38 protein-coding genes, 2 tRNA genes, 3 rRNA genes and 1 pseudogene (1 of these 44 only partly in view) are annotated in these 57,671 nt (G+C 60.3%); 32 read left to right on the forward strand and 12 right to left on the reverse strand.

What is annotated here, in order from left to right; genetic code table 11:
- The 11 genes from J3P91_RS03270 to J3P91_RS03320 form a co-directional block, all read left to right on the forward strand.
- Positions 1-321: ribosomal RNA gene (locus tag J3P91_RS03270) — 16S ribosomal RNA — on the forward strand (it extends 1,218 nt beyond the left edge of the window).
- Between the two features lie 65 nt (positions 322-386).
- A tRNA-Ile gene (locus J3P91_RS03275) sits at positions 387-463 on the forward strand.
- A 27-nt stretch (positions 464-490) separates the two neighbouring features.
- Positions 491-566: transfer RNA gene (locus tag J3P91_RS03280), tRNA-Ala, on the forward strand.
- A 251-nt stretch (positions 567-817) separates the two neighbouring features.
- Positions 818-3,709 (forward strand): 23S ribosomal RNA (locus J3P91_RS03285).
- A 149-nt stretch (positions 3,710-3,858) separates the two neighbouring features.
- Positions 3,859-3,974 (forward strand): 5S ribosomal RNA (gene rrf, locus J3P91_RS03290).
- Together the 16S, 23S and 5S rRNA genes with 2 tRNA genes alongside form the textbook arrangement of a ribosomal RNA operon.
- 155 nt (positions 3,975-4,129) lie before the next feature.
- Positions 4,130-7,582: an exodeoxyribonuclease V subunit gamma gene (recC, locus tag J3P91_RS03295; RefSeq protein WP_434602730.1), complete on the forward strand. Its 3,453-nt coding sequence runs from the start codon at positions 4,130-4,132 to the stop codon at positions 7,580-7,582.
- Positions 7,579-11,268 carry an exodeoxyribonuclease V subunit beta gene (recB, locus tag J3P91_RS03300; RefSeq protein ID WP_434602731.1) on the forward strand — a complete coding sequence of 1,230 codons (3,690 nt, stop codon included), beginning with the start codon at positions 7,579-7,581 and terminating at the stop codon, positions 11,266-11,268. Before recC ends, recB begins: the two co-directional genes overlap by 4 nt.
- Positions 11,265-13,361, forward strand: coding sequence for an exodeoxyribonuclease V subunit alpha (gene recD, locus J3P91_RS03305; RefSeq protein ID WP_434602732.1), 2,097 nt, complete (start codon positions 11,265-11,267; stop codon positions 13,359-13,361). Before recB ends, recD begins: the two co-directional genes overlap by 4 nt.
- A gap of 133 nt (positions 13,362-13,494) precedes the next feature.
- Entirely contained in the window at positions 13,495-14,070 is a 576-nt protein-coding gene (locus J3P91_RS03310) for a YfiR family protein (RefSeq protein ID WP_305497013.1), read from the forward strand.
- Complete coding sequence (locus tag J3P91_RS03315; protein ID WP_305497012.1) at positions 14,067-15,335, forward strand: diguanylate cyclase domain-containing protein; 1,269 nt, start codon at positions 14,067-14,069, stop codon at positions 15,333-15,335. Before J3P91_RS03310 ends, J3P91_RS03315 begins: the two co-directional genes overlap by 4 nt.
- Positions 15,336-15,340: 5 nt before the next feature.
- Complete coding sequence (locus tag J3P91_RS03320) at positions 15,341-15,844, forward strand: OmpA family protein (protein ID WP_434569901.1); 504 nt, start codon at positions 15,341-15,343, stop codon at positions 15,842-15,844.
- Here J3P91_RS03320 and J3P91_RS03325 read toward each other — a convergent pair.
- On the reverse strand, positions 15,841-16,788 hold the full coding sequence (locus tag J3P91_RS03325) for a LysR family transcriptional regulator (protein WP_434569900.1): 948 nt from the start codon (positions 16,786-16,788) through the stop codon (positions 15,841-15,843). The two genes, J3P91_RS03320 and J3P91_RS03325, sit on opposite strands and share 4 nt — an antisense overlap.
- Positions 16,789-16,927: 139 nt before the next feature.
- On the opposite strand from J3P91_RS03325, the gene J3P91_RS03330 reads away from it, so the two are divergent.
- Together J3P91_RS03330 and mmsB are read left to right on the forward strand one after the other, a co-directional pair.
- Positions 16,928-18,454 carry a CoA-acylating methylmalonate-semialdehyde dehydrogenase gene (locus tag J3P91_RS03330; protein WP_434602733.1) on the forward strand — a complete coding sequence of 509 codons (1,527 nt, stop codon included), beginning with the start codon at positions 16,928-16,930 and terminating at the stop codon, positions 18,452-18,454.
- Positions 18,455-18,464: 10 nt separating this feature from the next.
- Positions 18,465-19,352: a 3-hydroxyisobutyrate dehydrogenase gene (gene mmsB / locus J3P91_RS03335; protein WP_434602734.1), complete on the forward strand. Its 888-nt coding sequence runs from the start codon at positions 18,465-18,467 to the stop codon at positions 19,350-19,352.
- 144 nt (positions 19,353-19,496) lie between these two features.
- On the opposite strand, the gene J3P91_RS03340 is transcribed toward mmsB, so the two are convergent.
- The gene (locus J3P91_RS03340; RefSeq protein ID WP_003177747.1) at positions 19,497-19,841 is read right to left on the reverse strand and encodes a cupin domain-containing protein; all 345 of its coding nucleotides are present in this window, start codon (positions 19,839-19,841) and stop codon (positions 19,497-19,499) included.
- A 96-nt stretch (positions 19,842-19,937) separates the two neighbouring features.
- Positions 19,938-20,819 (reverse strand): LysR substrate-binding domain-containing protein, encoded by an 882-nt coding sequence (locus J3P91_RS03345; RefSeq protein WP_434602735.1) that lies wholly within the window; start codon positions 20,817-20,819, stop codon positions 19,938-19,940.
- 197 nt (positions 20,820-21,016) lie between these two features.
- On the opposite strand from J3P91_RS03345, the gene J3P91_RS03350 reads away from it, so the two are divergent.
- Positions 21,017-21,781: a sulfite exporter TauE/SafE family protein gene (locus J3P91_RS03350; RefSeq protein ID WP_434602736.1), complete on the forward strand. Its 765-nt coding sequence runs from the start codon at positions 21,017-21,019 to the stop codon at positions 21,779-21,781.
- On the opposite strand, the gene J3P91_RS03355 is transcribed toward J3P91_RS03350, so the two are convergent.
- A complete protein-coding gene (locus J3P91_RS03355) occupies positions 21,771-22,085 on the reverse strand; it encodes a putative quinol monooxygenase (RefSeq protein WP_434602737.1) in 315 nt (104 codons plus the stop codon). The genes J3P91_RS03350 and J3P91_RS03355 overlap by 11 nt on opposite strands.
- A 198-nt stretch (positions 22,086-22,283) precedes the next feature.
- On the opposite strand from J3P91_RS03355, the gene J3P91_RS03360 reads away from it, so the two are divergent.
- The 3 genes from J3P91_RS03360 to J3P91_RS03370 all read left to right on the forward strand — a co-directional run bounded on the left by J3P91_RS03360 (position 22,284) and on the right by J3P91_RS03370 (position 24,954).
- The gene (locus tag J3P91_RS03360) at positions 22,284-22,874 is read left to right on the forward strand and encodes an NAD(P)H-dependent oxidoreductase (RefSeq protein ID WP_434602738.1); all 591 of its coding nucleotides are present in this window, start codon (positions 22,284-22,286) and stop codon (positions 22,872-22,874) included.
- Between the two features lie 171 nt (positions 22,875-23,045).
- Positions 23,046-23,957 carry a LysR substrate-binding domain-containing protein gene (locus J3P91_RS03365; RefSeq protein ID WP_434602739.1) on the forward strand — a complete coding sequence of 304 codons (912 nt, stop codon included), beginning with the start codon at positions 23,046-23,048 and terminating at the stop codon, positions 23,955-23,957.
- Between the two features lie 103 nt (positions 23,958-24,060).
- A complete protein-coding gene (locus J3P91_RS03370; RefSeq protein ID WP_434602740.1) occupies positions 24,061-24,954 on the forward strand; it encodes an NAD-dependent epimerase/dehydratase family protein in 894 nt (297 codons plus the stop codon).
- 145 nt (positions 24,955-25,099) lie between these two features.
- On the opposite strand, the gene J3P91_RS03375 is transcribed toward J3P91_RS03370, so the two are convergent.
- The gene (locus J3P91_RS03375) at positions 25,100-26,545 is read right to left on the reverse strand and encodes a SulP family inorganic anion transporter (protein ID WP_434569890.1); all 1,446 of its coding nucleotides are present in this window, start codon (positions 26,543-26,545) and stop codon (positions 25,100-25,102) included.
- 333 nt (positions 26,546-26,878) lie between these two features.
- On the opposite strand from J3P91_RS03375, the gene J3P91_RS03380 reads away from it, so the two are divergent.
- From J3P91_RS03380 to J3P91_RS03395, 4 genes are all read left to right on the forward strand, one after another.
- Positions 26,879-28,228: a gluconate:H+ symporter gene (locus J3P91_RS03380; RefSeq protein WP_434602741.1), complete on the forward strand. Its 1,350-nt coding sequence runs from the start codon at positions 26,879-26,881 to the stop codon at positions 28,226-28,228.
- A 24-nt stretch (positions 28,229-28,252) separates the two neighbouring features.
- Complete coding sequence (locus J3P91_RS03385) at positions 28,253-29,113, forward strand: MurR/RpiR family transcriptional regulator (protein WP_434602742.1); 861 nt, start codon at positions 28,253-28,255, stop codon at positions 29,111-29,113.
- Between the two features lies 1 nt (position 29,114).
- A complete protein-coding gene (locus J3P91_RS03390) occupies positions 29,115-30,587 on the forward strand; it encodes an N-acyl-D-amino-acid deacylase family protein (protein WP_434602743.1) in 1,473 nt (490 codons plus the stop codon).
- 124 nt (positions 30,588-30,711) lie between these two features.
- Entirely contained in the window at positions 30,712-31,080 is a 369-nt protein-coding gene (locus J3P91_RS03395; RefSeq protein ID WP_434602744.1) for a glyoxalase superfamily protein, read from the forward strand.
- A 64-nt stretch (positions 31,081-31,144) separates the two neighbouring features.
- Here the strand turns inward: J3P91_RS03395 and J3P91_RS03400 are convergent, their stop codons facing one another.
- The 6 genes and pseudogenes from J3P91_RS03400 to J3P91_RS03425 all read right to left on the reverse strand — a co-directional run bounded on the left by J3P91_RS03400 (position 31,145) and on the right by J3P91_RS03425 (position 37,534).
- Complete coding sequence (locus tag J3P91_RS03400; RefSeq protein WP_434604984.1) at positions 31,145-32,008, reverse strand: methyl-accepting chemotaxis protein; 864 nt, start codon at positions 32,006-32,008, stop codon at positions 31,145-31,147.
- Between the two features lie 42 nt (positions 32,009-32,050).
- Positions 32,051-32,929 (reverse strand): annotated as a pseudogene (locus J3P91_RS03405) (methyl-accepting chemotaxis protein); the annotation flags it as partial.
- A 465-nt stretch (positions 32,930-33,394) separates the two neighbouring features.
- Positions 33,395-34,336: a LysR family transcriptional regulator gene (locus tag J3P91_RS03410; protein ID WP_434569885.1), complete on the reverse strand. Its 942-nt coding sequence runs from the start codon at positions 34,334-34,336 to the stop codon at positions 33,395-33,397.
- Positions 34,337-34,405: 69 nt separating this feature from the next.
- Entirely contained in the window at positions 34,406-35,935 is a 1,530-nt protein-coding gene (locus tag J3P91_RS03415) for a tripartite tricarboxylate transporter permease (RefSeq protein ID WP_434602745.1), read from the reverse strand.
- Positions 35,932-36,465: a tripartite tricarboxylate transporter TctB family protein gene (locus tag J3P91_RS03420; RefSeq protein ID WP_434602746.1), complete on the reverse strand. Its 534-nt coding sequence runs from the start codon at positions 36,463-36,465 to the stop codon at positions 35,932-35,934. The genes J3P91_RS03415 and J3P91_RS03420 overlap by 4 nt, the downstream gene beginning before the upstream one ends.
- Positions 36,466-36,517: 52 nt before the next feature.
- Positions 36,518-37,534, reverse strand: coding sequence for a Bug family tripartite tricarboxylate transporter substrate binding protein (locus J3P91_RS03425; protein WP_434602747.1), 1,017 nt, complete (start codon positions 37,532-37,534; stop codon positions 36,518-36,520).
- 420 nt (positions 37,535-37,954) lie between these two features.
- Here J3P91_RS03425 and J3P91_RS03430 point away from each other — a divergent pair, with 420 nt between their 5' ends.
- The 9 genes from J3P91_RS03430 (at position 37,955) to J3P91_RS03470 (ending at position 55,061) form a co-directional block, all read left to right on the forward strand.
- A complete protein-coding gene (locus J3P91_RS03430; protein WP_434602748.1) occupies positions 37,955-38,959 on the forward strand; it encodes a 4-hydroxythreonine-4-phosphate dehydrogenase PdxA in 1,005 nt (334 codons plus the stop codon).
- A 319-nt stretch (positions 38,960-39,278) separates the two neighbouring features.
- A complete protein-coding gene (locus J3P91_RS03435) occupies positions 39,279-40,454 on the forward strand; it encodes an L-rhamnonate dehydratase (RefSeq protein ID WP_305496980.1) in 1,176 nt (391 codons plus the stop codon).
- Between the two features lie 276 nt (positions 40,455-40,730).
- Positions 40,731-41,726, forward strand: coding sequence for an AraD1 family protein (gene araD1 / locus J3P91_RS03440; RefSeq protein ID WP_434602749.1), 996 nt, complete (start codon positions 40,731-40,733; stop codon positions 41,724-41,726).
- A 23-nt stretch (positions 41,727-41,749) separates the two neighbouring features.
- Complete coding sequence (locus J3P91_RS03445) at positions 41,750-43,330, forward strand: aldehyde dehydrogenase (NADP(+)) (RefSeq protein ID WP_434602750.1); 1,581 nt, start codon at positions 41,750-41,752, stop codon at positions 43,328-43,330.
- A gap of 118 nt (positions 43,331-43,448) precedes the next feature.
- Positions 43,449-44,120 (forward strand): histidine phosphatase family protein, encoded by a 672-nt coding sequence (locus tag J3P91_RS03450; RefSeq protein WP_434602751.1) that lies wholly within the window; start codon positions 43,449-43,451, stop codon positions 44,118-44,120.
- Between the two features lie 24 nt (positions 44,121-44,144).
- A complete protein-coding gene (locus tag J3P91_RS03455; protein ID WP_434602752.1) occupies positions 44,145-44,990 on the forward strand; it encodes a phosphatase PAP2 family protein in 846 nt (281 codons plus the stop codon).
- A gap of 262 nt (positions 44,991-45,252) precedes the next feature.
- Positions 45,253-46,902 carry a ShlB/FhaC/HecB family hemolysin secretion/activation protein gene (locus J3P91_RS03460; protein WP_434602753.1) on the forward strand — a complete coding sequence of 550 codons (1,650 nt, stop codon included), beginning with the start codon at positions 45,253-45,255 and terminating at the stop codon, positions 46,900-46,902.
- 24 nt (positions 46,903-46,926) lie between these two features.
- The gene (locus tag J3P91_RS03465; protein WP_434602754.1) at positions 46,927-54,702 is read left to right on the forward strand and encodes a DUF637 domain-containing protein; all 7,776 of its coding nucleotides are present in this window, start codon (positions 46,927-46,929) and stop codon (positions 54,700-54,702) included.
- Positions 54,699-55,061: a hypothetical protein gene (locus J3P91_RS03470; protein WP_434602755.1), complete on the forward strand. Its 363-nt coding sequence runs from the start codon at positions 54,699-54,701 to the stop codon at positions 55,059-55,061. Before J3P91_RS03465 ends, J3P91_RS03470 begins: the two co-directional genes overlap by 4 nt.
- Positions 55,062-55,290: 229 nt before the next feature.
- Here J3P91_RS03470 and J3P91_RS03475 read toward each other — a convergent pair whose 3' ends face one another.
- Complete coding sequence (locus J3P91_RS03475) at positions 55,291-55,467, reverse strand: hypothetical protein (protein WP_434602756.1); 177 nt, start codon at positions 55,465-55,467, stop codon at positions 55,291-55,293.
- 378 nt (positions 55,468-55,845) lie between these two features.
- On the opposite strand from J3P91_RS03475, the gene J3P91_RS03480 reads away from it, so the two are divergent.
- On the forward strand, positions 55,846-56,679 hold the full coding sequence (locus J3P91_RS03480) for an oxidoreductase (RefSeq protein ID WP_434602757.1): 834 nt from the start codon (positions 55,846-55,848) through the stop codon (positions 56,677-56,679).
- Positions 56,680-56,702: 23 nt separating this feature from the next.
- Positions 56,703-57,632: an AraC family transcriptional regulator N-terminal domain-containing protein gene (locus J3P91_RS03485; RefSeq protein ID WP_434602758.1), complete on the forward strand. Its 930-nt coding sequence runs from the start codon at positions 56,703-56,705 to the stop codon at positions 57,630-57,632.
- Positions 57,633-57,671: the final 39 nt, after the last annotated feature.

The raw sequence follows: 57,671 nt of genomic DNA on the forward strand, positions 1-57,671 counted from the left end.
GCTACACACGTGCTACAATGGTCGGTACAGAGGGTTGCCAAGCCGCGAGGTGGAGCTAATCCCACAAAACCGATCGTAGTCCGGATCGCAGTCTGCAACTCGACTGCGTGAAGTCGGAATCGCTAGTAATCGCGAATCAGAATGTCGCGGTGAATACGTTCCCGGGCCTTGTACACACCGCCCGTCACACCATGGGAGTGGGTTGCACCAGAAGTAGCTAGTCTAACCTTCGGGAGGACGGTTACCACGGTGTGATTCATGACTGGGGTGAAGTCGTAACAAGGTAGCCGTAGGGGAACCTGCGGCTGGATCACCTCCTTAATCGACGACCGCAGCGGCTTCATGAGCTCCCACACGAATTGCTTGATTCATTGAAGAAGACGATTGGGTCTGTAGCTCAGTTGGTTAGAGCGCACCCCTGATAAGGGTGAGGTCGGCAGTTCGAATCTGCCCAGACCCACCAATTTCATGGTGTCCCCTGTAGCGATACGGGGCCATAGCTCAGCTGGGAGAGCGCCTGCCTTGCACGCAGGAGGTCAGCGGTTCGATCCCGCTTGGCTCCACCATTACAGATTGGTACCAACGTTTAAAGCTTAGAAATGAGCATTCCACCGTACGGTGCCTGAATGTTGATTTCTAGTCTTTTGATTAGATCGTTCTTTAAAAATTTGGGTATGTGATAGAAAGATAGACTGAACGTTACTTTCACTGGTAACGGCTCAGGCTAAGGTAAAATTTGTGAGTTCTCTTAGTTGAGAAATTCGAATTTTCGGCGAATGTCGTCTTCACAGTATAACCAGATTGCTTGGGGTTATATGGTCAAGTGAAGAAGCGCATACGGTGGATGCCTTGGCAGTCAGAGGCGATGAAAGACGTGGTAGCCTGCGAAAAGCTTCGGGGAGTCGGCAAACAGACTTTGATCCGGAGATGTCTGAATGGGGGAACCCAGCCATCATAAGATGGTTATCTTGTACTGAATACATAGGTGCAAGAGGCGAACCAGGGGAACTGAAACATCTAAGTACCCTGAGGAAAAGAAATCAACCGAGATTCCCTTAGTAGTGGCGAGCGAACGGGGACTAGCCCTTAAGCTTCTTTGATTTTAGCGGAACGCTCTGGAAAGTGCGGCCATAGTGGGTGATAGCCCTGTACGCGAAAGGATCTTAGAAGTGAAATCGAGTAGGACGGAGCACGAGAAACTTTGTCTGAATATGGGGGGACCATCCTCCAAGGCTAAATACTACTGACTGACCGATAGTGAACTAGTACCGTGAGGGAAAGGCGAAAAGAACCCCGGAGAGGGGAGTGAAATAGATCCTGAAACCGTATGCGTACAAGCAGTGGGAGCCCACTTTGTTGGGTGACTGCGTACCTTTTGTATAATGGGTCAGCGACTTATTTTCAGTGGCGAGCTTAACCGAATAGGGGAGGCGTAGCGAAAGCGAGTCTTAATAGGGCGTCTAGTCGCTGGGAATAGACCCGAAACCGGGCGATCTATCCATGGGCAGGTTGAAGGTTAGGTAACACTGACTGGAGGACCGAACCGACTACCGTTGAAAAGTTAGCGGATGACCTGTGGATCGGAGTGAAAGGCTAATCAAGCTCGGAGATAGCTGGTTCTCCTCGAAAGCTATTTAGGTAGCGCCTCATGTATCACTGTAGGGGGTAGAGCACTGTTTCGGCTAGGGGGTCATCCCGACTTACCAAACCGATGCAAACTCCGAATACCTACAAGTGCCGAGCATGGGAGACACACGGCGGGTGCTAACGTCCGTCGTGAAAAGGGAAACAACCCAGACCGTCAGCTAAGGTCCCAAAGTTATGGTTAAGTGGGAAACGATGTGGGAAGGCTTAGACAGCTAGGAGGTTGGCTTAGAAGCAGCCACCCTTTAAAGAAAGCGTAATAGCTCACTAGTCGAGTCGGCCTGCGCGGAAGATGTAACGGGGCTCAAACCATACACCGAAGCTACGGGTATCACGCAAGTGATGCGGTAGAGGAGCGTTCTGTAAGCCTGTGAAGGTGAGTTGAGAAGCTTGCTGGAGGTATCAGAAGTGCGAATGCTGACATGAGTAACGACAATGGGTGTGAAAAACACCCACGCCGAAAGACCAAGGTTTCCTGCGCAACGTTAATCGACGCAGGGTTAGTCGGTCCCTAAGGCGAGGCTGAAAAGCGTAGTCGATGGAAAACAGGTTAATATTCCTGTACTTCTGGTTATTGCGATGGAGGGACGGAGAAGGCTAGGCCAGCTTGGCGTTGGTTGTCCAAGTTTAAGGTGGTAGGCTGGAATCTTAGGTAAATCCGGGATTCTAAGGCCGAGAGCTGATGACGAGTTACCCTTTGGGTGACGAAGTGGTTGATGCCATGCTTCCAAGAAAAGCTTCTAAGCTTCAGGTAACCAGGAACCGTACCCCAAACCGACACAGGTGGTTGGGTAGAGAATACCAAGGCGCTTGAGAGAACTCGGGTGAAGGAACTAGGCAAAATGGCACCGTAACTTCGGGAGAAGGTGCGCCGGTGAGGGTGAAGCACTTGCTGCGTAAGCCCACGCCGGTCGAAGATACCAGGCCGCTGCGACTGTTTATTAAAAACACAGCACTCTGCAAACACGAAAGTGGACGTATAGGGTGTGACGCCTGCCCGGTGCCGGAAGGTTAATTGATGGGGTTAGCTAACGCGAAGCTCTTGATCGAAGCCCCGGTAAACGGCGGCCGTAACTATAACGGTCCTAAGGTAGCGAAATTCCTTGTCGGGTAAGTTCCGACCTGCACGAATGGCGTAACGATGGCGGCGCTGTCTCCACCCGAGACTCAGTGAAATTGAAATCGCTGTGAAGATGCAGTGTATCCGCGGCTAGACGGAAAGACCCCGTGAACCTTTACTATAGCTTTGCACTGGACTTTGAATTTGCTTGTGTAGGATAGGTGGGAGGCTTTGAAGCGTGGACGCCAGTCTGCGTGGAGCCATCCTTGAAATACCACCCTGGCAACTTTGAGGTTCTAACTCAGGTCCGTTATCCGGATCGAGGACAGTGTATGGTGGGTAGTTTGACTGGGGCGGTCTCCTCCTAAAGAGTAACGGAGGAGTACGAAGGTGCGCTCAGACCGGTCGGAAATCGGTCGTAGAGTATAAAGGCAAAAGCGCGCTTGACTGCGAGACAGACACGTCGAGCAGGTACGAAAGTAGGTCTTAGTGATCCGGTGGTTCTGTATGGAAGGGCCATCGCTCAACGGATAAAAGGTACTCCGGGGATAACAGGCTGATACCGCCCAAGAGTTCATATCGACGGCGGTGTTTGGCACCTCGATGTCGGCTCATCACATCCTGGGGCTGAAGCCGGTCCCAAGGGTATGGCTGTTCGCCATTTAAAGTGGTACGCGAGCTGGGTTTAGAACGTCGTGAGACAGTTCGGTCCCTATCTGCCGTGGACGTTTGAGATTTGAGAGGGGCTGCTCCTAGTACGAGAGGACCGGAGTGGACGAACCTCTGGTGTTCCGGTTGTCACGCCAGTGGCATTGCCGGGTAGCTATGTTCGGAAAAGATAACCGCTGAAAGCATCTAAGCGGGAAACTTGCCTCAAGATGAGATCTCACTGGGACCTTGAGTCCCCTGAAGGGCCGTCGAAGACTACGACGTTGATAGGCAGGGTGTGTAAGCGCTGTGAGGCGTTGAGCTAACCTGTACTAATTGCCCGTGAGGCTTGACCATATAACACCCAAGCAATCTGTAGACTCGAAAGAGGCCAGATTGCGGTGTGTGAAGACGCAATGAACCGAAAGTTCGAGTCAAAACCCACAAACTATCGCATACCCATTCGCTGGAACGTGACCGCAAGGCACGCGCTGGCTACCGAATTTCTTGACGACCATAGAGCATTGGAACCACCTGATCCCATCCCGAACTCAGAAGTGAAACGATGCATCGCCGATGGTAGTGTGGGGTTTCCCCATGTGAGAGTAGGTCATCGTCAAGATTAAATTCCGAAACCCCTATCTGCTCACGCAGGTAGGGGTTTTGTTTTGCCCGCAAGAAAATTCTTACGACAAGTGCAGAAAGCTCCCGGCTGTCACGGCCCCCCGACAATGCTAAGGTTCCGCCCTGGCTTTTGCATTTTTCAAGGACGCCTTTATGCCGGACGCTAAGTCCCTCAGCCCTGCTTTCATGGTAGTCCACGGGAACCGCCTTGATGAGCTGCGCAGCCTGGTGATAAGCCTCATGCGGCGCTATCCGCTGGCCCCTCTTGAAAATGAAATCGCGCTCGTACAAAGCAACGGCATTGCCCAATGGCTGAAGCTGGCACTGGCTGAGGATCCCCTTGACGACGACATGGGCGGCTGCGGCATCGCGGCTGCGATTGATGTGCAGCTGCCCGGCAGTTTCATGTGGCAGCTCTATCGAATGGTGCTCGGGCGTGACGAGATTCCAGCCAAGTCCTTGCTGGACAAGGCCCCGCTTACGTGGCGGCTGATGCGCCTCCTGCCGCAATTGATTGAACAGCCCCATTTCGAGCCCCTGCGGCGTTTTCTGACCCATGACACGGACTTGCGCAAGCGGTACCAGTTGTCCGAGCGCCTTGCAGATTTGTTCGACCAATATCAGGTGTACCGCGCCGACTGGCTCGAAGACTGGGCCCAAGGGCGCCATCAGACCCGCAACGTCCGGGGTGAAATCAAGCCGCTCGCGCCGGCGAATTGCTGGCAAGCGGAATTGTGGCGGGCGTTATTGCTGGATGTGGGAGAGCAAGGCATGGCTCAAAGCCGTGCGGGTGTTCATCAGCGCTACATCGAGCGCATCAATAGTCTGGACGCCGCTCCAAAAGGTCTGCCTGCACGGGTAATAGTCTTCGGTATTTCCTCACTGCCCGCCCAAGCGCTCGAAGCCCTGGCCGGTCTGTCACGGTTCAGTCAGGTTCTGCTGTGCGTCCATAACCCATGCCGTCACCATTGGGCAGATATCGTGGCCGACAAGGATCTGCTTCGCCACCAATACAAGCGGCAGGCACGCAAGAGCGGCATGCCGGACGTCCTGGACCCGCAAACCTTGCATCAGCATGCTCATCCGTTGCTGGCTGCCTGGGGGAAACAGGGTCGCGACTATATCAACTTGCTCGACAGCTATGACGAGCCAAATACCTATCGCTCGGTATTTCGCGAAGGGCGGATCGACCTGTTCAGCGAAGGCAATCCCACTACGCTCCTCAGCCAGTTGCAGGATGACATTCTTGAGCTGCGGCCACTGAGCGAAACCCGGGAAAAATGGCCCGCGGTCGATACCTCGCGAGACGGATCGATTCGTTTTCATATCGCCCACAGCGCCCAGCGTGAAGTCGAGATTCTTCATGATCAGTTGCTTGCCCATTTCAGCAATGACCCGGCTTTACGCCCTCGGGATATCATCGTCATGGTCCCCGACATCGACAGTTATGCGCCGCATATTCGCGCGGTATTCGGCCAACTCGACCGGGTCGATCCCCGCTTCATCCCATTCACACTGACGGACCAAGGTCAGCGTGGACGCGATCCGCTGCTGATTGCCGTCGAGCATTTGCTGAAACTCCCCGATAGCCGTTTTCCCGTCAGCGAAATCCTTGATTTGCTGGACGTCCCGGCATTGCGCGAACGATTTGGAATTGAGGAGGCCGATTTACCGACACTGCACCGTTGGATCGAGGGCGCAGGCATCCGTTGGGGGATAAGCGCCGAGCACCGAGCCGGGCTGGGCTTGCCTGCGGAGTTGGAGCAGAACAGTTGGCGTTTCGGCCTGCGTCGCATGTTGTTGGGGTATGCCGTTGGTGATTCGCAAGCCTATGAAGGCATAGAACCCTATGACGAAATCGGTGGTCTGGATGCCGCATTGATCGGTCCGTTGGTTGCATTGCTCGATGCCTTGGAGGTTGCTTACCAGGCGCTCAGTCAACCCGCCTCACCTCAGGACTGGGGGACGCGCCTGCATGATCTGATGCAGTTGTTCTTTCTGGCGAGCAACGAGCATGACGATTATCTGCTGGCCCAGCTCGAGGATTTGCGTGAAAACTGGTTAGAAACCTGCGAGTCGGTCGGCCTGCACGACGAGCTGCCGTTGACGGTTGTCAGAGAGGCCTGGCTGGCGGGGCTGGATCAAGGGCGACTGTCCCAGCGCTTCCTCGCCGGAGCGGTCAATTTCTGTACCTTGATGCCGATGAGGGCGATCCCCTTCAAGCTGGTCTGCCTGTTGGGCATGAACGATGGTGATTATCCACGGGCCCAGCCGCCATTGGATTTCGATCTCATGGGCAGTGATTATCGACCGGGGGATCGCTCTCGACGCGAGGACGATCGCTACCTGCTGTTGGAGGCGCTGCTTTCTGCGCGGGAAAAACTCTACATCAGTTGGGTCGGGCGCAGCATCCGCGACAACAGCGAGCGGCCTGCCTCAGTCCTGGTCGGACAATTGCGCGATCATCTGGCAAGTGGCTGGCAGTCGGCGGATGTCCATGGCGACCTTCTTGAAGCGCTGACCCAGGAGCACCCCCTGCAACCGTTCAGCGCTCGTTATTTCTACCAGGGCGATGAGCTGTTCAGCTATGCCAGCGAATGGCGAGGACTTCATGAGGATCATGAGCACGCTGGCAAGCCTGGGGCCCTGGAGCCCTACGTTCAGGAGGAACCCCTGGGGCTTGGTCAGTTGCAGGACTTCCTGCGTAATCCTGTCCGGCACTTTTTCAGCCAGCGACTCAAGGTGTTCTTCGAGCCTCTCGAAGCCCCATTGGCGGACGACGAACCTTTCATCCTGGATGCCCTGCAGCGCTATAGCCTGAGCGACAGCCTGCTCGAGGCTGCCCTTGTTCGCCTTGACCAAGCGGACCTTGCATTGGAGGCTCACGCCAGGAGGCTTCAGAACAGCGGCCTGTTACCCATGGCTGGCTTTGGCCAATGTATGCAGCGTGAATTGATCGAGCCGCTGCCTGATCTACTGCAACGCTACCAGCAACTTCTTGCGCTATGGCCGACTCCGCTGACCAGTGCCGTGCCCGTCAGCCTGCAATTACACGGTGTGAACATTGAAGGTTGGCTCAGCGGCCTGCACCAGCGCTCCGATGGTGCGGTCCTCGCCATCACTGCCATTCCCAACAGTATCGGTTCTACCAGGACCCGGAAATGGCACCGCTTGATACGACCCTGGGTGAACCATCTCGTGGCTTGCGCCAACGGTCTGTCGATGACGACGGCATTGGTCGCCAGCGATGACAGCTTGCTGCTGAATCCTTTTGACGAGTCGGTAGCCCGCAAGCTGCTCGGCGATTTGTTGCAAGCCTGGCAGGCTGGCATGCGCCAACCGCTGCCAATCGCAGTGAAGACCGCCTTCGCCTGGCTCGGCCAGAGTGATCTGGACAAAGCCGAATCAGCCGCTCGAAAAGCCTACGAAGGCGATGGGCTGACGTCTGAAGGCGAGCGGCGCGAAAGCCCCGCCCTGGCTCGGCAATATGCCGACTTCGATGCGCTTATCGCTGACGAAACATTCCCCGACTGGTGTGACGCGCTCTATCGACCGCTTCTGGAAGCACCGTGGCGTTCGTTGGCGGGTGAGGAAGCGCATTCATGAGTCGACAAACACCCTTGGCGCTGGCTTTCCCACTACGCGGCAGTCAATTGATCGAAGCCAGCGCAGGAACTGGCAAGACCTTTACCATCTCGGCGTTGTACTTGCGCCTGGTGCTGGGACATGGCGGCTCGACGGCCGGCTTTGGCCGTGAGCTGCTTCCTCCGCAGATACTGGTGGTGACTTTCACCGACGCTGCCACCAAGGAGTTGCGCGAACGCATCCGCACCCGCCTCGCGGAAGCGGCGCGTTTTTTTCGTGACGAGATTCCCGCTCCCGACGCGTTGATACACGCACTGCGTGATGAGTTTGATAAAGGGCAATGGCCTGGCTGTGCGAATCGGCTGGATATCGCCGCACAATGGATGGATGAAGCCGCCGTTTCGACGATCCACAGCTGGTGCCAGCGGATGCTTCGTGAGCATGCCTTTGACAGTGGCAGCCTGTTCACCCAGACCCTGGAAACCGACCACAGCGAATTGCTCGGCGAGGTGCTGCGCGATTATTGGCGATTGTTCTGCTACTCGATGGAGGGTGAGGCACTGGATTGGGTGCGAGCGCACTGGGGCGGTCCTGCTGCTTTGTTGCCACGGGTGAGGGGGTTGTTTGCCAACTCGCGAGGTGGTGACGATGGGCTTGAACCGGCGGAACTCATCGCCGCGTCCCTGCGCGAGCGCAGCGCAGCCTTGCTCGATCTCAAGGCGCCCTGGCGGCAGTGGGCGGTGGAGTTGCTGGAGATCTGCCAGCAAGGCGTAGCCAATAAAACCGTCGACGGGCGCAAGATGCAGGCTCGTTACTTCGAGCCATGGTTTCAGAAGCTATCTGCATGGGTTGAAGACGAGAGCCTGGAGTTGCTCGACATCGGCACCGGCTTCACGCGCTTGACGCCCGAAGGCATGGCCGAGGCCTGGAAGGGCGACGTGCCCAACCACCCAGGGCTGGACGCCATGGCGGGCCTGAAGGCCGGCCTGGATGCCTTGCCCACGCCTGACGCTGCGGTGCTGCAGCATGCTGCACAGTGGGTCGGGGCGCGCTTCGAGGCGGAGAAGCGGCGCCGCGCGGAAATGGGATTTGACGACATGCTGCTGCGCCTGGACGCAGCTTTGCAGGCTGAAGGTGGGGAGCGCCTCGCGAGCCTGATTCGCGAGCAGTTTCCGGTTGCGCTGATTGACGAGTTCCAGGACACCGACCCGGTCCAGTACCGCATCTTCGAGAGTATCTATCGCATTGGCGACAACGATCCTGAAACGGGGCTTTTCCTGATCGGGGATCCGAAACAGGCTATTTATGCGTTTCGCGGCGCCGACATCTACACCTATCTGCGCGCCCGCGAAGCCACTGCCGGCAGGTTGCATACGCTGGGGACCAATTTCCGTTCCAGTCATGCCATGGTCGGCGCCGTGAACCATATTTTTCAATACGCCGAATCGCGGCTGAATGGGCGCGGGGCTTTTCTGTTCCGCGAGCCATCGGGTGAGAATCCGGTGCCATTCCTGCCGGTCGACTCCCAGGGCCGCAAGGAGTCCTTGCAGCTTGCGGGGCGGACGGTCGCGGCCTTGAATATCTGGCATCTGGCCTCGGACCAGCCGCTCTCCGGAGCGGTGTATCGACAGCAAATGGCCGTGGCCTGCGCCAGTGAAATCACGGCGCTGCTCAATGGCGGCCAGTCAGGGCACGATGGTTTCGTTGGTGATGGGCAAATGTTACGGGGGCTTCGACCGGCGGATATCGCCATCCTGGTGCGTGATGGCAAGGAAGCGCAGGCCGTGCGAAACGAGTTGTCGGCACGGGGTGTGCGCAGCGTTTATCTATCCGATAAGGACTCGGTCTTCGCCTCGCAGGAAGCAAGGGATTTGCTGGCCTGGCTCAAGGCTTGCGCCGAGCCGGACGTCGAGCGGCCGCTGCGAGCTGCGCTGGCCAGCGTCACCCTGAATCTGCCGCTTGCAGAACTGGAGCGCCTCAACCAGGACGAGTTGGCCTGGGAACGCCGAGTCATGCAGTTCCGTAGCTATCGGATGGTCTGGCGCACCCAGGGCGTGCTGCCCATGCTGAGGCGCCTGCTGCATGACTTCAAGCTGCCCCAGGCCTTGATGATGCGTGGCGATGGCGAGCGGGTGCTGACTAACCTGTTGCATCTGTGCGAGCTGTTGCAGCAGGCCGCCGTCGAGCTGGATGGCGAGCAGGCCTTGATTCGCTATCTGTCCGAACACCTTGCATTGACCGGGCAGGCGGGAGAGGAACAGATCCTGCGCCTGGAAAGCGACGAGCAACTGGTCAAGGTGGTCACGATCCATAAATCCAAGGGGCTTGAGTATCCGTTGGTCTTCCTGCCGTTCATATGCTCGACGAAACCGGTGGACGGCAGCCGATTGCCGTTGCATTACCACGATGAAGCCGGTCATGCGCAGATCAGTCTTACGCCCAGCCCCGAGTTGATCGCCAAGGCCGACGACGAGCGCCTGGCCGAGGATCTTCGGCTTCTATACGTGGCGCTTACCCGTGCGCAGCATGCCTGCTGGTTGGGTGTGGCCGATCTCAAGCGAGGCAGTAACAGCCGCTCGATCCTGCATCTGTCTGCGCTGGGGTATCTGTTGGGCGGTGGTGCGCCGTTGACCGAGTCGGTGGCGTTGAGACGTTGGCTGGAAGATCTGCAGCAGGGTAGCGACGCGGTGAGCTGCCAGGATATGCCGGAGGCCAACGATCAGCACTATCGACCCCCACGTAACGATGCGGTGTTGCTTGAACCCTTGCTTCCGGTACGTAAAGCCAGCGAGAACTGGTGGATCGCTTCGTACAGCGCGCTGCGCTTTGGAGAAAGTCTCAGCGCCGGCACCGACTCCGCGCCGGAAAACCCGCAGGCGCAGAAAATGTTCGACGACGAACGGCTTGATCCCGACGCTCCCAGGGAAGTCATCGCCGTCGGCGGTGATATCCATCGTTTCCCCCGCGGTCCCAACCCCGGTACGTTTCTCCATGGTCTCTTGGAATGGGCTGCCGGAGAAGGATTTACCGCCTCGCCAATGGCCATCGAAGATGCCATCGCGCGACGTTGCAACCGCCGCGGCTGGAAAGGCTGGATCAACACCCTTGGAGATTGGTTGCAGCACCTGGCCACGACGCCCTTGCAGATCGGTGGCGGGCAGTCTCCGGTGGTACTGGCTCAGTTGAGCCAGTTTCAGGTCGAGATGGAGTTCTGGTTCTCCAGTCACAAGGTTGATGTGCTCAAGCTTGATGAGCTGGTTTGCCAGTCAACCCACGGTGGCGCGGCTCGTGTCGCCGCAGAACCGGCACTGCTCAACGGAATGTTCAAGGGCTTCATCGACCTGACCTTCGAGCATGACGGCCGGTATTACGTGGCTGACTACAAATCCAACTGGCTGGGCGCCGATGACATGGCCTATACCGCTCAAGCCATGGAGCAATCGATTCTGGATAATCGTTACGACCTGCAATACACGCTGTACCTGTTGGCCCTGCATCGCCAGCTCAAGGCGCGCCTGCCAGACTATGACTACGACCGGCATGTCGGTGGCGCGTTGTATCTTTTCCTGCGCGGCACACGTTCAGCCAGCCAGGGCGTGTTTTTCACCAAGCCCCCTCGGGCACTGATCGAACAGCTTGACCGCCTGTTCCAGGGAGCACCCGCGCCCAAGGCCGAGCCGGCATGGGTGCAAGGAGAATTGTTATGAGTCGCTCCTTTGCCGACCTGCTGCCTCAATCGCTCGACGACGAAGGGCTGGTCGACCTGGCGCCCGTGAGTCGTGCCGAGGACCTGCTGCTGTTGCTCACGCGCTGGGTGGAACGTGGCTGGTTGCGGGCCCTGGACAAGGCATTCGTGGTGTTCCTGCATGAATTGTCGCCTGGCGATGATCCGCTGGTATTGCTGGCGGCTGCGCTGACCAGCCACCAACTGGGCCATGGGCATGTTTGCCTGGACCTGTTCGAGACACTCAAGGAACCTGATTTCGCCCTGTCACTGCCCCCCGAGGGCGACCTGCAGACGGGCGTGATGCTGTTGCCTTCGCAGATCCTGAGAACGCTGGACGGTGCCCATTGGTGCAAGGTCCTGGCGTCCAGCCGCCTCGTGGCCCTGGCGGTCGATGACAGCGAAGAGGCGCAGCAGCGGCCACTGGTATTGTCCGGTAAACGGCTTTACCTGCGTCGTTACTGGGGCTATGAACGACGGATCGACGCGGCGTTGCGTCAACGCCTGGCCGAACAGGAAAGCGCCCCTGATGACCTGCGCGAGAGGCTGGACGGACTGTTCGGGCCGGCCAGCACGACCGGCCCGATCGACTGGCAGAAGCTGGCTTGCGCGCTGGCGACGCGGAGCGCGTTCAGCATTGTTACCGGCGGCCCGGGCACGGGTAAGACCACCACGGTCGTGCGCTTGCTTGCCTTGCTGCAGGCACCTGCCGTCGAGGCGGGGAAACCGCTGCGGATTCGCCTGGCCGCACCCACCGGCAAGGCCGCTGCGCGGCTGACCGAGTCGATCAGCCAGCAAGTTCGGACGCTGGATGTGATCGACGCCGTACGCGAGCGAATTCCCTGCGACGTCACCACGGTGCATCGCCTGCTCGGCAGCCGTCCCGGCACCCGACATTTTCGCCACCATCGTGGCAATCGATTGCCGTTGGATGTGCTGGTGGTCGATGAGGCGTCCATGATCGATCTGGAAATGATGGCCAATCTGCTGGACGCGCTGCCGTCCCATGCGCGGTTGATTTTGTTGGGCGACAAGGACCAGCTGGCTTCTGTGGAGGCCGGCGCGGTACTGGGGGATCTGTGTCGGGACGCCGAGGACGGCTGGTATAGCCCACAGACGCGCGCCTGGCTCGAGTCCGTCAGCGGCGAGAGCCTGGCGGTGAGCGATCTGAAACAGGACCTCGACGACAGTCACCCCCTCGCGCAGCAAGTGGTGATGCTCAGGCATTCCCGACGCTTTGGCGAAGGCAGCGGTATCGGCCAACTGGCCCGACGGGTCAATCGACAGCAGCCTGAAGAAGCTCGTCAATTGCTGGAGAAGGGCCAATATGCCGACCTGTTCTCCCTGGCGCTGAAGAGCCAGCACGACGGGACGCTCGAGCGCTGGTTGCTCGATGGTCGACCCGGTGGTCCGCAGGGCTATCGGCATTATCTGAGCCTGCTGCGACAGCGACGTCCGCACATTTCTCGCCCGCTGGAAGACAGTTGCTGGACTGATTGGGCGCGTGAGGTCTTGTCGGCCTTTGACGAGTTCCAATTGCTCTGTGCCGTACGCAAGGGGCCGTGGGGCGTCGAGGGCCTGAACCCGAGAATCACCGCCGCGCTGCTCAAGGCTCGCCTGATCGATAGCGATCATCAGTGGTACGAGGGGCGTCCGGTACTGATGACTCGCAACGACTACGGGCTGGGATTGATGAACGGCGATATCGGGATCGCTCTCAAGTTGCCCGAGCGTGACGGTCCTGACGCTGGCAAGCAGGTCCTGCGGGTCGCCTTTCCTCGTAACGATGGCCGGGGTGGTGTGCGTTTCGTCCTGCCCAGCCGCCTGAATGACGTGGAAACCGTTTACGCCATGACGGTGCACAAGTCCCAGGGGTCGGAATTCACCCACACGGCCCTGATTCTTCCGGATGCCCTGAACCCCGTTTTGACCAAGGAACTGGTGTATACCGCCATTACCCGAGGCAAGCACTGGTTCAGCCTGATAGAGCCGCGCACGGGAATATTCGAAGAAGCGGTTCGGCGCAAGGTCAAGCGGTTGAGCGGGTTGATGCTGGAATTGGATGGAAACGACTGAAGCTCGGGTTTGCCTGTTTGTTCAAAGGTTGTGATTAGTCTGTTTTCTGACGGAAATTTGCGTAGGACTCTGTCTCGCTGGCTTTTTGACACTGTGCTATCGTTTCGCACTTATCCACACCAAGAGATTCTCCATGGAAGCGGCGGTTCGGGGGGCGGCGCGCGGAAACGGCCGGAGGCATTATGTGCTCGCCGGTCTGCTGTGCTTGCTGTCGCCTGCAATTGCCGCCCAAGAGCCGACCTCTACCACTCGGGCCGAACAGCGGGCCGAAGCGGTCACCCAGGTCGTGTTGGGGATCCTCAGCTACGCTCGCTGGCCTGTTGAACCGACGCAATTGCAGCTGTGCATCGTCGGTCCGACCCAATACACCGACGACCTGGTCAAAGGCACCGCCCAGGCCACCGGCAGGCCTGTGACGGTACAGCGCTTGCTGGCCGACCATCCCGGCATCGCGAGCGATTGCAATGCGGTCTACATCGGCAGGCTGACCAACGACGAACGCTCCCGATTGTTTGAGTCTCTGATCGGCAAGCCGGTGTTGAGCATCAGCGAAGGCGGCGACCAATGCACCGTGGGCAGCCTGTTCTGCCTGCGGGTCGGAGATGAACAGGTGTCGTTCGAGGTCAACCTCGACTCGGTGGCACGCAGCGGTGTACGCATCCATCCGAGCGTCCTCCAGCTGTCACGCCGTAGGCCCGCCGCGCCATGAATTCGTCCAGATCACGAATTCGTCCCACGTTGGGCTCGGTCATCGGTCGCGGTCACCTGATCGTTGCGCTGGTGGCGATCACCATGGCCAGCGTCTCCCTGACCTTGTTGGGCGTGCTTGCCTTACGGGTCTATGCCGATCACAACTTGCATCTGATTGCCCGTTCGATCAGCTACACCGTGGAGGCGGCCGTGGTCTTCGATGACGCTGCGGCGGCCACCGAAGCGCTGGCCCTTATTGCTTCCACTGAAGAAGTCGCCGATGCCCAGGTCTTCAATGAAAGTGGCCGTCTGTTGGCTCATTGGCGGCGACCGGAAACCGGTCTCCTGTCGGAGCTGGAAATGCACATCGCCAAGGCATTCCTGGAAAAGCCCATCAGCCTGCCAATCATCCACCAGGAACAGAACATTGGCAGGATCCTGCTGGCAGGACACGGCGGTAGCCTGTTGCGCTTTCTGCTCAGCGGCCTGGCCGGGATCATCCTGTGCACGGCGGTCAGTGCCTGGGTTGCCCTGTATCTGGCGCGCCGTCAGTTGCGGGCGATTACCGGACCTTTGCGTAGCCTGGCTGAAGTAGCCCATGCCGCCCGTTGCGAGCGCGCCCTGGATCGCCGAGTGCCACCGGCCGATATCGCTGAACTGGATAATCTGGGCAACGACTTCAACGCACTGCTTGCCGAGCTGGAATCCTGGCAGACCCATCTGCAAAGTGAAAACGAGACCCTGGCTCACCAGGCCAGCCACGACAGCCTGACCGGGCTGCCGAACCGGGCCTTTTTCGAAGGTCGGCTGATCCGTGCCTTGCGCAATGCCAACAAGCTCGACGAGCAAGTGGCCGTCCTCTACCTGGACAGTGATCGCTTCAAGGGCATCAACGACAACTTTGGTCATGCCGCCGGTGACGCGGTGTTGACCGCCGTGGCGACCCGGGTCCGGGCGCAATTGCGTGAGGATGACCTGGTCGCGCGCCTGGGCGGTGACGAGTTTGCCGTGCTGCTGGCGCCGTTGCACAAGACTGAGGATGCCGAACGGATCGCTGAAAAAATCATCGCCAGCATGGAGATGCCGATTCAATTGCCCGGCAATGCCTCGGTCCTGACGTCCCTCAGCATCGGCATCGCCGTTTACCCCGATCATGGCGCCACGCCCGGCGCCTTGCTCAGCGCCGCTGATGCGGCGATGTACCAGGCCAAACGCCTCGCCCGAGGCGGCCAACACACGGCGGGGTCGGAGCACCCGGTCGCGGATCTTCAAACCAGGAGCTGATTTGCATGTTTTCCAATTCGCGTTTTTCTCTGCTGCGTTATGCAGCATTTTTGTTCATCGCCATTTTTGCCCTCAGCGGATGCCAGACGACGCCGCAAAAAGGACTGAGCCCAGCGCAGATCGCTGTTCTCAAGGAGCAGGGGTTCAAATTAACGGACGATGGCTGGGCCTTCGGACTTTCGGGCAAAGTGCTGTTTGGCAGTGACGTGGAAAGCCTCAACCCGGCCAGCACCGAGATCGTCGAGCGGATCGGCAAGGCACTGCTGGGTGCGGGAATCGAGCGGGTACGTATCGACGGCCACACCGATGCATCGGGCTCCCAGGCCTATAACGAACAACTGTCGATACGTCGGGCCGAAAGCGTTGGCAAAGTCTTGAGAGGCGTGGGCATGCGCGAAGAAAACGTCCAACTGCGCGGCCTGGGCAGCAGCCAACCCGTCGCCCCCAACGACACCGCCAGCGGGCGCACCGAAAATCGTCGCGTTGCTATCGTGGTCATCGCCGACTAATCGGCAAACACCATCTCCCGGCTGTCGCCCATGAGTAGTGGCTGGTTCTGTTCGGTGACTTCCCGGATGTAATCCCACAACAACGTGATCCGCTTGAGCTTGCGCAGATCCTCCCGGCAGTACATCCAGAATTGCCGGGTGACCGTGATCTCCTCCGGCAGCACCGGCAGCAGGCGTGGGTCTTGGGCGGCCAAAAAGCATGGCAGGATCGCCAGTGACCGGCCTTGTTGCGCCGCCACGAATTGCGCGATCACGCTGGTGCTGCGCAGATGAGCGTGGGCGCCGGGCAATACGTTGGCCAGGTAGAGCAGCTCGGAACTGAACGCCAGGTCATCCACGTAGCTGATGAACGAGTGCTTGTTCAGGTCTGCCGGGCGGTGGATCGGTGGGTGATTGTCCAGGTATTGCCGGGTTGCATAAAGCTGTAACCGATAGTCGCAGAGTTTGCAGCACACGTACGGTCCGTGTTCCGGGCGCTCGAGGGCGATGACGATATCGGCTTCGCGCTTGGAGAGGCTGATGAAGTGCGGCAGCGGCAGGATGTCCACCGAGATCGCCGGGTAGGCGTCGACGAAGTGGCTCAACTGCGGGGTGATGAAAAAGCTGCCGAAGCCTTCGGTGCAGCCCATGCGCACATGCCCGGACAGCGCGACGCCTGAGCCTGAAACCTGTTCGCAAGCCATGTGCAGCGTGCTTTCGATCGACTCGGCATAGCCCAGCAAACGTTGGCCTTCAGCCGTCAGGACAAAACCGTTGGTCCGGGATTTTTCGAACAGCAGCGTACCCAAGGAAGCTTCCAGCGAGCTGATGCGTCGCGACACCGTGGTGTAGTCGACGGCCAGACGCTTGGCGGCCGTGCTGGCCTTGCGGGTGCGGGCCACTTCGAGGAAAAACTTGAGGTCGTCCCAATTCAGCGACCCTAAGGAGGTGATGTTTTTTTGCATGATGGACCGGTTTTTATGTGCGTTCTTATTAGAAGTTTGCACATCTATACTCCAAAAACCGTCTCATCACCAAGGTGACTCTTCACCTTGGTCGTTGCTGAACCAGCGCATCCCTATAAGAACAATCCCGGAGGCCAGCATGAACGTTTCCCTTACGCCCAGCGACACAGCCCTGCAAACCGTCAGATTGCTGATCGATGGCGAGTGGGTCGAGTCCCGATCCAGCGAGTGGCACGACATCGTCAACCCGGCCACCCAACAAGTGCTGGCGAAGGTACCGTTTGCCACCGCGTCGGAAGTCGATGCCGCCATCGCTGCTGCCCAGCGTGCTTTCCAGACCTGGAAGCTGACACCGATCGGTGCGCGGATGCGCATCATGCTCAAGCTCCAGGCGCTGATCCGCGAGCATTCCAAGCGCATCGCCGCGGTGCTCAGCGCCGAACAGGGCAAGACCATCGCCGACGCCGAAGGCGATATTTTCCGCGGCCTGGAAGTGGTCGAGCACGCCTGCTCCATCGGCACCCTGCAAATGGGCGAGTTTGCCGAGAATGTCGCCGGTGGTGTGGATACCTATACCTTGCGTCAGCCGATTGGTGTGTGCGCGGGCATTACCCCGTTCAATTTCCCGGCGATGATCCCGCTGTGGATGTTCCCGATGGCCATCGCCTGCGGCAATACGTTCGTGCTCAAGCCGTCGGAGCAGGATCCGCTGTCGACCATGCTGCTGGTGGAGCTGGCCATCGAGGCCGGTGTGCCGCCGGGCGTGCTGAACGTGGTGCACGGCGGCAAGGATGTGGTGGATGCGCTTTGCACTCACAAGGACATCAAGGCCGTTTCCTTCGTCGGCTCAACGGCGGTCGGCACCCATGTGTATGACCTGGCGGGTCGCCATGGCAAACGCGTGCAATCGATGATGGGCGCAAAGAACCACGCCGTGGTGCTGCCCGACGCCAATCGCGAGCAAACCCTGAACGCCTTGGTCGGTGCCGGTTTCGGCGCGGCGGGCCAGCGTTGCATGGCGACTTCGGTGGTAGTGATGGTGGGCGCGGCCAGGCAATGGTTGCCGGAGCTGAAGGCGCTGGCGCAGAAACTCAAGGTCAATGCCGGCAGCGAGCCGGGCACGGATGTCGGCCCGGTGATTTCCAAGCGAGCCAAGGCGCGCATCCTTGAACTGATCGAGAGCGGCGTGCAGCAAGGCGCAAAACTTGAACTGGATGGCCGCGACATCAGCGTGCCGGGCTTCGAGCAGGGCAACTTCGTCGGTCCGACCCTGTTTTCCGGCGTAACCACCGACATGCGCATCTACACCGAGGAAATTTTCGGCCCGGTGCTGGTGGTGCTGGAGGTCGATACCTTCGATCAAGCCATCGCCCTGGTCAACGCCAATCCGTTTGGCAACGGCACCGGCCTGTTCACCCAGAGCGGTGCGGCGGCGCGCAAATTCCAGAGCGAAATCGACGTCGGCCAAGTCGGTATCAACATCCCGATCCCGGTGCCGGTGCCGTTTTTCAGCTTCACTGGCTCCCGCGGCTCGAAACTCGGCGACCTCGGCCCTTACGGCAAACAAGTGGTGCAGTTCTACACTCAGACCAAGACCGTCACCGCGCGCTGGTTCGACGATGACAGCGTCAACGACGGTGTGAACACCACCATCAACTTGCGTTAAGGAGCCGGACATGAACATCGCATTTATCGGCCTCGGCAACATGGGCGCCCCGATGGCGCGCAATCTGCTCAAGGCCGGCCATTCGTTGAACCTGTTCGACCTGAACCAGACGGTGCTGGCCGAACTGGCGGCGCTCGGCGGCACCATCAGCGCCTCGCCTCGCGATGCGGCCCAGGGCGCGGCGCTGGTGATCACCATGCTGCCGGCCGCTGCCCATGTGCGCAGTGTCTGGCTGGGCGAAGACGGCGTGCTGGCAGGTATCGCCGCCGGCACGCCGGCGGTGGATTGCAGCACCATCGATCCACAAACCGCCCGTGACGTGGCGGCTGCCGCTGCCAGGCAGGGAGTGGCAATGGCCGATGCGCCTGTTTCGGGCGGCACCGGCGGCGCGGCGGCGGGCACCCTGACCTTCATGGTCGGCGCCACGCCTGAGCTGTTCACCACCTTGCAACCGGTACTGGCGCAAATGGGCCGCAACATCGTGCATTGCGGCGAAGTCGGCACCGGGCAGATCGCCAAGATCTGCAACAACCTGCTCTTGGGGATTTCCATGGTCGGCGTCAGCGAGGCCATGGCTTTGGGCGATGCCCTGGGGATCGACACCCAGGTGCTGGCCGGCATCATCAACAGTTCGACCGGTCGATGCTGGAGTTCCGATACCTACAACCCATGGCCCGGCGTGATCGAAACGGCCCCGGCGGCGCGTGGATATACCGGAGGGTTTGGCGCGGACCTGATGCTCAAGGATTTGGGCCTGGCCACCGAAGCCGCGCGGCAGGCCCGTCAGCCGGTGATACTGGGGGCGGTGGCGCAGCAGTTGTACCAGGCGATGAGCCAGCGGGGCGAGGGCGGCAAGGATTTCTCGGCGATTGTGAACAGCTATCGCAAGCCGCAGTGAACCTGTGATATCGAGAGGCTTTTGTGGCGAGGGAGCTTGCTCCCGCTTGGGTGCGAAGCGCCCATCAAAATTGGGGTTGCTGCGCAACCCAGCGGGAGCAAGCTCCCTCGCCACAGGTGGTCCCTCGGCTTTTTTTTTTTTGTTTCAGGCAAACACGAAATATTTACGCACGGTCTCGACCACTTCCCACGTGCCTTTCATGCCTGGTTCGACGACAAAAATATCACCGGCGCGCAGATGAATCGGCGCCATGCCGTCCGGGGTGATCACGCAGTAGCCTTCCTGGAAATGGCAGTATTCCCACTTCACGTAGTCCACCCGCCACTTGCCGGGCGTGCAGATCCAGGTGCCCATGATCTTGCTGCCGTCTTCGCTGGTATAAGCGTTGAGGTTGACGGTGTGCGGGTCGCCTTCGAGTTTTTCCCATTTGCAGGCATCGAGTACAGGCAGCGGATGGGTATCGCGCAGGACGGTGATTGGGGCGGTCATGTGAGCTCCGAAGGGGCAGAAAAGAACCTGCACCCTAGCGTGGAGAAGGACCAGGCAGATGCCTGAACTCGACACCGGGCTGCCCAGAAGCGCGCATCAATCGGCCAGATGCCGGGCCAGGGCCTTGGCGTAGGCCGGAAGTCGTTCGAAATTCCGTGCGCAAAGCAACAGGGCCCGGTGCGCCCAGGCCTCCTGCAGCGGCAAGTAGTGATATGAGGATTGGGATGGACGGCGTTCGATAGCGGCCTTCGGCACGACGGCAATACCCGCGCCATGGGCAACCATGCGGATCACCCCGTCAAAGCCCTCGGCGCGAATGCGGATCTGCATGCGCATTCCGGTGTGCAGCGCCTGTTCCTCCAGGTAAATCGCCAGCGCGCTGGTGGCGTTCAGGCCGACATAGTCGTGGTTAAGGGTCTCGCTGAAACTCGGCGTGCGGCCGTCAGCCAAGGGATGCCCCGACGGTAGGACCAAAACCAGCGGATCGTCACGAAAAGGCCAGGTCTGAAGGCCAGCGGTGTCCACCGCGTCGGAAACGATACCCAGGTCTGCGGCGCCCTGGCGCAACGCGTGGGTGATCCGTGAGCTGGGCAATTCCTGCTGGTCGATGTCCAGGTTGGGGTGGCTGTTGAGGAAACTGGCGAGTAATTCGGGCAGGTATTCGGTCATCGCGCTGGTGTTGCACAGCAGCCGCACCTGGCCTTTGACGCCTTTGGCGTATTCGGCCAGGTCCTGTTGCAGATGTTCGGCGTGCTGCAGCAAGACCCGGGCATGCTGGGCCAAGGCTTTGCCGGCCGGCGTCGGAGTGACGCCGCGCCGCCCGCGTTCGAGCAGGTCGATGCCCAGGGACGCCTCCATGGCACGCACCCGAGCGCTTGCCGCTGCCAGGGAAAGATGGCTGCGAGCGGCGCCGGCGGTGATGTTGCCGGTGTCGAGGATGTTCAGGTAGAGGCGCAGGTCGGTGAGGTCGAAGTGCATGGGGATGCCCTTGGGGTCTGCGGTGCCTGGTTTATTGCTCGCGAGCAGGCTCGCTCCCACAGGGTTCTGTATTTCGACTGTGGGAGCGAGCCTGCTCGCGAAAGCGGCAATGTAATTTTTTTGCCTATCGCCAGACAAGAGGCACCCTCAGTATATGGCACATTTTCAAACCCGGGCATGGGCTTCAGGATAACCCCATGAACACACTCATCGCCTTCTATCAAAACCTCGGCCTGGCCCTTTCCTTGCTGGTCATCGGCACCTTTTTGCTGGCCGGTGCCGTCAAGGGCGTGATAGGCCTCGGCCTGCCGACCATTTCAATGGGACTTCTCGGCCTGGCTATGGCTCCGGCACAGGCTGCGGCACTGTTGCTGATTCCAGCCACGCTGACCAATGTCTGGCAACTGGCATCTGGCGGGCATCTGCAAGCATTGATCCGGCGCTTGTGGCCGCTGCTGCTGGCGATTTTCATCGGCACCGGCCTTGGCACGTTGTGGATCGGCAATGTGGGCGGCGCCTGGGCAGTACGGGCGCTCGGCGCGGCGCTGGTGTTGTATGCGTTGAGCGGGTTGTTGCTGCCGACGTTGCGAGTGAGCGCCCGGGATGAACACTGGCTCGCGCCACTCTGTGGCGTGTTGACCGGTGTGATCACCTCGGCCACAGGCGTGTTCGTCATCCCGGCGGTGCCTTATCTGCAAGCGCTGGGCTTGAGCAAGGATGAGTTGGTGCAGGCCCTCGGCCTGTCATTCACCGTCTCGACGCTGGCCTTGGCGGCCGGCCTGCTGTGGCACGGTGCGCTGGGGGGCGGTGAACTGAGCGCTTCGCTGCTGGCGCTGGTGCCGGCGCTGCTGGGGATGTGGCTGGGGCAATGGCTGCGCCAGCGGATCAGCGCCGTGTTGTTCAAGCGGGTGTTTTTTATTGGCCTTGGTGTGCTCGGCGGCCATCTGTTGATCAGCGGCTAGCCGAGGATCGACTGAGCATGTCGACGCGGCGAATCTCGAAGTCGCGTTCCAGATAGTCCATGCGCTGCTCGAAGAACTGCTTCATGTGCGGCAGGCTCGAATGCACTTCCAGGTCAGCCTGGGATGCCCAGATCTCATAGAAGATGAACAACGTCGGGTCCTGCTGGTCGCGCAGCATGTGATATTCGATGCAGCCAGGCTCGGCACGACTCGGTTCGACGTAGGCGCGAAACAGCGTTTCGAAGGCTTCGGCTTTTTCCGGGCGGGTCTTGGCGTGCAGGATGAAACCGTGCAATTCACTCATCAGGTGGGCTCCTGGTCAAAGGGTCCGGTGAATTTTACGGCAACAATCCAGTTGCGATTCGTGCGTATAGATCAAAACAGTTTTGTCGTTTCGCTGCTTATTCCGCGCGAAGCTCATCGGTACTCTGCCGCCATCATTTTCAATCTTTCCCTTCGGCGTCCGTCCAGCGGTCTACGCCGTGGAACCAATGAGGCTCCGATGAAAAAAATCCTGTTGCTCAATGGCGGTAAACAATTCGCTCACTCCGACGGTCGCTATAACGCAACCCTGCACGACACTGCGCTCAGCGTGCTCGACCGTGGCGGCCTGGATGTAAAAACCACGTTCATCGACGGCGGCTACGACATCAAGGAAGAAGTCGCGAAATTCCTTTGGGCCGACGTGATCATTTACCAGATGCCCGGCTGGTGGATGGGTGCTCCCTGGACGGTAAAAAAATACATCGACGAGGTCTTCACCGAAGGCCACGGCAGCCTCTATGCCAGCGACGGCCGTACCCGTTCCGATGCTTCGCAGAAATATGGCAGCGGTGGCCTGGTGCAGGGCAAGCAGTACATGCTGTCGCTGACCTGGAACGCCCCGCAGCAAGCCTTCGACGACCCGACTGATTTCTTCGAAGCCAAGGGCGTGGACGCGGTGTATTTCCCGTTCCACAAGGCCAACCAGTTCCTCGGCATGACCGGTCTGCCGACGTTTCTCTGCGTGGACGTGATGAAGCGTCCGAACATCGAAGAAGATGTGGCGCGGTATGAGCGGCATTTGATTGAGGTGTTCGGTCTTTCGCGGTAATCGGGCTAGTATCCGGCTGACTTGAAGCGAAGGTGTCGTGGCGAGGGAGCTTGCTCCCGCTGAGGTGCGAAGCGCCTCCAAAAAGCGGTCGCTACGCGCCCAGCGGGAGCAAGCTCCCTCGCCACAAAGGCGATCGCTACATCGGTATATGCATTCCACGAGAGGATGTCTGTGAAAGCCAGATCCGACGAGTTGCAGATTTTTGTCTGCGTGATCGAATGTGGATCGATTTCCGCCGCCGCCGAGCAGGTCGGGCAGACGCCGTCGGCGGTCAGCCGTACGTTGTCGCGCCTGGAGGCCAAGCTCGACACCACGCTGATCAACCGCACCACGCGGCGCATGGACCTGACTGAAGAAGGCAGGTACTTCTTCGAGCAGGCCAAGGGCATTCTTGACCAGATGGACGAGCTGGAAGAGCGCCTGTCTTCCCGCCAGAAGAACCCCGCCGGGCGCTTGCGGATCAATGCAGCATCGCCGTTCATGCTGCACGCCATCGTTCCTCATATCGAAGAATTCCGCACGCTCTACCCGGACATTCAGCTCGAACTCAACAGCAACGACTTGATCATCGATCTGCTCGAGCAAAGCACAGACGTCGCCATCCGCATCGGCACCCTGACCGACTCGACGCTTCATGCACGGTCGCTGGGATGCAGTCCGTTGCACATCCTCGCCAGCCCGGCCTACCTCAAGCGCCATGGCACACCTTCAAGCGTGGCCGAGTTGGCGGAGCATTCGCTGCTGGGGTTTGCCCAGAACGACGGGCTCAACCAATGGCCGCTGCGCCACATCCACGGTGATCGCTGGCCGATCCAGCCGGCCATCAGCGCGTCCAGCGGCGAAACGGTGCGTCACCTGGCGCTGCAAGGGCAGGGCATCGCTTGCCTGTCGGATTTCATGACGCGCGACGATATCAGCGCCGGCCGCCTCAAGGTGCTGCTGGCCGATGCCAACAGCGGCTACCGCCAGCCGATCAACGCGGTGTACTACCGCAACTCTCAACTGGCGCTGAGGATCCAGTGCTTCCTGGACTTTATCCAAGGCAAGCTCGCCGGGTACGCCTCGCGGGAATTCAAGGGCTGATTCGTGATTTCAAGGCAAGAGTGATTTGGGCAATGTGGACTGTTTCGGCAAGGAACGCTCCTCGATACTCGTCCCATCACTGATCTCGCCAAGGAGTTATCCCATGAAAGTATTTGTTACCGGCGCTGCCGGCTTCATCGGCGGTTCCATTGCTACCGGTCTCGTGCGGGCCGGCCATCACGTCACTGGCCTGGTGCGCAACGCCGAACAAGCCGACGAGTTGAGCGCGCTGGGCATCACGCCGGTTATCGGCACCCTTGAAGACAGCGCGCTGCTGACCGAACAGGCGCGAGCCGCCGACGCGGTGATCAACGCCGCCAGCAGCGATCATCGTGGCGCGGCCGAAGCGTTGGTCGAGGCGCTCAAGGGCTCGAACAAGGTGTTGCTGCATACCAGCGGTTCGAGCATCGTCGGCGACGCATCGGGCGGTCGTGCCAGCGATGACATCTACTACGAAGACTCCCTGCCGCAACCTACCGCCGACAAGGCGCCCCGTGTCGCGATCGACAACCTGGTTCTCGACGCGGCAAAGCATGGCGTGAATTCGGCGGTGATCTGCAACACGCTGATCTATGGCCACAGCCTGGGCGTCAAGCGTGACAGCGTGCAACTGCCGCGCCTGCTCAAGCAGGCACGCAAAAGCGGCGTGGTGCGGCATGTCGGACCGGGGCAGAACATCTGGTCCAATGTGCACATCGAGGACGTGGTCGAGTTGTACACCCTGGCCCTGACCCGCAACCAGCCTGGCACCTTCTATTTTGTCGAAAGCGGTGAAGCTTCGTTCATCGAGATGACCACCGCGATGGCTCAGGCGCTGAACCTTGGCGAACCGCAGGATTGGCCGCTGGCGGATGCCGAAGCCGAGTGGGGTTATGAAATGGCCAATTACGGCCTGGGTTCCAACAGCCGCGTACGCGGCAAGAATGCCCGCGAGCTGTTGGGGTGGACACCGAAGCGCACGTCGGTGGTGGCTTGGATTCTTGATGAGATGGTGTGAGTTACGCCGGTCGAGCCGTAAGAGTAAACACCCTTGTGGGAGCGAGCCTGCTCGCGAAGGCGGTCTGTCAGTCGAAGCACATGTTGCCTGGTCTTTCGCCTTCGCGAGCAGGCTCGCTCCCACAGGGTTTTGTGTTGGCCTATCTTTAGTCGTGATGCACACCCGCGCGCTTGAGCATCTGTTTGCAACGCTCGGACAGATGAAACACCCGCAGATGCTTGCCCGCCTTGCTGTAGCGCTCGCGCAGGGTCATCAGCGCGGCGATGGCCGAGTAGTCGACGAAGCTCAAGTGGCGGCAGTCCAGGGTCACCAGGTCGGGGTCGTTGGCCGTGTCGAACTGGTTGAGGAACGGCGTGGTCGAGGCGAAGAACAACGTGCCGTGCAGCCGATAAAGCTTGCTGCCATCGGCTTCCAGGTGCGTGTCGGCGTACAACTCCCGGGCCTGTTGCCAGGCGAAGTTGAGCGCCGCGATGATAATCCCGCAAAGGACCGCGACGGCCAGGTCGGTAAACACGGTGATGACGGTGACCGCGATGATCACCAGTACATCATTGGCCGGCACCTTGTTGATGACCCGCAACGAGGCCCAGGCAAAGGTCTGCTGAGCGACCACGAACATCACGCCCACCAGCGCGGCCAGCGGGATGCGTTCGATCAGTGGCGACAGGAACAGCACGAACAGCAACACCATCACTCCAGCCACTACTCCGGACAAGCGGCCGCGCCCGCCGGAGCTTAGGTTGATCACCGTCTGGCCGATCATGGCGCAACCGCCCATGCCGCCTAACAGGCCGGACGCCATGTTTGCCGCGCCCAATGCCACGCACTCACGGTCCGGATAACCACGGCTCTCAGTGATTTCGTCGGTGAGGTTGAGGGTCAGCAGCGTTTCCAGCAGGCCGACCATCGCCATGACCACCGCATAGGGCGCGATTATCAGCAATGTTTCCAGGTTCCAGGGGATATCCGGCAGGGTAAGGACCGGCAAGCCACCGGCGATGTGCGCCATGTCGCCCAGCGTCCGGGTCGGCAGGCCAAGCAAGTAGACCGCCAGGCCAATCCCGAGGATTGCCACCAGGGCCGGCGGTACGCTACGGGTCAGGCGCGGGAGCAGATAGACGATGGCCATGGTCAACGCCACGAGGCCGGCCATCAGGTACAGCGGGGCGCCGCTCAGCCAGGTTCCGTCGCTCTTGAAGTGCTCCAGTTGCGCCAACGCGATGACGATCGCCAGGCCGTTGACGAAACCGAGCATCACCGGGTGCGGCACCATCCGCACCAGCTTGCCCAGCCGCAGCAGCCCGAACGCCATCATGATCAATCCGCCCAGCAGCACCGTGGCCAGCAGGTACTGCACGCCGTGTTGCACCACCAGCGCGACGATCACCACCGCCATCGATCCCGCCGCCCCCGACACCATGCCCGGCCGCCCGCCGAACAGGGCGGTCAACGTGCAGATGATGAAGGCGCCATACAGACCCATCAGCGGATTCAGATGCGCAACCAGGGCGAAGGCAATGCATTCCGGGAGCAAGGCGAAAGAGGTGGTGAGGCCGGCGAGGGCGTCGGCGCGAAGACGAGCTGGTTTCATGGTTTACCTGATTGGGCGCCGGTGAAGCGTCGGCTGCCGAAGACGTGGTGCGAAAAGCAGGGGGAATGGTACGGAATCGAGGACCTTGGGGCCAGTGATTGGCTTTCCGGGGGCCTGCTGTGCAGGCCAGCGGGAGCAAGCTCCCTCGCCACGAAGGGCCTGTCTGGCGATGAAAATTCGGCTGTGGATTTTCATTGGGGCCTTGTCTTGATGTCCCTGCGCGACATTTTTTGTCTGTGGGCGAAAATTACTTTCAGCGGGTTTGTAGATTTCTTCTCAAAATGATTTATGAGTTTCATAAACAACGACGTCACCCCATTCGAGGAGTAACGCATGGCCCCTGATTTCGGTTATTGGCTGTTGGTCTACGCGGCGATCGCGATCATTGCGCTGATTGTCCTGATCGCGCGCTACCGTCTCAACCCGTTCATCGTGATTACCCTGGTTTCCATCGGCCTGGCGCTGCTGGCCGGGATGCCACCCTCCAGCGTCGTCGGCGCCTACGAGGCGGGCGTGGGCAAAACACTGGGGCACATTGCGCTGGTGGTGGCCTTGGGCACGATGCTTGGCAAGATGATGGCCGAGTCCGGTGGCGCGGAGCGGATGGCGCAGACGCTGATCGAGCGCTTCGGCGAGCGCAACGCTCACTGGGCGATGGTGTGTATTGCGTTCCTGGTGGGGTTGCCGTTGTTTTTCGAGGTCGGCTTTGTGCTGCTGGTGCCTATCGCATTCACGATTGCCCGGCGTGTCGGCGTGTCGATCCTGATGGTCGGCTTGCCGATGGTGGCCGGGTTGTCGGTGGTCCACGCCCTGGTGCCACCGCATCCTGCGGCGATGCTGGCGGTGCAGGCATTCCAGGCTTCGGTGGGGCAGACCCTGCTGTATGCGATCCTGATCGGCATTCCCACCGCAATCATCGCCGGTCCCCTGTACGCCAGATTCATCGTGCCACGCATTCAGCTGCCGGCCGAGAACCCATTGGAGCGGCAATTTCTCGACCGCGAGCCACGTGCCAACCTGCCGGGATTCGGTATCACGTTAGGGACGATCCTGTTGCCGGTGGTCCTGATGTTGATCGGTGGCTGGGCCAACCTGATTTCCACGCCGGGCAGCGGTTTCAATCAGTTCCTGTTGTTTATCGGCAACTCGGTGATCGCCTTGCTCCTGGCGACCATTCTCAGCTTCTGGACCCTCGGCCTGGCCCAAGGCTTCAACCGCGAATCGATCCTCAAATTCACCAACGAGTGCCTGGCGCCGACGGCCAGCATCACTTTGCTGGTGGGCGCCGGCGGTGGTTTGAACCGGATTCTGGTGGACGCTGGCGTGACCCAGCAAATCGTGGGGCTGGCCCAGGAGTTCCAGTTGTCGCCGTTGGTCATGGGCTGGCTGTTCGCCGCGTTGATGCGCGTCGCCACCGGTTCGGCGACGGTGGCAATGACCACGGCCTCGGGCATTGTCGCGCCCGTGGCGATCGGCCTCGGTTATCCCCATCCTGAGCTGTTGGTACTGGCGACTGGCGCCGGGTCGGTGATCTTTTCCCACGTCAACGACGGCGGCTTCTGGTTGATCAAGGAATACTTCAATATGACCGTCACCCAAACCTTCAAGACCTGGACCGTGCTCGAAACGTTGATCTCCCTGGTCGCGTTCGGCCTGACCCTCGGGCTTGCGCGCGTGCTCTGATCGCGCTCCAACAGAGGTGCCGTCATGGACATCCTTTACCAGATCCGCTCCCGTCAGGATTTCTTTAGTGCAGGCGAAGGAAGAATCGCCCGACTGATGCTCGACGACGTAGGATTTGCCGCTTCCGCCAGCCTGGATGAACTGGCCCAACGCGCTGAAGTCAGCAGTGCCACGCTGTCGCGGTTTGCCCGGACCGTCGGTTGCCGCGATTTGCGCGATCTGCGCCTGCAACTGGCCCAGGCCAGTGGCGTCGGCAGCCGTTTCCTCGACCCCACGGGCGCGCCCGAGCAGTCGGCGTTTTATGGGCAGATCGTCGGCGATATCGAATCGACGCTGCGCCAACACTTGTCGGCATTCGAAGAGTCACGTTTCGCCGACGCGGTACGGATGATCGGCAAGGCGCGGATGATCCATGCGTTCGGGCTCGGCGGGTGGTCGGCGCTGTGCGGCGAAGAGTTGCAGGTGCGGCTGGTGCGTTTCGGCTACCCGATCGCCGCCTGCCGCGACCCACTGATGATGCGTATCACGGCCACTTCGCTGAGCGATCAGCATCTGGTGATTGCCTGTTCACTGACCGGCATCACCCCGGAGCTGCTCGGCGCGGTGGAACTGGCGCGCAGCTACGGTGCACCGGTCCTGGCGATTACCCGTGTCGACTCGCCGCTGGCCCACCTGGCGGATGTGGTGCTGCCCCTGCAAGGCGCCGAAACCTCCTTCATCTTCAAACCCACGGCGGCGCGCTACGGCATGCTGTTGGCGATCGATGTGCTCGCCACCGAGTTGGCGCTGGCCCATCCGCAAGACAATCAAGAGCGCCTGCGGCGGGTCAAGCTCGCCCTGGACGATTACCGAGGCGGCGAGGACGACCTGCCGCTGGGAGACTGACATGCACTACGACACGCTTATTCGCAACGCGCTGATCATCGACGGCAGCGACAAGCCCGGCTACAGCGCCGACGTGGCGATACGCGCCGGTCGTATCGAGCACATCGGCGACCTCCGCGCCGCCCGGGCGGCTGAAGAAGTCGACGCCGCCGGCCGGGTATTGGCGCCGGGATTCATCGACGTGCATACCCACGACGACACGGTGGTCATACGCCAACCGCAGATGCTGCCCAAACTCAGTCAGGGCGTCACCACGGTCATTGTCGGCAATTGCGGCATCAGCGCTGCGCCCGTCAGCCTGCGGGGCGATCCACCGGACCCGATGAACCTGCTCGGTACTGCCCTGGCGTTCGCCTACCCCCGTTTCGCTGATTATCGTGCGGCGGTGGAAGCTGCCACGCCGGCGGTCAATGTCGCGGCACTGGTCGGGCACACGGCGCTGCGCAGCAACCACCTGGACGATCTGCTGCGCACCGCCAGCGCCGGAGAAATCGCCGCCATGCGTCAGCAACTGCGCGAAAGCCTGGAGGACGGTGCGCTGGGTTTATCCACCGGGCTGGCCTACGCCAACGCGTTCTGCGCGTCGACCGATGAAGTCATGCAACTGAGCGAAGAGTTGGCAGCGTTCGGCGCGGTCTACACCACCCATTTGCGCAGCGAATTCGAACCGGTGCTGGAAGCGATGGACGAGGCCTTCCAGATCGGCCGTCACGCACGGAGCCCGGTAATCATTTCCCACCTCAAATGTGCGGGGGCCGGTAATTGGGGGCGTAGCCCACAGGTGCTCGCGGCGCTGGAAAATGCCGCCAAAAACCATCCCGTCGGATGCGACTGTTATCCCTACGCGGCGAGCTCTTCGACGCTGGACCTCAAGCAAGTGACCGATGCCCATCGCATCACTATTACCTGGTCGACGCCGCACCCGCACATGAGCGGACGGGACTTGATCGACATCGCCGCCGAATGGGGCATGCCACTGCTGGAAGCCGCGCGCTGCTTGCAGCCGGCCGGCGCGGTGTACTACGGCATGGACGAAAGCGACGTAAGACGCATCCTCGCACACCCATTGTCGATGGTCGGCTCCGACGGCTTGCCCGAGGACCCTTTTCCCCATCCTCGGTTGTGGGGCGCTTTCCCACGGGTGCTGGGACATTTCAGTCGAGACATCGGGCTGTTTCCGTTACACACCGCCGTGCACAAGATGACCGGCCTTTCGGCTGCACGCTTTGGCCTGAAAGAGCGGGGTGAAATCCATGAAGGATATTGGGCCGACCTGGTGTTGTTCAATCCGCAAACCGTCCGCGACGTCGCCGATTTCAACCAGCCGCAACGGGCTGCCGAGGGCATCGATGGCGTATGGATCAACGGCGTCCTGAGTTATCGCGATGGCCAGGCAAACGGCCGCCGGGAAGGCCGATTCCTGGCGCGGGAAGGCAATCTGCGCCAGGGATTTCGGACTTTTAAAGATGTGTAAGCGGCTGATATAACGTTAATTGACGCCACAATAATGGCACTACGACACTAAAGAAGCCGGCTTATAGGCCGAAGCATTGGGGTCAACCCATCTAAACTGGGTCATTTCAGCCAGGGAGCAACCCATGAGCTTCGGTAAGACCACCCCGATCCTGCGGATTTTCGATGAAACCAAGGCCTTGGCGTTCTATGTCGATTTCCTAGGCTTTACCGTCGACTGGCAACATCGCTTTGGTGACGACTATCCGCTGTACCTGCAAGTGTCGCGCGGTGATTGCGTGCTGCACCTGTCCGAACACCACGGCGATTGCACGCCGGGCTCGGCGCTGCGGATCGAGACCGATGAGCTGGAAGCGTTCCAGCAACAGTTGATGGCCAAGCAATACCGCTACGCCCACCCACAAATCCAGGCCATGCCATGGGGTAGCCAGGACATGACCCTCAGTGATCCGTTCGGGAATCGGTTGGTGTTTACCAATGCGATCAGTGCGTAACAGATATCGCGAATCGCTTGATCAGTTTGCCCGCCTCTTCAAAGAAGCGGGCAAACGCGTTTCGTCAAACCCTGAAATGACTGACCATCTGCTGCAATTGACTGCCCAGCCGCGCCAGTTCAACACTGGACGCCGCGGTTTCTTCGCTGGCGGCGGCGGTCTGTTCGGACACGTCGCGCACGTTGATGATGCTGCGGCTGATTTCCTCGGCCACGGCGCTTTGCTGCTCGGCGGCGGCGGCGATCTGCTGGTTCATCGATTGGATGTTCGACACCGTACGGGTGATGTTCTCCAGTGATACGCCGGCCTTGCGGGTCAGGGCCACGCTGCTGTCGGTGAGGTTGCGGCTGTTGTTCATCACGGCGGCCACTTGCTGGGTGCCGTTCTGCAGGCCGGCCACCAGGCCTTCGATTTCCTCGGTGGATTTCTGGGTGCGCTGGGCCAGGCCACGGACTTCGTCGGCAACGACCGCAAAGCCACGACCGGCTTCACCGGCGCGGGCGGCTTCGATGGCGGCGTTGAGCGCCAGCAGGTTGGTCTGTTCGGCCACGGCCTTGATCACGTCCATCACTGCGCCAATCTTGTCGCTCTCCTGTTGCAGCACGCTCATGGCGTCGGTGGAGCGCACCACTTCACTGGCCAGGCGTTCGATCTGGGCGATGGCTTCGCTGACCACTTGGTCGCCGGCACGGGCTTCGCCGTCGGCGGCGGCCGCTGCCTGGGAGGCTTCTTCGGCGTTGCGGGCAACTTCCTGCACCGTGGCGGTCATTTCGTGCATGGCGGTTGCGACCTGGTCGGTCTCGACTTTTTGGCTGTTGACCCCGGCACTGGTCTGTTCGGTGACCGCCGACAATTCTTCGGCGGCGCTGGCGATCTGAGTCACGCCATCACGGATGCCGCTGATGAGGTCGCGCAGCGTCACGCCCATGCGCGCGATGCCCTGTTGCAGTACGCCCAGCTCATCGCGACGGGTGACGAACACATCCTGCGACAGGTCGCCGCTGGCGATGCGTTCGACCACGGTCAGGGTTTCGCGCAGCGGACGGGTGATCTGGCGGGTGATGATGACGGCAGCAATGATGCCGACCAACAACGCCAGCAACGTGCTGACCAGTTGCAACGTACGCGCCTGGGCGCTTTCGGCGTCGCGACGGTCGAGCTGGATCTGGTACAGCTGTTCGCTCAGGGAAACGATGGTCGCGCCCTGGTCGGTCATTTCCTTGCGCGCCTGCACCACGTCCGCCGTGGCCGATTTGAAGGCCTGCACGGCGCTGCGGTATTGCACCAGGGTGGTTTCCAGCTGACGCAGTTCGTCCTGATGGACGCTGGCATAATATTCGTTCAGCGGCTTGAGCGAAGCAATCGCCGCGTCCAGTTGGGCGAAGGCCTTGCGTTCGGTATCGGCGTTGGGGTTGGCGGTGTAGCCGCGCACTTCATAGCGAGCGAGCATGAACGCCTGCTTGGCTTCAGTGATGGCCTGGAACTGGGCGAAGCGTTCATCGTTGAGGGCCATTTGCTTCACATCGGCGTCGATGGCCTCGATCAGCTTGTAGGCCGTTTCGGCGTTTGCCCCCATGACATCACGAGCGCTGTTGCCGGTGCGGTAAGCGCTGCGCATTTTGTTCAGCGATACTTGATAGGCGCTGATGGTCGCGCTCTGCTCTCTGAGCAGCTTGACGTTTTCCGGGCTCTTGAAGCTGTTGAGCAGCGCGTTCTGTTGCGCGACGAAACCGTCGAGGGTGGTTTGCACATTCTGTGCAGCGGCTTCGTCACCGTTGGCCAGCATGTATTGCAGGCGAGTCACGCGCAGTTTGGTCAGGCCGGCGTTGAGCTGGGTGATGTCGCTCATCCAGTTGCTGCGGTCGATCAGGCCGCCAAGGCTGGTCCAGCTGGTCAGGGCCAGCAGGCAGGTCAGGACCAGCACCAGGCCGAAGCCCAGGCCCAATTTCATGTTGACGCTAATGTTGCCAAACCAGCTATTCATCAAATTCCTCCAGGAACGTTGTGCTGCTTATCGTCGGTTGGCTGGAAGATTGTTGTTGTTAAGAGCCAGCAAAAACGTGTAACGGAGCTTTATCGGCGGAAACGGAGGGATCTGTAAGATTTTTTTCCACATCGGGAAAGGCAGGGGGCACAGCGGGCGACTCGGCCTGAAATTCAGGCAAAAAAAAGCCCGCGGGAGAGCGGGCTAAAACCTTAGTTTCTTGAATGAGCGAGGCGATGTTAGCGAATCCCGCGAGGACGTGGGGTGAAGAAAAGTTCATGCAGGGGCTGGCCTCATCGATTGGCTGATCGGCCGTCTGACGCGGGCCTGTCAGTTCAATAGCGCATGCTCGGCACGTACCGAATTCATGAACGCCTGCATCGCCGATGACTGGATGCGATGGCGGCGGGTGATCAATCCGTACGGTGGCAACCGGGCTTCGAACTTGATCGGCAACACGGCGAGCAAGTCACGACCTGGATAATCCTCGACGACCGATATCGGGGTGACGCCGAGCATGTCGGTCTGCTGGACCAATGAGAGCAAGGTCATGATCGAGGTGGTTTCGACGATGCTGCTGGGGATATCGACCCGGGCGTTGTGAAACACCTGGTTGATGATTGCGCGCATCGGGCTCGGGTGTTGTTGCAACACCCAGGTCATGCTCTGTAGCTCGGCCCAGCCCAGTCGGGTCGCCTGCGCCAACGGATTCTGCGCGCCACAAATGACACACAGCGCCTCTTCCCCGAGGCTGTCGAAGAGCAACTCTTCGGCGCGGGCACCGGCGGGAATCCGGCCCAGGACGATGTCCAGTTGATCCTGCAACAGCGCTTGTACCAGCACGTCGCTGGTGTCGACCTGGATGCTCATGGACAACCGGGGATGGCTTTGTTTCAGGGTCGCGATGGTGCGCGTCAGCAGTCCCGAAGCCAGCGCCGGAATGGCGCCTACTGCCACCCGGCCGAGGTTGCCGGATTCGAGTGCCACCAGTTCTTCGCGCATGCCGCTGAGCTCGGCGAAGACCATACGCGCGTAATAAATGACGGTTTCCCCGAATGGGGTGGAGCGCATGCCACGGGGCAGGCGTTCGAACAGCTCGACGCCGAGCAAGTCCTCGGCTTCGTGCAGCATTTTGGTGGCAGCCGGTTGGGTCATGCCGATGTGGTCGGCTGCGCGGCGCAGAGAACCTAATTCCTGCAATGCCAGCATCAGCCGCAGTTGGCGCAGACGCAGTCGACTATGGATGACATTGGCAACAGGAATTCGGGTCATGGGCGGTGCTCGCTGGAAAGTCCGTGGCAAGCCTGACAATAAATGCCAGGCGTTACCAGCAGTGCCGAGTCACAGCAATGATTTCGCCTCGGCGACGTGGGGTTTACGCAGGCCCACCAGCAGGCCCAGTGCCTTGGAGATCAGCGGCCAGAGCAGCATCAGCAGCGCGGCGGTGGTCAGGCTGCCCACCAATGGGTTGGACCAGAAAATTCCCAGCTGTCCGTCAGAAAACAGCATCGACTGGCGGAATGCGTCTTCGGCCTTGTCCCCCAGGACGGCTGCCAGCACCAGCGGCGCAATCGGATAGCCGAGTTTCTTGAACAGGTAACCCAGCGCACCGAAGCCCAGCATCAGTACCACGTCGAAGAACGAGTTGTGCACCGAGTACGCACCGATGGCGCAGACCATGATGATGATCGGCGCGATGATCGAGAACGGAATGCGCAGGATCGACGCGAACAGCGGCACGGTGGCCAACACCACGATCAGGCTGACCACGTTGCCCAGGTACATGCTGGCGATCAGGCCCCAGACAAAGTCGTGTTGCTCGACGAACAGTGTCGGCCCAGGGTGCAGGCCCCAGATCATCAAGCCACCGAGCATCACCGCTGCCGTGGCGGAACCCGGAATGCCCAGCGTCAGCATCGGCAGCAGCGCGCTGGTACCGGCAGCGTGGTCGGCGGTTTCCGGGGCGATAACCCCTTCGATCTCGCCTTTGCCGAAGTTGTCGCGGTTTTTCGAGAAACGTCGCGCCAGGCTGTAGCTCATGAACGATGCCGCCGTCGGGCCGCCGGGGGTGATGCCCATCCAGCAACCGACCAGTGTGCTGCGCACGATCGTCCACCAGTAACGCGGCAGTCTGGCCCAGGTGCGCAAGATCACCATCGGTGTGATGCGCGCATGTTCGCCACGAAACACCAGGCCTTCCTCCACCGTGCAGAGGATTTCCCCAATGCCGAACAGGCCGATCACCGCCACTTCAAAACTGATCCCGGTCATCAGGATCGGCTGGTCGAACGTCAGGCGCAGGTTGCCGGAAACCGTGTCCATGCCGACTGCCGCCATGGCGAAGCCAATCATCATCGCGACCACGGTTTTTAATGGCGGATTCTTGCTCATGCCGATGAAGGTGCAGAACGCCAACAGGTACACCGCGAAGAACTCCGGCGAGCTGAAGGACATGGCGAACGCTGCGATTTTTGTCGACAGGAACGTCAGCAACAACACCCCGCACAACGCACCGATCAGCGCCGAGCTGAACGCGGCGGTCAACGCCTCGGCAGCCCGGCCTTCGCGGGCCATCGGGTAACCGTCGAAGGTGGTCGCCACCGATGAAGGCTCGCCAGGAATGTTGAACAGGATCGAGGTGATCGAGCCGCCAAACAGCGCGCCCCAATACATGCACGACAGCAGGATGATCGCCGACACCGGCGACATGGTGAAGGTCAAGGGCAGCAACAGCGCCACGCCATTGGGCGCGCCGAGACCGGGCAACACACCGACCAGGATGCCCAGCAGAACGCCGATCACCATCAGACCGATGTGGCCCGGGGTCAGGATCAGGTTCATGCCCTGCAACAGGGAATCGAACTCGCTCATTTGAAGGTTCTCCCGGCCAGGGCAATCCAGTCGCCTATTGGGCCGGCATCCAGCGGGACCTTGAACCACAGCGCGAAAATCAGGTAGCTGGCGAGCGCCGCACCGAGGGCAACCGCACCGATCATCCACTTGTCGTAAGGCTTGGCGCGGACCTTGTCGCGCCACATGAACCAGGCAATGAAACAGGCCGACGCGAGGTAGATGCCGGTGAAGGGCATCGCACCGACGAACAGGGCAATGGGCAGGAAAACCGATAGCACTTGCTTGAACGCACTGCGGGTAAGGAATGCAACACTGAGGGCCTGCCAGCGCACCACCGTCAGCACGCCGTTGGCGACGCTCGCCGCACTCAGTATCAGGCCGATATAGAACGGGAAGTAACCCGGTTCAGGGCCGGCATCGCCCCAGCCGATGCCTTGTTCGACACTGCCGAACATCACCACGGCACCGAGCAGGGTAGTAAACAGCGTCAGGCCGAGCTCGACCCAACGGGTACCGACCAGCGCCGGTGAATCCGAAGAATGGGACATCAAACACCTCCAGTAGGTGACGACCGCCCTGGGGCGAGCGGCCCTGTCAACTTCAGTTTTTCAGCCAGCCGGCTTCCTTGAACACCGGGGTGACGCGGGCGACGTCCTTTTCGATGTAGGCGGTCAGGGGCTCGCCTTCGAGGAAAGTCGGCACCAGCGCGTTCTGTTTGACGTAGGCCTTGAACTCATCGGTCTGCGTGACTTTGCGCATCAGCTCGACATAAAAGGCCCGTTGTTCGGCACTGACATCGCCGGGCATGAACACCGTACGCGGGAAGCGGTACTGATCGATGCCCAGGCCCTGTTCGTGGCAGGTTGGAACATCGGCCCAACTTTTATTCCCGGCGACGTTCTCGGTGTAGCTCATGCGCTCCTTGCTGAATACGCAGAGCGGTTCGACTTGATCACCGCGCCACTGGCTGATGCTTTCGCTGGGGTTGTTGACGTTGGCCGCGATGTGTTTGCCGGCCAGTTGGGTTGCGGCTTCACTGCCGCTCTTGAACGGGATGTACACCAGTTTGCTGTTGTTGGTCTGGTTGAGCAGCAGGGTGAGGGTCTGGTCGACGTCCTTGGACTGGCTGCCCCCCATGCGCAGCTTCGCCGGGTCGGTCTTGGCCGCTTCGTAGAAACCTTTCGCGTCTTTCCACGGCGCGCCCTTGTAGCTCCAGAGAATAAAGTCATCTTCGGCCACGGCGGCAATCGGGGTCAGTTCCTGCCATTGGTAGCCGAGCTTGGAGACCAGCGGCAACAGGTAAACGTTATTGGTGGCGATCACCAGTTTCTCTGCATCGCCCTTGTTCATCTTCATGTCGAGGAAGGCCTCGGCACCGTTGCCGCCACCCTTGTTGAGGACAATGGTGTTGACGTCGAGCAGCTTATGGGTGGTGATGATCGACTGGATCAGGCGACCGAGCTGGTCGGTTCCGCCACCCGGGCCGCCGGCGACGACGATTTCGACATTCTTGTCCGGTTGCCAGGCGGCGTGGGCAAGGGCGGGAAGGACGCCGACGGCAATCAGGGCGCCGCCTAGAAGAAGACGCGATGTGCGACGGACGAATGCATTTCGCATGATGGGCCTCGTTTTTGTCGTTGTTATGAGTGACTTGTCTGCGCGATGAAGCCGCAAGCCTGGCCTGAGTGTGGAAAGGTGCCGGCGCCGCGTCTAGTCAAAACAATACATACACCGATAGCCTGGAGTTATAGCTCGCGAAAAGGAGCGGTGGACATCGTTCAGAGTCGAGGGCTGGGGCTCTTTTTTGAAACAAGCAGAAATAGAACCCGAAGGCTGAAAGCGCGCGGTGCCATAACCCGAAGCTATCACCTGATTTCAAGTTTTGATTAGACGGTTATCGCCAGGCCTCCGATAGTGCTCGGCAACGTCTTCAGGCCGACGGCATTTCACAACAATAACAAACGGGGTACATGCCATGGCTCAGGCGAGAGCATTGCGTCATGACCGGGCGTAGCATGGGCCCTTGAGGAGTGAAGCATGAAAAAAACCACTATCGCCATGGTCCTGGGTGACCCGGCCGGCATTGGCCCGGAATTGATTGCACGCTTGCTTGCCGAGCCCGAGGTACGCAGCAAGGCCAATATCATTGTGATTGCCGACGAAGCGGAAATGCGTCGCGGCATGCGCATCGCCGGCAGCGAGTTTCCTTATCGCCGGGTGGAGACCCTGGACGTGTTGGAGTTCGTCGATGACACGCCGCTGTTCCATGACTTTCGCGGCGATACGGTTGGCGAGTTCGCCCGTAGCGAGGCCAGCGTGATTGGCGGTCGCTACAGCCTCGACACTCTGGAAAAGGCCCTGCGCCTGACCGAAGCCGGGACCACCGACGCGATCATGTTCGGGCCGCTGAACAAGACCTCGCTGCACATGGCGGGCATGGCCCACAGCGATGAACTGCACTGGTTTGCCGAGTTGCTGGATTTCCACGGACCGTTCTGCGAATTCAACGTGCTCGACAATCTTTGGACTTCACGCGTGACCTCCCATGTGGCCCTGTCCGCGGTGCCGGGCCTGCTCAGCGAGCAACGGGTGGTGGAAGCGATTCAACTGATCGACACCGCCCTCAAGCGCAATGGTCTGGAGCAACCGCGAATCGGTGTTTGCGGCTTGAATCCGCACAACGGCGACAACGGTTCGTTCGGTCGCGAGGAGCTGGACATCATCGGTCCGGCCGTACGCTCGGCGCGGGCGCTGGGCATCGCGGCGCAAGGGCCGTATCCGGCAGACACGATCTTTCTCAAGGTCCAGGGCGATGCCAATGCCTTCGACGCTGTCGTGACCATGTATCACGACCAAGGCCAGATCGCGATCAAGTTGATGGGTTTCTCCCGTGGCGTGACGGTGCAGGGCGGCTTGCCGATTCCAATCACCACCCCGGCCCACGGCACCGCTTTTGATATCGCGGGGCAGGGCAAGGCCAACGTCGGTGCTACGCGTCAGGCCTTCGAAATCGCATGCCGGATGGGGCGCAACCGGCACTGATCCTGAAAGCAATGCGGCCCGTTGTGGGAGCGAGCCTGCTCGCGATTACGGTAGTACAGACACATTTCCAGTGGCTGATACACCGTTTTCGCGAGCAGGCTCGCTCCCACATTTGTTTGTGTATGGCTGATAACCCGATCTGCTCTCTTACTCGGATGTGCTATCACCTCAGGCTATCGCCGGATACGCATAAGTGATTATCCGCAGTCCTCGGACGCTGGCTAAAGTCGGCCCATCGGATGCCGGAGCCCCTTCCTGAAAAGGCTCTGCGCACACGACCGACAATGACAAGAAGCCGCAGCCCAAGGAACTGTATTTCATGAAAATCAAAGCGATCCGTACCCGCGTTTTCGAGTGGAAGGGCAAAGTCGTCCCGCCCCAGGCGCACTTCTGCACCAACGCCAGCGACATCCTGTTCGAGCGCGGCGACGCGATGGGCTCCTTCCGTTTCCACGGCTGGCTGGTGGTGGAAGTCGAGACCGATAACGGCCTCGTCGGTATCGGCAACTGCGCCCTGGCACCGCGTGTGGCCAAGGAAATCATCGACACCTACCTGGCACCGATCGCCATTGGCGAAGATCCTTTTGACAACGAATACATCTGGCAGAAAATGTACCGTCAGAGTCACGCCTGGGGCCGAAAAGGCATCGGCATGGCGGCGATCTCGGCGATCGACATCGCGATCTGGGACATCATGGGCAAGGCCGTCAACAAGCCGGTGTTCAAGTTGCTCGGCGGTCGCACCAAGGAAAAGATCTGGACTTACGCTTCCAAGCTCTACGCCAACGACAACCTCGATCTGTTTCTCGAAGAGGCCCAGGGCTATCTCAACCAGGGTTTCACCGCGCTGAAGATGCGCTTTGGCTACGGTCCGAAAGACGGTCCGGCGGGGATGCGCCGCAACATCGAACAAGTGCGCGCCCTGCGGGAACTGGCCGGCCCTGACGTCGATATCATGCTCGAATGCTACATGGGCTGGACCCTGGAATACGCGAGGCGCATGTTGCCGAAGCTGGCCGAGTTCGAACCGCGCTGGCTGGAAGAACCGGTGATCGCCGACGACATCGAAGGCTACATCGAACTGAAGAAGATGGGGATCATGCCGATCTCCGGAGGCGAGCACGAGTTCACCTCCTACGGCTTCAAAGACCTGTTGGAACGCCGCGCCGTCGACGTCATCCAGTACGACACCAACCGCGTCGGCGGCATCACTGCCGCGCGCAAGATCAACGCCATGGCCGAAGCCTGGTCGGTGCCGGTCATTCCCCATGCCGGGCAGATGCACAACTACCACTTGACGATGTCCACCACCGCCTCGCCGATGGCCGAGTTTTTCCCGGTGTTCGACGTCGAGGTTGGCAACGAACTCTTCTACTACGTGTTCAAGGGCGAGCCGCAACCGGTCAACGGGTACATCCAGCTCGACGACAACACGCCGGGCCTGGGCCTGGAAATCTCCGACGAATACCTGAGCGACTTCAACATCATCGAGTGACCTGGACGCGCCGTACATGAGCGTAATGCTGTTCACTCAAGAAAAGATGATGGACCTGTGGCGAGGGAGCTTGCTCCCGCTGGGCCGGGCTGGCGCTCCAGCGCGAAGCGGCCCCAAACCTACCGAATGCGGAGCATCATGCACACCGCGCCCGCCGGTCTACGACTGCTTCGCAGTCGAGCGGGAGCAAGCTCCCTCGCCACGGGTTGGTCGATTGCCTTGGGTGAATAGCGTTACGTACATGAGCGGCGCCTACCCTGATTTCTGGAGGCCACCATGCGCCTGATTCAATTTGAAAACTCCGCCGGAGAGCGCCAGGTCGGCGTCGTCGATGGGGCACTTGTTCAAGTGCTCAAAGGAACCCGCAATACCCGTGAACTGGCGCTTGCAGCGATCCGCGGCAATCGCAGCCTGCATGAAGAAGTCGCTTCGCGCGGCACCGAGCCGGGCCCGGATTACGCAGCGCTGTTGCACCAAGGCAAAGTCCTGCCGCCGCTGGATCACGAAGACCCAGCCCACTGCCTGATCAGCGGCACCGGCCTGACACATCTGGGCAGCGCCTCGGCGCGGGACAAGATGCACCAGCATGACGGTGAGGTCGAGGCCGGCATGACCGACACCATGCGCATTTTCAAATGGGGGATCGAGGGCGGCAAGCCGGCGCCGGGGCAGGTCGGTGCGCAACCGGAATGGTTCTACAAGGGCGACGGCAGCATCGTCGTGCGCCCCGGCGCGGACTTCCCGGTGCCTCCGTTTGCCGAAGATGCCGGCGAAGAGCCGGAGCTGACCGGCCTCTACGTGATTGGCGACGACGGCCTGCCGTATCGCATCGGTTATGCATTGGGTAACGAGTTCTCCGACCACGTCATGGAGCGGCGCAATTACCTGTACCTCGCCCACTCGAAACTGCGCAGTTGCTCCTACGGCCCGGAGCTGCGCGTCGGTGAGTTGCCCAGGCATCTGGTCGGCACCAGTCGCATCGAGCGCAATGGCGAAACCCTTTGGGAGAAGGCTTTTCTCAGCGGCGAGGACAACATGTGCCACAGCCTGGCCAACCTGGAATTTCACCACTTCAAGTACGCGCAGTTCTTGCGGCCGGGTGATGTCCATGTGCATTACTTCGGCACCGCTACCCTGTCGTTCGCCGACGGTGTGAAGACACAGCCGGGGGATCGTTTCCGGATCAGCCTCGATGAGTTCGGTGCGCCGCTGGTCAACGGTATCGGCGAGAGTGCCCAGCCGCTGCCCATCGGCCAGGTGCGTGCGCTCTAAGCCCTCAACAGGAAAATGCCCTCATGACATTGCCACAGGGATACAACTACATCGGCGGCCGTCGCAGCGCCAACGGCACCCTGCAACTGCAAAGCTTCGATGCGAGCACCGGCGAGCCCTTGCCCGGCAACTTCTTCCAGGCATCCGAAGCCGAAGTGGATGCCGCCGCCAAGGCCGCTGCTGCGGTTTACCCGGATTACCGCAACCTGAGCGCGGAAAGACGCGCTTCGTTTCTCGCTGCAATCGCCGAGGAAATCGACGCGCTGGGCGATGACTTCATCGCTACCGTGTGCCGCGAAACCGCATTGCCTGCCGGGCGCATTCAAGGGGAGCGCGGTCGCACCAGCAGCCAGTTGCGTCTGTTTGCAAGCGTGCTGCGTCGTGGCGACTTCTACGGTGCGCGGATTGACCGCGCGTTGCCCGATCGCCAGCCACTGCCACGTCCGGATCTGCGTCAATACCGCATCGCCCTGGGGCCGGTGGCGGTGTTTGGCGCCAGCAACTTTCCGCTGGCCTTTTCCACGGCCGGCGGTGACACCGCTTCGGCGCTGGCAGCGGGGTGCCCGGTGGTGTTCAAGGCCCACAGTGGCCACATGGCGACTGCCGAGTGGGTGGCGGACGCGGTCATCCGTGCCGCTGAACGGACTGAAATGCCGGCCGGCGTGTTCAACATGATTTATGGCGGGGGTGTCGGTGAATGGCTGGTCAAGCATCCGGCCATTCAGGCGGTGGGCTTCACCGGTTCGCTTAAGGGTGGCAACGCCTTGAGCCACATGGCCGCCACCCGGCCACAGCCGATTCCGGTGTTCGCGGAAATGTCGAGCATCAATCCGGTGTTCCTGCTGCCCGAAGCGTTGGCGGTACGCGGCGAGCAGATCGCGGCGCAGTTGGCCGGTTCGGTGACGTTGGGATGCGGTCAGTTCTGTACGAATCCGGGTTTGGTCATTGGCCTGCGCTCGCCGCAGTTCAGCCTGTTCCTGGAACGCTTCTGCGCGAGCATGAACCAGCAACCGCCACAAACCATGCTCAACTTGGGCACCCTGGCCAGTTACAGCCGCAGCCTCGGTGAGCTGCACGAACATCCGGGCCTGACTCACCTGGCGGGCAAACCGCAACAGGGCAACCAGGCACAGCCGCAGGTGTTCAAGGCCGACGTCAGCCTGTTGCTCAAGGGCGATGCATTGCTTCAGGAAGAAGTGTTCGGGCCGGCCACCATTGTCATCGAAGTGGAGAATCGGACACAGTTGGCGGCGGCGCTGCACGGCCTGCGCGGTCAGTTGACGGCCACGTTGATCGGCGAGGCTGATGAATTACTGGAGTACCGTTGGCTGACAGAAGTACTGCAGGAAAAAGTCGGGCGGATCCTGCTCAACGGTTATCCGACCGGGGTGGAGGTGTGCGAGGCGATGGTGCACGGCGGACCGTATCCGGCGACATCCGATTCACGAGGAACGTCAGTGGGCACGTTGGCCATCGATCGTTTCCTGCGGCCGGTGTGTTTCCAGAATTACCCGGATGCGTTGTTGCCCCAGGCATTGCAGAACGGCAATCCGCTAGGGATTCGGCGGCTGGTGGATGGGGAGGTAACTGATCGAGCGCTGTGAGCGGCGCGATCGTTGAATCCGAAGTTTTTTTTCACATCGCTTTCACTGCCTGCCTACGTCGGCCTCTCTACTGTCGCGCCATCGAATCACTGGGTGGATGCCGTCGGGGCGGCTTGATGTGGAACTGAGACTGAGTCTTTTCGGCCTGACGCGCTCGATCGATAGGCGCCGTTTTGCCCGTTACCAAAACACCGTGGTCGTGCTCGCCTCGGCGCTGCTGGCTGTCCCGTTGGTCCTGTGGCTACTCAGCCCGGCAGCGGTGCCGGACCTGGCCCACGGCAACGTCGCCGGCGCCCGGGCCCTGGCCGATGGCTGGGCCAAGGGCGAAATGATCGTGCTGGTGCGCCATGTCGAGCGCTGCGACCACTCCAAGGCTGCTTGCCTGGGTGACCGCGAAGGCATTACCGACCGCGCCCGTGCCGTTGCGGTGGGGCTCGGGGCCCGGTTCGAACAACTGGGCCTGGACCACGTCGACCTTTACAACAGCCCACGGGTGCGCACCGCGCAGACGGTGGGGTACATGTTCAACAAGGTGAGCGCCGGTGACGATTGGCTGTTTAACTGCCGACATGATTTGCTGCGCAATGCCCTGGCCCACAAAGTGGCCGGTCGCAACCTGATCCTGGTCACCCACAGCGAATGCATGCAGGCGATGGAAACCGCGCTTCTGCGCCCGACCTCGACGTTCGGCTACGGTGCTTCGCTGTTTGTTTCCATCGCCCAGCCACAAGCGCCACGGTTGCTCGGTTTTATCGAAGCCCCTGACTGGCGCTCGGTGACATTCCAGTAATTCTTCCCACGACCAGGACCGCCCATGCTGACGTCTGCCCGCGCCCGTTTCTACGGGCTCAACCTCGGAATTCCCTTGGCCTGTGCCGCCGTGGTGTTCCTGCTGTTCGATATGACCCGCATCGACATCGCCATCAGCAATCTTTTCTACGACCCGTTGCATCAGGTCTTTCCGTTGGGGCATGTGCGGCTGTTCGAGCAAATCACGCACAAATGGGCCAGGGCCATTCCGAACTGGACGGGGGAGGCGGCCATAATCGGCGCCGTGCTGTCGTTTTTCTGGCCGCTCCTCACACCGGAAAAACGCCCTGGGCTACTTCGCGTACTGGACAGGACCCGACTGGCGAAACCGCTACGTTTTGCCTACAAACACCGGCGCGATTTCCTCTACGTTGTCTTCGCCTTTTCGCTCAGTACCGGGGTTATCCATTACCTCAAGGGCCATACCAGCGTGTACTGCCCGGTGGAAACCAGCCAATACGCCGGCAAGATCGAGCACAAGGAATGGTTCCAGAATTTCGACCCGCTGAAAGTCGCCGGTGACGGCCGTTGCTGGCCGGGTGGTCATGCATCCGGCGGCTTCACCCTGCTGGCGCTGTACTTCGTCGCCCGTCGTTATCGCTGGCGTCATTCCAAAGCGGTGATGTATGGGGCGTTGGCCTTGGGGTTCGTCTATGGCACGACGCGGGTCCTGCAGGGTTGGCACTACATGTCCCATACCTTCTGGGCGGGAATCTTTGTCTGGTTGAGCTGTTGGTTGATGGCGCTGGTGTTTTATGGACGAGGCGCCTTGGAGCAGCCGCTGTCGAATCAACAGCGCACGGTACCGCCCGTCGTGCCGGCGTTGGGCAACGCGCCTTCCTCCGCCTGAACGGCAGGCCTGGAAATTGCGGATAGCGCGAATCAACCAAGCCATTCGGACGCGTCCTGTGAGATGCGTCTCTTTTTTACGCAGAAAGTTTTTCCTCTCCTGAACTGACGGCGATATGCGCGGTCTGGTGTGCGCGCAACGCTGTGCCTGCATCCGGTTGGCCTGCTCGCACGCTTGCTGTCATTTCTGTATCGAGGGATCGAACATGTCCGTAATTGCCTTAGGGACGAGGCTTGTCGCTGCGTCGCTATATTTTCTAGCGATGAACATCGCCGTTGCCGCGCCCACCCCCGGCGATACGGACCTGATCCGCGAACGCCAGGACCGCCTGCTCGAAGAACAGCGCCGGCGCCTTGAAGAACTCAAAGACCTCCCGGGCAAATCCGCCGCGCCCCAGGCCCCCACCACGCCGGCCGACAGCCGTTGCTTTCCGATCAAGACCATCGAGCTCAAGGGCGCCGATGCCTTGTCCGAACGTGAGCGTCAACGTCTGCTCAAGCCTTACATCGGTCAATGCCTGGGCGTGCCGCAGCTTAACCAACTGCTCAAAGCCATCACCGACCATTACCTGGAAAAAGGCCTGGTCACCAGTCGCGCCTATTTGCCACAACAGGACTTGTCCAGCGGACATCTGCAAGTGCTGGTGGTCGAGGGACGGCTGGAAGGGCTGAAGGGGGAAGAGGGCAGTGGCTTGTCCGAACGGGAATTGGCCATGAGCTTTCCCGGCAAGCCGGGCGAGTTGCTCAATCTGCAGGAAATCGAGCAGATGGTCGATCAACTGAACCGCTTGCCGTCCAATAACGTGGCGATGGAACTGACGCCGGGGCAGAACATCGGCGGCAGCGAAGTGCTGGTCAGGAACACCCCGCAGAAACCCTGGCGCGCCGGCCTGTCACGGCATAACGATGGGCAGAAGACCACCGGCGAGCAGCAATGGGGCGCTTCCCTGGACTGGGACAACCCCTTGGGCCTGGCTGACCAACTGGCTCTGCGTGGCGGCCACGACGCCCTCAGCGATCATCACAAGACCTCGCGCAACGGCATGCTTTATTACAACCTGCCGTTTGGCTGGTGGAACCTGACCTACAGCTATAGCCAAAGCGAGTACAGGGCGCTGGGCCAGGCCAATGGCTTCAATTTCAAGCAGAGCGGCGACAGCCAGAATCATCAGTTGCGGCTGGAGCGGGTGATCCACCGCGATGCCCTGAGCAAGACCTCCCTCAACACCGGGCTGGCCTACCTGCGCACCAACAATTTCGTCGAAGACAGCAAACTCGCCGAAAGCAGCAATCGCATCAGCGAAGCGCAATTTGGTATCAATCACGGGCGGCGGATAGGCACTGCTTTTGTCAACCTCGACCTGGGCATGCAGGATGGTATCGGTGCCCTCGACGCCCAGGGCGATCACGACCCCGGGCCTGGCCTGCCGGATGCGCGTTATCGCAAATACACCGCCACCCTCAGCTACCTGCAACCCTTTGTACTGGGCGGCGAGTCTTTCAGTTTCAGCAGCCTGATGACCGGTCAGCGCAGTGAAGACGCCCTGTTCAGCCCGCAGCGCATGAGCCTGGGCGGGTTGTCGTCGATTCGGGGCTACAAGGACCAGACACTGTCCGGCGACAGCGGCGGCTACTGGCGCAACGACCTGCGCTGGAGCCGGCCGGTGACGCTGCAATGGCTGCGTCCGGTGTTCGCCGAGTACGGCACCAGTCTGGGTTATGACCAAGGCGTGATCCGCGGCAACCGCTACAGCGGTGACGAGCACGGGCGCATGTCAAGCAACTCGTTGGAGCTGTTCGCCCGGGGTGAGCATCTGAACGCCAGCGTCACTTTTGCCCATTCCCTGGAACGCCCGGACGCCCTGACCGAGCGCGAAGCGCCGATCTATTTCCGCGTGGATTTTTCTATTTAACGCCGCTCCAACGAGACCTTGATCATGGACGACCGCCAATACGCCTTCCTGGCCCGCCAGCCTTCCGCTGCCTTGAAAACCCGTGACGCCTTCTGGGGCATGCCCAAGCGTGGGCTGGCGTTCCTGTTGGTCAACGTCATGTTCTGGCAGCCGCTGTGGGCCCAGGCCGAGGGCATCGTCGTCAGCGCTCCGGGCACCAGTCTCGGCCAGGCCGGCAATGGCGTGCCGATCGTCAACATCGCCAAACCCAATGGCAGTGGCCTGTCTCATAACCAGTTCAAGGATTACAACGTCGGCAGCAACGGCGTGATCCTCAACAACGCCACCAAACCCGCCCAATCCACGCAGTTGGGCGGGGTCATCCTCGGCAACCCGAACCTCCAGGGCACGGCCGCCAAAACTATCCTCAACGAGGTCAACGGCGGCAGCCCCAGCCAGTTGCGCGGCTACACCGAAGTGGCGGGGCAGTCGGCTCACGTCATCGTCGCCAACCCTTATGGCATCACCTGTAACGGCTGCGGTTTCATCAATACGCCGAAGGCGACCCTGACCACGGGCAAACCGATCATCGAAAACGGCCAGGTGGGCCGCTATCAGGTGGACCAGGGCAGCGTCGCCATTGAAGGCGCGGGCCTAAATGCCAACAACGTCGACCGCTTCGAAATCATCACCCGCAGCGCCAGAATCAATGCCGAGATCCAGGCGAAGAATCTGACCATCGTTGCCGGGCGCAACGACGTCAACGCCGACACGCTCGACGCTACCGCTCGCGCCGACGACGGCAGCACCCAACCGGAGCTGGCCATCGACTCCTCGGCCCTGGGCGGCATGTACGCCGGCACGATCAAACTGGTGGGCACCGAGGCCGGCGTCGGTGTGAAGCTGGACGGCAAAATGGTTGCCAGTGGTGGTGATATCCAGCTTGATGCCAATGGCCGTCTGAGCCTGGCCGAGACAGCGGCGACCGGGGCTGTCGATATCCACGCCAAAAGCCTGGAAACCCGTGGCCAGGTGTACGCCGGCACTCGACTCGAGGCCAACACCCAGGGTGACCTGACCAGCCAGAAAAACCTGGTGGCGCGCGACAGCATCCGCCTGGACAGCGGCGGCACGTTGACCAACAACGGTATTGTCGAGGCCGGGGTCAACGCCGATAACAGCCGAAATACCGGGGGCGATGTCACCCTTACGGCAAGGCAACTGAACAACGCCGGCAAGACGGTCATCGCCAGTCGCGACCTGACCGTCACGACCACCGCGGCGCTGAACAACCAGGGCGGCACGCTTAGTGGCGGGCGCAAGACCACGATCACCGCCGACGTTGTGGATAACCGCAACAAAGGCCGGATCCTCGGCAATAGCGAACTGCAGTTGAACGCCAATCGAGTCCTGAATGCCCAGGGCGGGCTGATCAATAGTCAAGGGACTCTGATCGCCCATCTGGGCCATCTGGACAACAACTCGGGCGAACTCTCCAGCCTGAACAGCGCGACCCTGATCCTCGGCAGCCTGGACAACCTGACCGGCCTGGTGATGGCCGGCAGAAACCTCGACATCACCAACACGGGCGCGATCAACAACCAGGGCGGCGAGCTGTCCAGCCAAGGCGCCATGAATGTGCGCACCGGCAGCCTGAGCAACCGCGACAAGGGCACCGTCGCCGCCAACGACACGTTGTCGGTCACGGCGACAGGCCAGGTGGACAACGCCCAGGGCGGGCTGATCGCCAGCCGTACCGCCGGCATCGAACTGGATGCCGGGCGCCTGGACAACGCCAAGGGCACGCTGCAAGGCCAAGGGCTGGTGACCGTGGATGTGGCGGGCGACATCGATAACCAGGGCGGCAGCATCATCGCTCGGGACGCCGACCTGAATGTCTTCGCAAACAATCTGGACAACCGTGGCGGCGTACTGTCCAGCGTCAAGGCCGCGCTCCAGGCGCGGGCCACAGGTGTGCTGAGAAACGGTTATGACGCGAACCGTCAGGGCGGCACGATCCAGGCCCAGGGGCTGTATATCAAGGCCTTGGCCGGGCTGTTCAACGACGGTGGGCGCATCGCCGCACAAGCGGGCGATCTGGTGATCGATAACGCCGGTGTGGATGTCGACAACCGCAACGGCGGGATCTACGCCGTTGGCAACCTCCAAGTCATTGGCCGCGCACTGGACAACAGCAGCGGCGGACAGGTCAGCGCCAATCGCATCGACCTCGATCTCTCGGGGGCTCTGAACAATAACGCCGGCATTATTGAAAGCCAGGACAGCCTGGATATCCTGGCCGCCAGCCTGAGCAACCAGAAGGGCCAACTGCGCACCTTGGGCAAGGCCAGCACGACGGTATTCCAGATTGGCGGCCTGTTCGACAACAGCGACGGCACTTTGGAAACCGCCAGCCAGGATGTGGGCCTGGACACCGGCAGCCTGCATAACGTGGGTGGCGAGTTGTTGCACACGGGCCTGGGATTGTTCGGCATCAGCCAGGCCAACCTGGGGCAGGCCGGCGGTCGCCTGGTGACTTACGGCAATCTGACCGTGAAGGCTGATCGCTGGACCAACAGCACCGCGATTCAGGCCGGGAAACTGGTCGTTGAAGTTGACCAATTCACTCAGACCGCCACGGGCCAGTTGCTCAGTACCGATAGCATGGTGGGCCGTGGCACCGACTGGCGCGTCGACGGCCTGGTCGGCAGCGATGGCGCCATCGACCTGCAACTGACCGGCGAATATGCCGGTAATGGCCGCCTGAGCAGTCTCGGCAGCTTGGGGCTCAAGGCCGCGCTGATCAATCTGGAGGCGGGCGGCAGTATTGCCGGCGGCGACAGCACAACCGTCGTGGTCGATGGCGTTCTCAACAGCTACGGTCGGCTGACCTCGGCGGCGGACATGAGCGTCACTGCCGCCACCATCAACAACTACGGCACGTTGGGCAGTGCTGACGGACTCGGCGTATCGACCGGCGACCTGCTCAACGAGCACGGATTGATTTTCAGCGGCGCCGATACCCGCCTGCGGGTAAACAGCCTGACCAACCGTTACGCCGACATCTACAGCCTGGGCAACCTGAGCATCGATCGCGACGGCCTCGGCACCCGCGCCCGCAGCATCCTCAACAGTTCCGGTACGTTGCAAAGCGACGGCAGCATGCGCCTGGCGGCCAGCACCATCGACAACGTCCGCGAGGTATTGACCTCCCATGACGCCGGCATCTACACCGCCTCCATCAGGGAAGTGGCCTGCCTCGAAGGCGTCAACGCCGGTGACTGCAGCGGCGGCAAGGAAAACCACGTCTGGCAGATCGTCCAGCATGACAAGTTCGAAGTCACCGCGGCCAGCGCCGCTTCCAGCATCACCACCGGCGGCAATCTGGATATCCAGGGCGACAGCCTGACCAATCGGAGCAGCAGCATTGGCGTCGGCGGGGCACTGACCGCCAACCTCGTCAGCCTGGACAACATCGGTATCGAGACCGGTGAGATCGAAACCTCGCGCACCTTTATGTCCGAACGTACGCGCAGTCCGGGTGGCTGGCGCGCCGCCGCGAATGATTTCACCAACAGGTACTGGTTGCAGAGCCCGGGGTACAACGTCAACGACCTGGGCGGCCTTGAAGCGGCGATGAGTCGTTTCATCGGCATGACCGAGCGTGAGCTGCCCCAGTTCCGCACCCAGACCAGTACCACCGATAACCAGACCTATGCCGCGATCATCCAGGCCGGTGGTGCCGTTGATGTTCGCACCCAGGGCAACGCCGACAACAGTGTCGTGCGCGGGGGCTACAACTACGTCGGTGCCGGGCCGCGTACCGATACCCAGGCGGACACTGCATTCTCGACCCGCATCAACGTCAATCGGCAGCTGCCGCCGGACCTGACCCAACAGCAGGTCGATCCGCTCACCTTGCCGGGCTTCGATTTGCCCACCGGGCAAAACGGACTGTTCCGCATGAGCGGCGACGGCTCGGCCACGCCGACCCAAGGCGCGGGGCTGACCCAAGTGCGTGGCCTGCCGGACCGTTCGTTCCAGGCCAACCCGCAAAAATACCTGATCGAGACCAACCCGGCGCTGACCGACCTGCGCCGGTTCATGAGCTCGGACTACCTGCTGACAAATCTGGGCTACGACCCGGACACCGCCGCCAAGCGCCTGGGCGACGGTTTCTACGAGCAACGCCTGATCCAGCAAGCCGTGATCGCCCGCACCGGCCAGCGCTTCCTCGACGGCCAGACCTCCGATGACGGCATGTTCAAGTACCTGATGAACAACGCCATCGCCAGCAAGGACGCGCTCAAATTGTCGTTGGGCGTGAGCCTCACCGCCGAACAGGTCGCGGCCCTGACCCATGACATCGTCTGGATGGAAACCCGGACGGTGAACAACCAGCAGGTGTTGGTGCCGGTGCTGTATCTGGCCCAGGCCAACCATCGGCTGGCGGCCAATGGTGCGTTGATCCAGGGCTCCGATGTAAGCCTGATCGCTGGTAAGAACCTGAGTAACTCCGGGACCTTGCGCGCCTCAAGCAACCTGAGAGTCGCGGCCGGCGACAACCTGGTCAACAGCGGTTTGCTGGACGCGGGAAGTCGCCTCGAGGCGCTGGCCGGCAAGGACCTCACCAACAGGGCCGGCGGCATCATTACCGGGCGGGACGTCAGTGTCGTTGCCCTCACGGGCGACGTGATCAACGAACGTACCGTCACCACTCACGAAAGCAGCAGCGGCTACCGCACCGAACGCACCGACTTCATCGACAGCGCGGCCCGCATCGAAGCGGGAAACAACCTGACCATCAGTGCCGGGCGTGACGTCAACAACGTCGGCGCAGTGCTGAAAAGCGGGACCGACACCACGCTCAATGCCTCGCGCGATGTCAATCTCGTCGCCGCCGAACGCATCACCAGCGGCACTCGCGGCCGGCATCGTGACCAGGACATCAAGCAATACGGCTCCAGCCTCGACAGCGGCCGCGACCTGACCGCCAACGCCGGCCGCAACCTCCTCGTCGTCGCCAGCCAGATCGACGCCAAGCGCGACGTCACCCTCGCCGCCAAAGAAAACCTGACCATCGCCTCGGCTGCGGATGAACAGCACTCTTACGGCAAGAGCAAGAAGGTCACCAGCCAAGAGGATCATGTCAACCAAGTAGCTTCGACGGTCAAGGCGGGGCGCAACGTTGCCGTGAGTGCGGGGCAGGACCTGGCGCTGATTTCCAGCAAGGTCAACGCTGCTAACGAGGCCTATTTCGTGGCGGGTGGCAGGCTTGAGCTGCTGACTGCGCAAAACAGCCACTATTCGCTGTACGACATGAAGAAAAAAGGCGGGTGGGGGAGTAAGAAAACTCAGCGGGATGAGGTGACCAAGGTTACGCATGTGGGCAGCCAGATCACCACGGGCGGTGACCTGGTATTGCTCAGCGGGAGTGACCAGCGTTATCAGGCGGCCAAGCTGAACAGTGGCAATGACCTGACGTTACAGAGCGGCGGTTCGATTACCTTCGAGGGCGTCAAGGACCTGAGCCAGGAAAGCCATACAAAGAGCGATTCAAGTCTGGCTTGGAACTCGATGAAGGGGAAAGGCCACACCGACGAAACCTTGATTCAAAGCCAATTGCAGGCTCAGGGAAATGTGGCCATCAAAGCGGCCGATGGCTTGAAAATCGATATCAAGCACATCAACGAGAAAACCGTCAGCCAGACCATCGATGTCATGGTCAAGGCTGATCCCAAGTTGGCGTGGCTCAAGGAGGCCGAGCAGCGAGGGGATGTGGATTGGCGGCTGATAAAGGAAACCCACGAGTCGTTTAAATACAGCCATTCGAGCCTGGGCCAGGGCGCGATGCTGGCGATCATTATCATCGTTACCGTGCTGACGGCGGGTACTGCAACCGCCGCTACAGTCGGCGCCAGTGCTGGCAGCGCTGCTGCTGGGGCGGCAACTGCCGCAGGTGCGTCAGCTGCCACGGCTGCGACTGTAGGCGCTGCTGCATCGGCCGCCGCAACGGCGAGCTTTTCGGCAGCAGTCGCGCAAACGGCGGTCAGTACGATCAACAACAAGGGTGATCTGGGGGCGACCTTCAAGGACGTCTTTTCGTCAGACAACCTGAAAAACTACGTAATCGCCGGGATCACGGCCGGTTTTACCAAGGGCGTCATCGACCCCGCGCTCGGCGGCAATACGGTGCCGTTCAATAACCTCACGAAGGGTTTTGATTTAAATACGCTTCAAGGCGTGGGTGGCTTTGCGCTGCATGCCGGGGCTCAGGGTGTTGCGGGAGGCGTCATCAAGACCGCCATCAATGGCGGTAGCCTCGGTCGGAACCTCAGTGATGGGTTGGTCTATCAGGCAAGTACCATCGCAGCGGCCACAACGTTCAATTTTGTCGGTGGTTATGCCCAGGACCATTGGCAAACCGCGAAGAATGCGGGCGATACCACAGGCATGACCATGTGGGCCGAAGGCGGCGTCGCTCGTACTGCCATGCACGCATTGGCGGGAGGAGCGATCTCCAGCGCGACCGGTGGCGACTTCAAGACCGGCGCCATCGCGGCGGGTGCCAGCCAGGCCATGGCTGGAGAACTTAATTCGATTTTCGATACACAGCCTGATCTGCGACAAGCGGTTTCTCAGGTTGTCGGTTTGACGGCCGCTGGTCTTGCTGGCGGTGATGTCGAGAAAGCCTCTTGGGTCGCGTTGATGGCTGACGAATACAATCGTCAGCTTCACCAGAAAGAGACCGTTGCACTTGAGAAACTGCAAAAGGAAACACCTGAAAAATCTTATGAATTGAAAGCGGCTGCGTGTGCTCTGGTTCATTGTTCCGCCTCGGTTCCGGTGGACGATCCAAACTACCAGGCGGTCAAAGCGCTTGAGGCGGACGGCAAGGGATTCTCAGGTGCGCAAAGCGCGCTGATTGCAACCGGTGCCTATGACGAATATTCGAAGTGGGACCAGGCCAATGACGACCTGCTGGTAAACGATAAGGAGCTCAGACAGTCGTCCCAGGCAAGCCGCGCGGTACTCGGCGCGATAGGGGCCGCGGCAGGATTCGGCGGCGCGATACTTTCCACGCCCGCTTGTATCACCGGAGCCGGTTGCGCTATACCTGCGTTCTCCGGTCTGGGCGGCGCAGCGTCGTTTGTCGATGGGTGGCAGGCCACCGGGCAGCTGTTCGCTCCTTACGATTACACGCAAGGAAGCAAGGTACTCGCGTCCTTCGACAGCGCAACCTATCCAGGCGACGTAAACCCCCTCCGCGACTATGGAACCGAGGCCGCCAAGGCCGCGATGGAAATAGCGTTGCTCAAGGGCGCAGGGAAATACCTTGATGGGAGTGGGGCTTCGGTACTGGTTTCGGGGGTTAAAGGGGGTGGAGCAAAAGTAACGGCGGGGTCAGTAGAAAAGCAAGCGACGCCTAGTTTTCCCAATCAGTTTCCAGACCACCCAACAGGTGTTCCAACACTTATCTCAGATACGAAGTTGACTCAAGGCGCAGGAAAGTACAATTATATTGTTCTTGAAGATGGTCAGTTAGTAATAGGACGAAAATTTAATGATGTAGGTGGTGGTCATATTGATCTCGCGAATGGTAAGCCGGTTATTGCTGCGGGAGAGGTAAAAATTGTGAACGGCAATGTTAAATATATTGATAACACATCAGGGCACTATGAACCCTCTGGTCCCGCTGCTCAAGCCGCAGCAGAAAATGCATTTTCTAAAAAAGGGCTTGATGTGGGAGGTAAGTACATAGAAAAAGTATGGGTGTCTGATCCTGCTGACACCAAAAAGGGTGCCTGGGTGCCTAAATGAATGAAGTCATTAAACAGTTTGATATTCTTTGTGATGTGGCTGCGGCCGCCTTTGGTGAAGAACTAGAGATTTCCTACGAGACGTCTTTGCTAAATATTCTGGAATTTGTTAAAAAAAATCCGGAGTATAAAGAAGATTTCATAGAGAGATTTAAGTTGATTTTAATGTCTGGGGGCTCGCCATTTGAAGTTGTGGCATTTTGCATGCGTGAGCTTCAATGGTACGAAATTAAAGAATTTGTAATTTCAAAGATGAATCCTTCGGAGGATCCTCGTAGTGAGGCCCTGCGAAGCACATTAACCGCCTATGATGAATTTTGGCCTGATGCGGATCTTTATCGCTACTATGGCGCAGACTAGTTGGTGCAGGCGAAAGGCGGGATGGTTGTGGAAATCAGCGCTGAGGTTGATGGCTTTAAAACGTTGTCGGCGGATTTTCCAGTTTCATGTTGTATAAGCTTAAGTATGGTAAAGGTCTAATCGACTGGCGCGCAGATAACTAATCGTCGAAAGACCCTAATAAGCTTGAGTGAGGGACAGACCACATTTCTACCCAATTTCTGCGATAAAAACGTGGTCTGCCGCTTTTTCAGGCCTTGGTCGACTGAGTGAAGGCCCAAGCAAACACGATAACGGCAATGACGGGTCTGATCAGATCCCTCGCTGGCGCCTGACCGGTAAACACCCCAAGGCCGAAAAATACGAAGGCCGCCAAGGCAGCGAGAACACCCAATGCTGAAATCCAGCGGAAATATCGTGGGAACATCACATCAATCCTTTACAAAAAATTAGTACAGACCAGGTTTTATGAGTAAGAGGCAACGGCTTCTTCGATAAAACAGGATGTGTCTTCGTTATCCTATGTATCTTTTTTTCGGGTCAGATTTCAATTCGTACTTGCTAATGGAACAGCAAGATATGTTTTCATTCGATCCATGAACTGAATGGGAGATTTCAGGGCTTGTGAAGCGGGCCCAGTATACCCGCAGAAGCCTCGGCTGAGGCATGTGAGCCTAGGGTAGGGCGCTGGCGGCGATGCCTCTGACGCGCTGATAGGAATAGGCAATGCCCCAAGGCAAACCGGCATAGGAGGGGCATTTTTCGCTCGCTACCATGGCTACCTGTTCATCCATTGGAGTTCACCATGCCCAGTCGCAAAACCCTATTCATCACCGGCGTGAGCAGCGGCTTGGGTAGCGCACTCGCGCAAGAGGCAATTGCAGCAGGCCACCGTGTCATCGGCACCGTGCGCAATGAGGCGGCGTTGCAGGCCTTCGAGTCGCTGTCGACGGAGCGTGCCCATGGCGTCATCCTGGACGTCACCGAGTTCGACCGGATCGACAGCGTCGTGGCGGCGACGGAGGCAGCCCACGGCCCGGTCGATGTGCTGGTCAATAATGCCGGCTATGGCCACGAAGGCATCTTCGAAGAGTCGCCACTGGAGGAAATGCGTCGTCAGTTCGACGTCAACGTGTTTGGCGCGGTGGCGGTGACCAAGGCCTTCGTGCCGTATTTTCGCCAGCGCCGTGCCGGTCATATCCTCAATATCACTTCCATGGGCGGCACGATTACCATGCCGGGCATCTCCTATTACTGCGCGAGCAAGTTTGCCCTCGAAGGTCTCTCCGATACGCTGAGCAAGGAGCTGCTACCGTTCAACATCTTCGTGACGGCCGTCGCGCCCGGCTCGTTTCGCACCGACTGGGCCGGCCGTTCGATGCAGCGCACGGCGCGGAGCATTGCCGACTACGACGCCAGTTTCGATCCGATACGTAAAGTGCGCGTGGAGAAAAGCGGCAAACAACTGGGCGATCCGCGGAAAGCGGCGCAGGCCATGCTGCAGATCATCTCCAGCCCGACGCCACCCGCGCATTTGCTGTTGGGCAGTGATGCGCTGAAGCTGGTGCGGGAGAAGCTGAGTCGTGCCGCCAGTGAGATTGATCAATGGGAAGCGCTGACCCGTTCGACCGACAGTTGAACGGCCGGCAAAAGGGGACGTCGATGACTCAGGCCGCTGCGCGCATGGTGCGGTTGATGGAACAGCTCGCACCGGTGGAAGGCTACAACCTCAGCGCGCTGGACGACGTCCGCTTCCTGCGTTCGAACCGCCCCCTGACGCGCACGCCGGTGCTGTATGAACCCGGCATCGTGATCCTCTGCCAGGGGCGCAAGCGCGGTTATCTGGGCGATGACGTCTATGTCTATGACGCCCAGCATTACCTGGTGGTGTCTGTCCCCGTTCCATTCACCATGGAGACCGACGCCAGCGCCGCGGAGCCCATGTTGGCGGTCTATATGCGCCTCGACTTGCAACTGGCCAGCGAACTCATGTTGCAAGTGGACGAAACCCACGGCCCCAGCGACGCCCAGCCCAAAGGCATGTACGCCTCGCCCATGGATGAGCCGCTGCGCGCCTCGACGCTGCGCTTCCTGGAGGCAATGAGCCGTCCGGGCGAGGCGCAAATACTGGGCCCTTCTCTGATGAGGGAAATCTACTATCGAATCCTGACCGGCGAACAGGGCGGCTCGATGCGCGCCGCCCTCAGTCGCCGGGGACATTTCGGCAAGATCACCCGGGCGATACGCAAGATCCACAGTTGCTATCACGAGCATCTGGACGTCGAAACCCTGGCCCAGGAAGCCGGCATGAGCGTCCCCAACTTTCACCTGCATTTTCGCAACGTGACGGGCGCATCACCCATGCAGTACCTGAAGTCGACCCGCCTGCACCAGGCGCGGTTATTGATGCTGCGCAACACCATGAACGCCTCGACGGCGGCGTTCAGTGTCGGCTATGAAAGCGCCTCGCAATTCAGTCGCGAGTTCAAGCGGATGTTTGGCCGGACGCCGCAGGCCGAGGTGGAATGGATGAGGGCGACTTATGCGTTGCCGGAGGGCGTGGCGGCGTCGGGTTATGTTTCTTCGCATTAGGGGTAGGGTGGTGGTTGTGATAGGGGGGACAATCTTCAA

This window comes from Pseudomonas sp. Z4-7 (assembly GCF_051131965.1).
Lineage (GTDB): Bacteria > Pseudomonadota > Gammaproteobacteria > Pseudomonadales > Pseudomonadaceae > Aquipseudomonas.

What these genes read in the sequence shown, in the direction of transcription:
- J3P91_RS03425 (WP_434602747.1), bottom strand. Translation starts at nt 37,534, where the DNA reads ATGCGAAATGCATTCGTCCGTCGCACATCGCGTCTTCTTCTAGGCGGC.
- J3P91_RS03480 (WP_434602757.1), top strand. Translation starts at nt 55,846, where the DNA reads ATGCCCAGTCGCAAAACCCTATTCATCACCGGCGTGAGCAGCGGCTTG.
- araD1 (WP_434602749.1), top strand. Translation starts at nt 40,731, where the DNA reads ATGCGCCTGATTCAATTTGAAAACTCCGCCGGAGAGCGCCAGGTCGGC.
- J3P91_RS03355 (WP_434602737.1), bottom strand. Translation starts at nt 22,085, where the DNA reads ATGAGTGAATTGCACGGTTTCATCCTGCACGCCAAGACCCGCCCGGAA.
- J3P91_RS03390 (WP_434602743.1), top strand. Translation starts at nt 29,115, where the DNA reads ATGCACTACGACACGCTTATTCGCAACGCGCTGATCATCGACGGCAGC.
- J3P91_RS03475 (WP_434602756.1), bottom strand. Translation starts at nt 55,467, where the DNA reads ATGTTCCCACGATATTTCCGCTGGATTTCAGCATTGGGTGTTCTCGCT.
- J3P91_RS03400 (WP_434604984.1), bottom strand. Translation starts at nt 32,008, where the DNA reads ATGGGCGTGACGCTGCGCGACCTCATCAGCGGCATCCGTGATGGCGTG.
- J3P91_RS03485 (WP_434602758.1), top strand. Translation starts at nt 56,703, where the DNA reads ATGACTCAGGCCGCTGCGCGCATGGTGCGGTTGATGGAACAGCTCGCA.
- J3P91_RS03410 (WP_434569885.1), bottom strand. Translation starts at nt 34,336, where the DNA reads ATGACCCGAATTCCTGTTGCCAATGTCATCCATAGTCGACTGCGTCTG.
- J3P91_RS03375 (WP_434569890.1), bottom strand. Translation starts at nt 26,545, where the DNA reads ATGAAACCAGCTCGTCTTCGCGCCGACGCCCTCGCCGGCCTCACCACC.
- J3P91_RS03470 (WP_434602755.1), top strand. Translation starts at nt 54,699, where the DNA reads ATGAATGAAGTCATTAAACAGTTTGATATTCTTTGTGATGTGGCTGCG.
- J3P91_RS03420 (WP_434602746.1), bottom strand. Translation starts at nt 36,465, where the DNA reads ATGTCCCATTCTTCGGATTCACCGGCGCTGGTCGGTACCCGTTGGGTC.
- J3P91_RS03465 (WP_434602754.1), top strand. Translation starts at nt 46,927, where the DNA reads ATGGACGACCGCCAATACGCCTTCCTGGCCCGCCAGCCTTCCGCTGCC.
- J3P91_RS03325 (WP_434569900.1), bottom strand. Translation starts at nt 16,788, where the DNA reads ATGCAAAAAAACATCACCTCCTTAGGGTCGCTGAATTGGGACGACCTC.
- J3P91_RS03435 (WP_305496980.1), top strand. Translation starts at nt 39,279, where the DNA reads ATGAAAATCAAAGCGATCCGTACCCGCGTTTTCGAGTGGAAGGGCAAA.
- J3P91_RS03340 (WP_003177747.1), bottom strand. Translation starts at nt 19,841, where the DNA reads ATGACCGCCCCAATCACCGTCCTGCGCGATACCCATCCGCTGCCTGTA.
- J3P91_RS03310 (WP_305497013.1), top strand. Translation starts at nt 13,495, where the DNA reads ATGGAAGCGGCGGTTCGGGGGGCGGCGCGCGGAAACGGCCGGAGGCAT.
- recB (WP_434602731.1), top strand. Translation starts at nt 7,579, where the DNA reads ATGAGTCGACAAACACCCTTGGCGCTGGCTTTCCCACTACGCGGCAGT.
- J3P91_RS03330 (WP_434602733.1), top strand. Translation starts at nt 16,928, where the DNA reads ATGAACGTTTCCCTTACGCCCAGCGACACAGCCCTGCAAACCGTCAGA.
- J3P91_RS03315 (WP_305497012.1), top strand. Translation starts at nt 14,067, where the DNA reads ATGAATTCGTCCAGATCACGAATTCGTCCCACGTTGGGCTCGGTCATC.
- J3P91_RS03360 (WP_434602738.1), top strand. Translation starts at nt 22,284, where the DNA reads ATGAAAAAAATCCTGTTGCTCAATGGCGGTAAACAATTCGCTCACTCC.
- J3P91_RS03370 (WP_434602740.1), top strand. Translation starts at nt 24,061, where the DNA reads ATGAAAGTATTTGTTACCGGCGCTGCCGGCTTCATCGGCGGTTCCATT.
- J3P91_RS03350 (WP_434602736.1), top strand. Translation starts at nt 21,017, where the DNA reads ATGAACACACTCATCGCCTTCTATCAAAACCTCGGCCTGGCCCTTTCC.
- recC (WP_434602730.1), top strand. Translation starts at nt 4,130, where the DNA reads ATGCCGGACGCTAAGTCCCTCAGCCCTGCTTTCATGGTAGTCCACGGG.
- J3P91_RS03320 (WP_434569901.1), top strand. Translation starts at nt 15,341, where the DNA reads ATGTTTTCCAATTCGCGTTTTTCTCTGCTGCGTTATGCAGCATTTTTG.
- J3P91_RS03380 (WP_434602741.1), top strand. Translation starts at nt 26,879, where the DNA reads ATGGCCCCTGATTTCGGTTATTGGCTGTTGGTCTACGCGGCGATCGCG.
- J3P91_RS03455 (WP_434602752.1), top strand. Translation starts at nt 44,145, where the DNA reads ATGCTGACGTCTGCCCGCGCCCGTTTCTACGGGCTCAACCTCGGAATT.
- J3P91_RS03415 (WP_434602745.1), bottom strand. Translation starts at nt 35,935, where the DNA reads ATGAGCGAGTTCGATTCCCTGTTGCAGGGCATGAACCTGATCCTGACC.
- J3P91_RS03430 (WP_434602748.1), top strand. Translation starts at nt 37,955, where the DNA reads ATGAAAAAAACCACTATCGCCATGGTCCTGGGTGACCCGGCCGGCATT.
- J3P91_RS03460 (WP_434602753.1), top strand. Translation starts at nt 45,253, where the DNA reads ATGAACATCGCCGTTGCCGCGCCCACCCCCGGCGATACGGACCTGATC.
- recD (WP_434602732.1), top strand. Translation starts at nt 11,265, where the DNA reads ATGAGTCGCTCCTTTGCCGACCTGCTGCCTCAATCGCTCGACGACGAA.
- J3P91_RS03345 (WP_434602735.1), bottom strand. Translation starts at nt 20,819, where the DNA reads ATGCACTTCGACCTCACCGACCTGCGCCTCTACCTGAACATCCTCGAC.
- J3P91_RS03445 (WP_434602750.1), top strand. Translation starts at nt 41,750, where the DNA reads ATGACATTGCCACAGGGATACAACTACATCGGCGGCCGTCGCAGCGCC.
- J3P91_RS03385 (WP_434602742.1), top strand. Translation starts at nt 28,253, where the DNA reads ATGGACATCCTTTACCAGATCCGCTCCCGTCAGGATTTCTTTAGTGCA.
- J3P91_RS03395 (WP_434602744.1), top strand. Translation starts at nt 30,712, where the DNA reads ATGAGCTTCGGTAAGACCACCCCGATCCTGCGGATTTTCGATGAAACC.
- mmsB (WP_434602734.1), top strand. Translation starts at nt 18,465, where the DNA reads ATGAACATCGCATTTATCGGCCTCGGCAACATGGGCGCCCCGATGGCG.